Raw genomic sequence first — 57,671 nt, forward strand, 5'->3', positions numbered from 1 at the left:
TCCGCCCCGGCAGTACCACCGCTTTGACCTGTGTTATTTAATGCCCACATTTCGCCGAAACGGGGGTCACCAGGTATTGCCAGTGCTTGTACCAGATAGTTTGGTTCTGCAACCTCAACTGCCGGATTAGTTGCCAGCTGCTTAATCAGAAAATCATGATTAAGTCCTTTGGGAACCATGACTTTAGCTATTCGACCATCAGCAATGTGACGCATTTTAAGGTCTCGTCCCTGAGTGTCTAGTTGGCGCAAGCTGGCACCACTGCGTTTCACTATTGAAAGCCGCTCTTGTTTAGATACCCCTGGTTTAAACATAACAAGAATAGAATCATCAGCTTGTGCAGCCTTATTAGCCGCTAATGCTGAACCCGAAGACAGCGCTGCTGCAACCGCTAACACCAGTATTTTTTGCTTAGACATAGTAGTTCCCATTTTAATTATTTGTAAAATATGCTTAACATGGCACGTAGTAGAACTAGCATAATAGTTAACATTCCGCTCATAATTAACGAAGAAATAGTACAGGTGGGCTAGTAGTTAGGGGTGGTAAGATGTAAATATTTAAAGCTTAAACGCCTGTTAATAATTAATATATTGTAATTTTAATTATCTTTTAGGTGAATTAAAAATAAAACATTTGTCCTATTGTGGCTTTTTTATATGTCTTTAGGCTGGAGTATGTAATAAATAATGAAGGAGTAGTTGTGATTAATGTAAATGCCAGGGCTGTGCTTTTGTCGCTTGGGTTGGCAGTTAGCGGCTGTGCCTTTGCAGATGTTTCTGTGCAGTTAACTTCATTGTTAGAACGTCACGCGTTAGCAAACGGGGTTGATATCACTCAACTTGGTGATCTTAATGTTGCAGATGTGACGCAAGGTGGTGACGCTAACTACGCTGTTTTATTGCAGCAAGGCGTGCTTAATCAGATTTTTCTGCAGCAATATGGTAGTGGAAATCAGGCCAACATCCGCCAGTTTGGAAATAACAATAGTGCTGAAATTTTACAGCAGGGAGAAAGCAACCTAATCCAATTAGAACAATGGGGAAATCGCAGTTTTGCTATTGAGCAAATTGGAAACGGTGCTGAAATCTCAATAATTCAATACTAATAAGAGACTCAGGGAGAATCATATGAACCTTATTAAACCACGTAAACATCTATTAGGTATGGCAATCGCGTTATGTTTTGCCGGCAGTGCCTTTGCAGAAAATGAGACATCCATTTATCAAAGCTCTGCAGTTGGTGCCGCTGAAGGAAATACTGCTGAGGTAACACAGACTAATACTGGCGGCAACGTTAACCTGGCTGTTTTAGAACAGGTAGGTGAAATGAACTACAGCAGTATTTTACAAAATGGTCTCTGGCTTGAGGGCTATAGCTTTAGCACAGGTAGTGACAACGCAGTTCGGCTTGAACAATTTGCTGACTGGCATATTGCATACAGCCAGATTACTGGCGATGAAAACATTGTTACCATTACCCAGGATGGTTTTTATAATCAGGCTGAAGCCATTATAGAAGGTAACGTTAATGATGCGGTTATTTTTCAAACCGGCGATTTAAATGAAGCATTTGCAAATTTGCTGGGTGATATGAACATTGCCGAAATTGAGCAGAATGGCAATGGTAACTGGGCGAACGCCAGTTTTACCGGCAATGAAAATATGTTTTACAGTTTTCAGGAAGGTAACGATAACGAAGCAGGTATGCTAAACGTGGTTGGCAACCTTAATGTGTTCGAAGCTGAGCAGTTTGGCGATCAGAATGTCGGCGGTGTAATAGGTTTAGCCGGCGACAATAACAGTGTATTCATTCAGCAGGAAGGTATCGCAAACGTATTTATCGCTGCTGATGTGTCAGGCGATAACAACTATGTTGATGTCAAACAGGATGGATTTGCTAACCGGTTCTTAGTTGAACCAATAAGCGGCAACGATAATTTAATCCTGATTGATCAGTCCGGCGACATTAATCTGGTTGAAGCACCTGTGGGCTTAACTGGCAATGATAATCTGATTGATATGCGCCAGGATGGTGTTGAAAACTCAGTCTTGCTTGCAACAGAAGGTGATAGCCATGACCTGACCGTTGATCAGCGTGGCGATGCGAATACTGCGGTAATGGTGTTAACAGGTGCAGGTAATGCCGGTTTAATTCGGAGCTTTGGTGATGCAAATACCGCCGTAATTGGCTTTTCCGGTGTTAACAACAATGCGGAGATTCAGCAGTTAGGTGATGAAAACTATGCTGAAATTGATGTAGTTGGCGATGACAATGAAATAATGGTTGATCAGAACGGCAATTTCAACAGCACCCTGATTACCAGTGATGTTGCAGTCGTAATGAACACTATTGATATTGAACAAAATGGCGATTTAAATTTAGTTGATATTTTGGTTGGCGGTAGCGGTAACGTTGCGGAAATTCTGCAGCAAGGCGATGGTAACTGGATAGCTGGAAATAATGATTATTTCGCTCTGGCTGGCGACAACGGCACCGTTTCAATCAGCCAGATAGGCAATGATAACGTGGTATTAGGTGAGCAGTTTGGCAACGGTAATGTGATGAATATTACTCAGCTGGGCGACTTTAACACTGCAACCGTTACGCAGAACTGACATGAAAGGCGGCCTTGTAGCCGCCGTTAACCTATGAAAGTAATTGTCCTGTTATTAATTTTGCTGCTGCCAACAAAGGTGGCAGCAAACGATATTGAACTTAGCGGTTTAGTAATTGACCGCACCATCTCCCGTTTCGGCAAAGACTTTATGTTTTATTACTCTGGTTACTGGCGTGACATGCCTGCGACAGAAGGCGTGTCTGTCGTAATTTATGAGCAGGTTTATCCGCAAGCTGGTACTTTTTTATGGGTGGAAATGAATCAGCAACGAGTCTATCAAACCTATTTTGGCCGCCGTTACAACAACGTCAAAGAGATGGCAGAACAAGCCATTTTACGCAGTATCAATGAGTTGGCTAATATACAAGCCAGCATGTTACTGGGTGAGCAGGAACAAGAAATATATTAAAGGGAATAGTAATGAAAAGAACGGCAGTACTGCTAATCCTGCTGGCAACCGCCTCTGTAAATGCAACTGAGTTAGTTTACACACCTATCAACCCGAGTTTTGGTGGTAACCCGCTGAACGGAAACTTTTTACTGCAAAAAGCGCAAAGCCAGAATAGTTTCACTGAAGAGCGGCCAACCTTATCTTTTGTTGATAAGTTCCAGGAAGCATTAGAGCGCAATATTATAAATTCGCTTACCAGACGCATTGCTGATGGCGACCTGGTTGATGGTGTTTACAATACCGGTGAGTTTCTGGTTGAAATATCTACCGGAACTGACGGCAGTGTTATTGTGAATATAACTAACCTCGATACCGGTGAAGTGACAATTATTACTATCCCTGTGATAGGAGGTTAATAATGAGAATTATTGTTATATTAACCGTTTTGTCAGCTTTAGCAGGGTGTTCCCTGGTACCCAAGCCTGAATTAAATATTACGCCAGCAGCTGTTGATAGTGTAAGCAGTACTATGCTGACGTTACGCAAACAAGCTCAACCCCGCCAACAAATCCCGGTATCAGTGTATGCCTTTCGCGATCAGACCGGGCAGTATAAACCGCAGGCAAACGTATCCAGCTTTTCCACAGCGGTAACACAGGGTGCGACTTCAATGTTAACTCAGATCCTGCTGGATAGTGGCTGGTTTACTCCGCTGGAACGGGAAGGGCTGCAAAATTTGTTAACTGAGCGGAAAATTTATGGATCCAATAAAAAGTTAACCGATTTACCACCTTTAAAAGAGGCACGATTAGTGTTAGAAGGCGGCATTATTGGTTATGAAACTAACTTAACCACAGGTGGTATTGGTGCTGAATATTTCGGTTTAGGTTTGTCGGAATTGTATCGGGAGGATCAGGTAACCGTCTATCTGCGGGCTATAGATGTTCATAGCGGTCAGGTATTGCTTTCGGTTTCTACTACCAAAAAAGTTTTTTCGCAGGAACTGCGGGCCGGTTTATTTCGGTATGTTTCTCTGAACAGGCTGGTTGAGATTGAGGGAGGCTATTCCACCAACGAACCGGTACAATTTTGCGTAAAGCAAGCAATGGAAACAGCTGTTGTTGAGCTTATTAACCTGGGCCTGGAACGGGGTTTCTGGCGGGCCGATGATCAGGCTAGCCTGGCAACTGCAGGTTGACCTTCAATTATCAGATTGGATTGCTGCAACCAACGCAGCAATTCAACTCTGTTTCGGGCCTGGGTTTTGCGGAAAATTGCCGACAAATGAGCCTTAACCGTATGGGCGCTGATATTTAACATTAGCGCTATTTCTTTATTTCTGGCACCTTCCGCCACCAGACTTATAATTCGTTTCTCTTGTCTGGTCAGTTGAGCACTGGTAGCAGCAGTAACTTCTGAATTTAATTTCTTAGGTTTATTTATCAATAGATCAACAACATCAGACATTACAGTCCGGGAGTAATATAACTGGCCGGACATCAGAGTTTTAAGTGCTGTCAGCACCCGGTCAAGCTGCTCATCTCGATAAATTAAACCTCTTAGTCCACTGTGCACCGCAATAGTCGGATCGATAAGCGCGCGTTCAGCCTGAAATATAAATGTAGGATAACGTTGCATTAACATTGCTAACTCACTGGAGACGCCTTTTTTGGTCAGATCCTGGCTGTTAAACTGGCACCCTACCAGCACGCCTGATTTAACCGATTGCTGCATAAAATCACTACGACTGTATTGCTGCATCTTTATACCAACTGACTGAGCTAACATGGCTGTATTGTGTAATTGCTGACGCTCTGACAGTATTATCAGCTTGGAAAACCGTTCCATTGTTTTCACCTCCATACGACTTTAGCCAGAATCAGGGACTAAAATGACATTGGATATACTGTACCGCGTCGCAGCCAATTGCAACTAGTGAAGGCTGCTAAGTTAAAATAAGCTACTGTAGTGCGACCAATAATGCAGTGCAAAGTGCTGCGAAGTTTTGCAAAATAAACCTGGGAAAGAGATTCAGATCTTACTGCGCAGATTCAGGTCAGGAAAACATCATGTACACAAAAAAAATATTGCTTGTTTGTTTAGGAAATATTTGTCGCTCGCCAACAGCGCATGCTGTCCTTAGCCATAAAGCTAAGCTGCAAAGCTTTGATATTGCGATTGACTCTGCGGGCACCAGTGCGTCACATAAAGGCGAACGTCCTGACAGCCGCAGTGTTAGAGCAGGCAGTGCCAGAGGCTATAATTTTGGTGGCCTTCATTCCCGTCCGGTATTTCAGCAAGATTTTGCTGATTTTGATCTTATTCTGGCGATGGATAATGACAACCTGGCTGAGTTGAAGCGACGTTGCCCCGCTGAACATGCCCATAAAATCAGGCTATTTCTGTCATTTCATCCAGAGTATCCAGAAATTAATGAAGTTCCGGATCCTTATTACAGTGGCAGTAAAGGCTTTGAACTGGTTTTGGATCTGATAGAGCAAGCGAGTGATAAGTTGTTAGTGGCGCCGGAGATCAGGGGAGCTTAGGTTTTCTGGCTACTTATTACCTTATCAGCTGGATTAGTGCGAAAAACTCTGACAACAGGATTGAATTTACGTCCGGAAGTCTATAAGTTTGCAACTGTCTTATTAATTCTTTGTATAGGAACACCATTGTGACCACCTGGACGCCAGATAGCTGGCGAGCTCTGCCCATTCAACAACAGCCGTCCTACCAGGACCAACAATTACTTAAGCAAGTTGAACAACAGCTCCATCGGTATCCGCCGTTAGTTTTTGCCCAGGAAACCCGTGACTTGCATACTCAATTAGGCCAGGTCGCTAAAGGCGAAGGTTTTTTGCTGCAAGGCGGTGATTGTGCCGAAAGCTTTAATGACTTTAATGCACCAAAAATTCGTGACACCTTTAAGGTGTTGCTGCAGATGGCTGTGGTTTTAACTTATGCCGGTGGCCTGCCGGTGGTTAAAGTTGCCCGGATGGCAGGTCAGTACGCCAAACCACGTTCCAGCGATCTTGAAACGATAAACGGTATAACTTTGCCAAGCTATCGCGGTGATATTGTTAATAGTTTTGAGTTTACTGAGAGTGCCCGTCAGCCAGATCCTAATCGTCTGGTAACGGCTTATCATCACTCAGCCGCAACCTTAAACTTGCTCAGAGCGTTTGCCCAGGGCGGTTTAGCAGATTTGCACCAGGTCAGTAAGTGGAACATGGGTTTTGTTGAGTCTAATCCATTAAAAGATCGCTATCATAATGTGGCACAGCGGATTCAGGAAGCATTACGATTTATGGAGATTTGCGGTATTACCGCGCAAAACTCGCCTTCTATTCGCGAGACGCAGCTTTATACCTCTCATGAAGCCTTACTACTTAATTATGAGGAAGCACTGACCCGGCGCGATTCACTGACCGGTGACTGGTATGATTGTTCTGCTCATATGGTATGGATAGGAGAGCGGACCCGTCAGTTAGATCACGCGCACCTGGAGTTTTTCCGCGGTATTCATAATCCAGTAGGGGTAAAAATTGGTCCTGGCATGCAACCTGATGAATTAATCAGGCTGATTGATGCGCTGAATCCGGATAACACGCCTGGCAGGTTAACTCTGATCACCAGAATGGGAGCCGATAAGCTGGCTGATAAGTTACCCGCTTTGGTTCGTAAGGTTAAAGCAGAAGGCCGGACTGTGGTTTGGAGCTCAGATCCAATGCATGGCAATACGGTAAAAGCCAGTAACGATTTTAAAACCCGCGATTTTGAAGCTATCTTACGTGAGATCCGCAACTTCTTTGCTGTGCATAAAGCTGAAGGAACGCATGCTGGTGGTATTCATCTGGAGATGACCGGTGAGCATGTGACAGAGTGCACCGGCGGTGCTTACGGCTTAAGTGAGCATGATTTAAGTAAACGCTATTTCACCCAGTGCGACCCAAGGTTAAATGCCGACCAGGTACTGGAGCTGGCGTTTTTGATTGCTGATACGTTAAGCGCCGGCCGCAAGTAAGCGAACACTCTATTTAGCCCCGTGCTGAAATTCAGGAAAAGACCCGTCTGGGTCTTTTTTTTAATACTTATGTCGTTTTAAACCTGTTTTGGCGATGATTTTTGCCGATATTTCCTCAATAGAAAGATGAGTTGAGTTTAAAAATGGGATCTGTTCCTGACGATATAGTGCTTCAACTTCGTTTAACTCAGCGGCGCATTGCCGGATAGATGCATAACGGCTGTCTGGCCGGCGTTGCTGACGGATCTGACTTAGCCGTTCAGCAGTGATACTCAGGCCAAATAATTTATCTTTGTTACGCATCAGCTCTGCAGGTAGTCGCAATGCCCCCATATCTTCCTCTACAAAAGGATAGTTAGCCGCTTTAATCCCATATTGCAGAGCCAGATAGAGACTGGTTGGCGTTTTACCTGAGCGGCTGACCCCGACTAAAATAATGTCTGCCTGGTCAAAGTTTTTCATATTGGCGCCATCATCATTAGCCAGCGCATAATTAACCGCATCTATACGAAAATCATAGGTTTTTTCATGCATGCTATGAGTTCTATGAGTTTTAGGTACTGGCGCAATGCCTAACTCGCGCTGAAGGGGTTCGACAAAGGTATTCAGAAAGTCATAGCAGATGCCATCACTATTGTTAATAATATGGCGCAGGTTGTCATCAACAAAGGTCTGGAAAATAAGTGGTTTTACTCCCGTTGTTTTATACCGATCATTAATCCGCTGTTTAACCTGTTGTGCCATATCAGCGGTCTCTACAAAAGGTATCGTGATATGTTCGAATTGTGCTGGAAAAAGAGTAAGTAAGGCGTGACCAAATACCTCAGCTGTAATGGCCGTACCATCAGAAATATAGAAAGCTGTCCGCACTGTAAACTCCGTTTTGTTGTTATAAAATTACATGAAAATTAAGGTTTTAAATAACCTCAGCCAGAGTGTAAAATCGTGGTGCTTTGTAATGCTGACTGTAAGCTTACACGTCCTACGACAAGAAATGGAGACGAACTGTGCAAGAATTTGTGATTTGGTATGAAAAGCTGGGTATGCATGATGTAGATCGGGTAGGAGGCAAAAATGCATCCTTAGGAGAAATGATCAGTAACCTTGCTAATGCCGGGGTGCAGGTGCCGGGCGGTTTTGCCACCACAGCTGATGCCTTTAATCAGTTTCTTGAACAAAGCGGTGTAAACGAGCGGATTTATCAGCTGCTTGATGGCCTGGATGTGGACGATGTTACTGCGCTCGGTAAAGCTGGTGCACAAATTCGGCAATGGGTTATTGATACGCCTTTTCAACCCGAACTTGAACAGGCGATTCGCGAGGCTTACCAGCAGTTACATGCTGATCCTACGCACGATGTGTCTTTTGCAGTCCGCTCTTCGGCTACCGCAGAAGACATGCCCGACGCGTCTTTTGCCGGTCAACAGGAAACCTTTTTAAATGTGCGTGGTTATGATGCAGTAATTATCGCGATTAAACATGTTTTTGCCTCGTTATTTAACGATCGCGCTATTTCATATCGGGTGCATCAGGGCTATGACCATCGTGGTGTAGCGTTATCTGCCGGCGTGCAGAAGATGGTACGCTCTGATATTGCGTCGTCCGGCGTGATGTTTAGTATAGATACCGAATCAGGTTTTGAAGACGTGGTATTTATTACCGCCTCTTATGGCTTGGGTGAAATGGTGGTGCAGGGCGCCGTTAACCCTGATGAGTTTTATGTACACAAACCCACCCTGGCGGCAGGCAGGCCGGCCGTGGTGAAGCGTAATTTAGGCAGTAAAAAAGTCGAAATGGTTTACTCGGCCGAGCAAAGCCATGGTAAGCAGGTGAAAATTGTCGATATTGATGTTGGGCGCAGCCAACAGTTTTCGTTAACAGATGCTGAAGTAGAAGAACTGGCAAAACAAGCGGTAATTATTGCTGAGCATTATGGCCGGGCCATGGACATTGAATGGGCCAAAGACGGTAACGACGGCAAACTCTATATTGTACAAGCGCGGCCGGAAACAGTGAAAAGCCGGGAAGACAGCAACAGCATGGAACGATTCCAGCTGCAGGGCTCGGCACCGGTACTGGTGGAAGGACGGGCAATAGGTCAGCGAATTGGCGCAGGCACTGCCAAAGTACTGAAAGGTATAGAGCAGATGGACCAGATTATGCCTGGCGATGTGCTGGTGACTGACATGACTGATCCGGACTGGGAGCCCATTATGAAACGGGCTTCTGCAATTGTTACCAACCGTGGTGGCCGTACCTGCCATGCAGCAATCATTGCCAGAGAATTAGGGATACCTGCCGTAGTCGGCTGCGGGGATGCTACCAGCAAACTAAAAACCGGCCAGCAGGTTACGGTATCCTGTGCTGAAGGCGACACTGGTTTTATCTATGATGGTAAGCTGGAATATAAAGTGGTTAGCAGTCGGGTAGACCAGATGCCGGCACTTGATTTAAAAATCATGATGAACGTGGGCAACCCTGAGCGGGCATTCTCATTCGCCAAATTGCCACATGCCGGTATTGGTCTTGCCAGGCTCGAGTTTATTATTAACCGGATGATCGGCGTTCACCCCAAAGCATTACTTAACTTTGATGCTCAGACACCGGAACTTAAAGCCACTATCAGTGAAATGATTGCAGGCTATGCCAATCCGGTAGAATTTTATATAGCGAAATTAACTGAAGGTATTGCAACCTTAGCGTGTGCCTTTGCTCCGCAAAAGGTGATAGTGCGGATGTCTGATTTTAAATCGAACGAGTATGCCAACCTGGTTGGCGGCCGACAGTATGAACCGCACGAAGAAAACCCGATGATTGGCTTTCGGGGCGCGTCACGTTATATCTCAAAAGACTTCCGTGATTGCTTTGCTCTGGAAGTTGAGGCATTGAAGCGGGTTCGTAATGTAATGGGTTTCACTAATGTTGAAGTGATGATCCCTTTCGTTCGCACTCTGGAAGAAGCAGCAGCGGTAATTGATTTACTGGCAGAACATGGTTTAAAACGCGGCGATAATGGCTTAAGAGTTGTTATGATGTGTGAATTGCCCTCCAACGCCTTGCTTGCTGAAGAGTTTCTGGAATACTTTGACGGGTTTTCAATAGGCTCAAACGATTTAACTCAGTTAACGCTGGGCTTGGATCGGGACAGTGGTTTAATTGCTCACTTGTTTGATGAACGTAATCCGGCCATTTATAAATTGTTGGAAATGGCTATTAAAACCTGTAAAGCCAAAGGTAAGTATATCGGCATTTGTGGCCAGGGCCCGTCTGATCATGAAGATTTTGCCGGCTGGCTGATGCAACAGGGTATAGATAGTGTCTCGTTGAACCCGGATACGGTGCTTGAAACCTGGTTATATCTGGCTGAAAAATTTGGCAAACACTAATTTTAATGCTCAGGAGAGCCCCGCAATGCGGGGCTTTTTATTATGTTTTCTGCATTATGCAGCTTTGCTATATTAAAAACTGTTTAAAAAACCATTAAACACGCCACAGCAGCGGTGTCAAACGTAGCTATTAACTGTTTGTTATGGCAAATTACAGCTATTAAAACTCAATAAAACTTAATAAAAACCAACAACAATAATTACAGGGGAAGCTAATGGAAGCCTTGGTCAGCACCGTCAATAGTATTATCTGGAGCCCGGCACTGATATTTTTGTGTCTTGCCGCCGGTTTATTTTACTCCGTCATTACCCGTTTTGCTCAGGTCCGGCATTTTAAAGAGATGTGTAAGCTGCTATTCAGCAGCAATGAATCTGATAAAGGTATTTCATCATTTCAGGCGCTGGCCGTATCATTATCTGGCCGGGTTGGGGTAGGTAATATTGCCGGGGTGGCGGCGGCTATTGGTTTTGGCGGCCCGGGCGCAGTGTTCTGGATGTGGGTAGTGGCATTTCTTGGTGCCAGCACCGCCTATGCTGAATCAACATTAGGTCAGGTATATAAAGTAGAAGAAGATGGCCAGTATCGCGGTGGTCCGGCATATTATTTTGAGCGTTGTCTGGGCCAGAAGTGGCTGGCTATATTGTTTGCGGTTTCAGCAATTATCGCCTGTGGCGTGTTTCTTCCCGGAGTACAGGCGAATGCGGTAGGTAATGCCTTTACCCAGGTGTTTGGTGAAGGCAATATGGTGGTAACCACTTTTGGTGAAGTCGGCAGCTTTAAGCTGGTAGCACTGGCCATAATATTAATTGTGCTGGCTTTTATAATATTCGGCGGTATCAAACGAATTGCCCATTTTACCCAGATTGTGGTGCCTTTTATGGCATTGGGTTACATCGTTATGGCGCTAATTGTGGTTTTCCTTAACCTGGACAAAGTACCTGGCATCTTCAGCTTAATTATTTCTGATGCATTTACCGCACAGGCCGGTATGGGCGCAGCTATTGGCTGGGGCGTGAAAAGGGGTATTTATTCGAATGAGGCTGGTCAGGGTACCGGACCGCATGCTGCTGCAGCAGCTGAGGTAGATCATCCGGCACAGCAAGGGCTGGTGCAGGCGTTTTCAGTGTATGTTGATACCTTGTTTGTCTGCACAGCTACCGCATTAATGATTTTGCTGACATCACAATACAATATTCAGACTGAAGATTTTAATGCAGCGACCGGCGCCGGCACTATTATCTTGCAGAATATAGATGCAACTACAGAGGTGGCTTCACCGGCATTTACCCAAATGGCCTTAAACAGTGTGTTTGGTCAGTTTGGTCAGGCTTTCGTCGGTGTAGCAATTTTCTTCTTCGCGTTTACCACCATTCTGGCTTACTACTATATTGCTGAAACGAATGTGGCCTATCTAAACCGCTATTTTAAAGGCAATATTCCATTAGTATTGGTTAAAATCATTATTATGGCCATGGTTGCTTACGGCATGGTTAATAGCTCTGGTTATATCTGGGGTATTGGTGATATTGGGGTAGGTTTAATGGCCTGGATTAATATTCTGGGCATTCTGGCTATTTTCTTCGTCGCTAAACCAGCCATTTTGTGTTTACGTGATTATGAGGAACAAAAGAAAGCGGGTGGGCCAATTAATTTTGACCCTGTTAAGCTTGGTATTAAGAATGCGACTTTCTGGGAAAAACGCCTGGCGAAACAGCAACAGGATCCTAAAGCTTAACGCGAAGTTTGTCAGCGCTATTCTATAGCGCCACCAATAAGCCCGGCTATTGTGCCGGGCTTTTTTATATGTTTGACAGCGCACAGACCTTTGTCATTTATTGCGGGATGATTTGCCCGGCACTACACTCTTATAATGACAGGTTAATGGAGAGGCAAGTTTAATAATAAACAGGAGCTGATTATGATGGATGATTTTAAAAGAAAATTTTTGGTTACAGGTGCTTTTTTGGCTGCAGGTATCTTTCTGTCAGGCTGTGAACGTCAGAGTATCGAAGCTCCGACAGACGAAGCCGGTTTAACTGTAACTACTGAAGACGGCAGTGGCGATGATCTGAATATCACTACCGCAGTGCACACTGCGATAAGAGCCGAACAGCGGTTGAATGAGTTAAACATTCAGGTGGAGACCAACAAGGGTGATGTCAGATTATACGGCGAGGTTGCAACAGAAGAGCAACGCGAGCTGGCAGAGAGCATTGCAATCGGTACACCCGGCGTGCACGCTGTTAATAATGAATTGAAAATCAGGCAATAATCGTTATGTTTATTACGACTATCGGCGCAGAGCAAGTCTCTGCGCCGATAGCGCCTCACTCCACCCCAATAAAGCCGCCGGTTTGATGCGCCCATAGTTGAGCGTAAATGCCGCCGCTGGCGATAAGCTCGCTGTGGCTGCCTTGCTCGACTATTTTGCCTTCATCCAGCACAATAAGCCGGTCCATCTGAGCTATAGTAGACAAACGGTGGGCGATAGCGATAACGGTTTTGCCAGCCATCAGCTTATTTAAACTGGCCTGAATGGCGGCTTCTACTTCCGAATCAAGTGCCGAGGTGGCTTCGTCCAGAATTAAAATAGGGGCATTTTTCAGCAGAACCCGGGCAATAGCGATGCGCTGCCGCTGACCGCCGGAGAGTTTAACGCCTCGCTCGCCAACCTGGGCATCAAAACCACTGTTGCCCTTAGGATCGGTTAAGTCACTGATAAAGTCGCTGGCTTCTGCTTGCTCTGCCGCCAACTGCAATTCTGCTTCTGTCGCATCAGGTTTACCGTAGGCGATATTCTCGCGCACTGAGCGGTGTAGCAGGGAGGTGTCCTGAGTTACCATGGCAATATGCTGGCGCAGACTTTCCTGGCTTACCGTACTGATATCCTGGCCATCAATCAGAATGCTGCCGCTCTCTATATCGTAAAAACGCAGCAACAGATTAACCAGAGTAGACTTTCCGGCGCCGGAGCGGCCTACCAGACCAACTTTTTCGCCGGGACTAATACTCAGGTTAAGCTGTTGCAGTACAGCTGCCTTACCCCCTTCAACTGGCGCTTTACCATAATTAAAACTAACCTGCCGGAATTCAATTTTGCCTGCAGGAACCGTTAATTTTCCGGCATTAGCGCTGTCTTTTACGTCTATCGGCCGGGACAAGGTGGCAATGCCGTCTGCTACGGTACCAATGTTTTCAAATAAGCTGCTGACTTCCCACATAATCCACTGAGCCATACCGTTTAAACGCAGCGCCAGGCTGATTGCGATAGCGATCGCACCAACGGTAATCGCACTACCGGCCCATAAATAGAGCGATAAGGCAGCAACGCTGAATACTAAAATATAATTCAGACTTTGTACTGTGACGCTTAAACCAGTCGCCAGCCGCATTTGCTGATATACCGGTTGCAGGAAAACATTCATGCTGTCTTTAGCGTAACTTTCTTCACGATTGGTGTGTGAGAACAACTTAATAGTAGTAATGTTGGTATAGCTATCAACAATCCGTCCGGTCATTTCGGATCGGGCATCTGCCTGAGCTGTCGATACTCTTTTGAGTCTGGGCACAAAGTAAAATTGCAAACCAATATAAAGTACCAGCCAGACTAACATGGGTATTATCAATCTGATGTCTGCATCAGCGACAAAAAACAGCATAGCGCCAAAATAAACCAGCACATATACCATTACATCGAGCAGCTTCATCACGGTCTCGCGCACTGACAGGGCGGTCTGCATGACTTTAGTAGCAATTCGGCCGGCAAAGTCATTCTGATAAAAGCTGACACTCTGCCGCAGCAAGTAACGGTGTGCCAGCCAGCGGATTGACATAGGGTAATTACCCAGCAGAGTTTGATGAACAATAGCGGAGTGGATAAATGTCATCAGCGGTAATAATACTAACGTTACCAGGGCCATCCAGATCAGGGTACTGCGCTCGTCTTTGAAAAAGTTTTCAGGATCATTCGCTACCAGCCAGTCGACTAATTGCCCCATAAAACTAAATAATGACACTTCCAAAACGGCCAGGATGGCAGAAGATAACGACATAAATACTAAAGATCGTTCCATGCCTTTAGTGTAATGCCGGCAAAAGGCCAGTAAACCGCGCGGCGGCTGGCAGGGCTCGGCTGCAGGGAATGGTTTAGTGAGTCGTTCGAAAAAACGCAGCATGAGAGGTCCTGAATGGATGAAGAAATTTAAATGCGCCTTATTGTACCCGAGTTTATAGCTTTGGATCAGGCTAATCAGCTAAATCATTCTCAGCCTGAGTAATTTTGACAGTCACTTTAATACTCATATTCAACAGCATAGCTCTGCTTGAATGTGATACTATAACAAAATATTGCTGTAGCCACGTCAAACCAGCCTGTTATAATCTGCGTATGCCACAACTTGTTTTAACAAAGCTCAGGCCCAACTTATCTTTGCTATAGCGTGCCTTTAATGCTGAGAAGTAAAATGACCATTAAACTTGTCACCTCCACTGTATTACCCACTCCGTTTGCTGAATTCAGGCTGCATGGTTTTGTTTCTGATAATGGCAAGGAGCATGTTGCTCTTACATTGGGAGATGTTACATCAAGCGAGCCGGTACTGGCGAGGGTTCACTCTGAGTGCTTAACGGGCGACGCCTTGTTCAGCCTGCGCTGTGACTGCGGTCCGCAATTAGAAGCCGCAATGCGTAAAATTGCTGATTTAGGCCGGGGTTGTATTTTATATTTACGCCAGGAAGGGCGTGGTATCGGTTTGATTAACAAAATACGAGCCTATGCAGAACAGGACAAAGGTCTGGATACCGTAGAGGCAAACGAAATACTGGGATTTTTACCTGATATGCGTGAATATGATATTGCGGCAAAAATGTTTGAGCAGTTAGGCGTGCAACAGATACGCTTGCTGACTAATAATCCACGCAAGTTAAAAGCACTGACTGATGCCGGAGTTAATATTCTGGAACGGGTGCAGCACCGGGTAAAAACGACCGCACACAGCCATCGCTATCTGGCGACTAAAGCTGCCAAAATGGGCCATATGGAGTAGAGCAGCGCTTATGATCCCGAAACTTACCCCTGAATTAACGCTTGACGCCAGCATCATCGCCTTTAGTAAAGCGCTGGTAGCCGCCGGTTTTAGTGGCGATATTGAAACCAGCTATGGCAGTCGTCTGGCAGTAGCAACCGACAATAGTGTTTATCAGGCGCTGCCACAAGCAGTACTGCTACCAAAAAACACTGATGATTTAGTTATTTTGACTTCTCTGGCGCAAACCTCCAGTTTCTCTCATATAAAATTCAGCCCGCGTGGCGGTGGCACGGGGACTAATGGTCAGGCGTTAACTGAGCACGTGGTTGTCGATTTATCCCGTCATATGCGTGCTATTCTGGAAATTAATACCGAGCAGCGTTGGGTAAGAGTACAGGCCGGTGTGATTAAAGATCAACTGAATGTATTTCTAAAGCCATATGGATTTTTCTTCGCTCCGGATTTATCCACTTCTAATCGTGCCACGATTGGCGGCATGATAAATACCGATGCATCGGGGCAGGGTTCTCTGGTGTATGGTAAAACCAGTGACCACGTGCTGGCACTTAAAACCGTGCTTATCGACGGCAATATTTTAAAAACGCATAAAATGGCCACGTTTGAAGCTGAACATCGTGCCACAATGCCTAATAGTATTGGTCGTATTTATCGCCAGGTACTGGACAGCTGCCGGGAATTCAGACCGCAGATTCTGGAGAAATTCCCACGATTGAACCGTTTTTTAACCGGCTACGATTTAGAGCATGTGTTTAATGACGATTTAACGGAATTCGATTTATCCCGAATTATTACCGGCTCTGAGGGCTCGCTGGGTTTTGTCACAGAAGCTAAATTGAATATCACACCCATCGCTAAGTATAAATGTCTGCTCAATGTTAAATACGACAGTTTTGAAAGTGCCTTAAGAAATGCCCCATTTTTAGTGGCAGCAGCAGCAACCTCCGTTGAAACTGTTGACAGTAAAGTGCTGGATTTGGCGCGCAACGATATTATCTGGCATCAGGTTAAAGAATTAATCACCGACGTACCGGGCACTGCAATGCAAGGCCTGAATATGGTTGAGTACAACAGTGAAGACCAGGCGGAAATAGAGCAGAAAATTGCCGCGCTGACAGCTAAATTGGACAGCGCTATCGCGGATAAAACTGATGGGATAATCGGCTATCAGCTAACTTACGACACGGCAGCTATTGGCAATATCTATGCAATGCGTAAAAAGGCCGTGGGTTTACTGGGTAATACTAAGGGTGCACAAAAGCCAATTGCGTTTGCCGAAGATACGGCAGTGCCGCCGGAAAATCTGGCCGACTTTATTATGGAGTTCAGGGCCTTACTTGATAGCCATGGCTTGCAATATGGCATGTTTGGTCATGTTGATGCTGGTGTGTTACACGTGCGCCCGGCTTTAGATTTATGCGATCCTGAGCAAGAAAAGCTAATGCGTACTATTTCAGACCAGGTTGTAGCGCTTACTGCAAAATATGGTGGTTTAATGTGGGGCGAGCACGGCAAAGGCTATCGCAGTGAATACGGTCCGGCATTTTTTGGTGATGAGTTATTTAATGAGCTGCGGAAAATTAAAGCAGCCTTCGACCCACGTAACCGGGTAAACCCCGGAAAAATCTGCACGCCTTATTATAGCAACGAGCAACTGGTATCGGTTGATGGCCAGAAACGCGCCTGGTTTGATCGGCAAATTCCGGTTGCAGTTAAAACAAGTTTTGACAGCAGTTTAAACTGCAACGGCAATGGCCTGTGTTTTAACTTCGATGAAAGCTCACCAATGTGTCCGTCCAGTAAAGTAACCAAAGACCGGCGCCACAGCCCGAAAGGGCGGGCAGGTTTAATGCGTGAGTGGTTACGCCTAACCGAGCAGCAAGGTAATGACATACTTGCGGCGGAGCAGGAACTTATTGAAAGTAAACAAAACTTTAGTGCATTCTGGCAGAAAATTAAAAATAATCTGGCGAAACGGCAAGGCGAGCAGGATTTTTCTCATGAAGTAATGGAGGCGATGGAGGGCTGTCTGGCTTGTAAAGCTTGTGCCAGCCAGTGTCCGGTTAAAGTGGATGTACCATCGTTTCGTTCACGCTTTCTGCAACTTTACCATAGCCGCTATTTACGTCCTGCCAAGGATTATATCGTTGCTAATATTGAGCGCACCGCGCCTGTGCTGGCCAAAGCACCTAAACTGGTAAACTTTGTGCTAAGACGTAAAGTTACCGCCACGCTGCTTAAAAACACAGTAGGATACGTCGATACGCCATTGTTATCGGTTCCTACCCTGGCGCAGCAAACGGCTGACAAATATCGGTTTGATCTGGCGGCGCTACAGCAGTTGCCGCCAGCTGAAAAGGCCAGAACGGTATTACTGGTTCAGGATCCTTTTACCAGTTTTTATGAAGCGAAATTAGTTGCCGATGCGCTGCGTTTACTGGAGAAAATCGGCTTCAGGCCCGTTTTGTTGCCATTTTTGCCCAACGGTAAACCGCAACATGTGAAGGGCTTTTTACGTGAATTCACTAAAACAGCCACAACTGCTGCCCGCTTTTTAAACCAGCTGCAGCAGCTTGATATGCCGATGCTGGGGCTGGATGCTTCGCTGGTGCTGGTATACCGCGATGAATACAATAAAGCATTGACTGATAAACGAGGCGACTTTCAGGTGCAGCTGTTGCATGAATGGCTGGTGCAACAACCACTGGCACACGCTGTTAATGCTGCCGACTATGCGTTACTGGCACATTGTACTGAAAAAACGGCCTTACCTGCTACTGAACAGGCCTGGCAACAAATCTTCAGCAGGGTGGGTTTAGGTTTAACGCCGGTAAGCGTTGGTTGTTGTGGTATGGCAGGTACCTACGGTCACGAAGCCCAGAACGTTGATAACAGCAAAGCCCTGTTCGATATGAGCTGGCGCTCACCCGTTGAGCGCTTTGGTGTATCGCATATATTAGCGACGGGTTTCTCTTGCCGCAGCCAGGTAAAACGATTAATGGGAGATAAGCCACAACATCCGTTGCAGGCATTGTTACAGCACTTGTGAACGCTGGATAAAAAAATAAAAAAAGCCCGGAAATTCCGGGCTTTATCGTTTTATATAGAAGGTTAGAAGCGGTACACGCCTTTTAAGTAGTAATAGCCGCCATTTATACCCATTGGTGATGTTTCATAGTATTTAGCACCAAAAGCATTATTTGGTAAACCCACTGCACTCATATTAATGCGCTCAGGCTTGGTATCAAAAATGTTTTGAGCGCCAACCGCTACAGAGAAGCTGTCATTAATAAAATAGCTCAGCTCAGCATCGAAGGTTACTTTAGCTGCGGCATTAACCTCAGTACCCGGTTCTCCGGGGACACCAACCCAGTCAACATGCACGCCCTGATACTCGCCAAAATAATTTGATCTCAGGAAGAAAGACCAATCATCATAACTCTGGTTCCAGGTTAAGGTTGCACGATGGTTTGGTAAATCATTTTCCAGCCTTGATACTTTATCCAGTCCAGTAATGGCTGTAGCACTTTTAACCTTTGTGTCAGTCCAGTTATAGGCAAAATTGAAGCTGCTGCGGCCATCGAACAAGAAGGTCGAGTAGCTGGCAACAAAATCAATACCCTGAGTTTTGGTATCAAAATCATTGGTAAAAAAACTAACCTGTTGAATAGAATCAACGTTTTTAACGCCTGCTGCGCGAAGTGCTTCACGGTTGGCATCGGTCAAATTAATTTTACTAGACTGACTAATCCGGTCATCAACATCAATCCGGAAATAGTCCAGCGTCATAAAGATATTTGCGCCAGAGTAAACGATACCAGCAGCAAAACTGGTTGACTCTTCTGGCTGTAATTCCTTACCGCCGAGCTCGACCGATACAGGGTTGGTAGGAGGAAGTAAAGCCGAATCTACCAGTAAACCTGAATCAAGATTGGTCTGGACATTACTGACATTTGCCTGGCCAACAGTAGGTGCTCTGAAACCTGTGCTGTGCGAGCCACGTACTGCCCAATCATCAGTCAACCGGTACTGAGCTGTAACTTTGTAGTTTAAGGTAGAACCAAAAGTGTCATAGTCTTCGAAGCGTAACGCAAAACCCATTAACAACGATTCCGTTATTTCAGCTTCCACATCTGAATAAAGGGCATAGTTTCTCCGTGATGAAACACCTGCATCTTCCGGTTTAAAGCCAGGGAAACCATTTGAGCCTATACTGAAACCCTGGTCTACAAACTCACCTACCTGGAATGAGGCAAGGTCACCGGCAACTACTTCAAACGTCTCTTCGGTCCACTGTGCACCGAACGCTACGGTTAAATCTTCATATATACCAACCGGTACAAATTTAACAAAGTCTGCCGTAAAGTTTTTTTCCAGCTGGATATATTTACCCGGGTTAAACTCTGTTGGTGTATCCAAACCGAGTGAAGCGTTGATGGTGTTAGTCATCATATAGGTTGACTCGTTGCGGCCAACAGAACCACTGAAGTCATACATGATACCGTCAAGCCAGTTTCCTTTAAACTCGCCTTTGGTCCCTGCAGTTAATGAGGTATCAGCTATGTTACCACCAAAAGTTGGGGTAAAACCGCCAGGAAACATCGAGAAAAAAGAAAAACAGTTGGCTGGTAAGGCATTCACTGCCGAGTTAACCGCATTAAATGGTAAGTTATTGCCATTACCATCGGTCAGGCCGATAGTTGGACAATTACCGGCTGAGAAATCAGTGTTACCTATAAGCAGGGTTTCGCCGCCATCGTTAGAGAAAACGCCACCACGGTTATAAGGGTTGCGGTAATAAAAGCCACCGATCACATCCCGTTCTGAATAGTTACCGAACAGGTAAGCTTGGCCACCATTGTCCAAATCTAAACCGGCATTTACAAAAATAGTAATATCGTCTTTAATTTCCGGCGAACCCCACACCTGGGTGATCGGTGCAATATTCGGATTACCGCCAGCAGCAAAAGCCTGGGCGTCCGGACGCTGCAAACTGCGACTGGTTGGATCAACATTTTTATACTGGAAACTGGCGTTAACAAAACCATTGCTGGTTAAAGGCATACCAATATTACCGGCAAATTCTGTGCTGGTACCATCTCCTTCGTAGTATTCGCCATGTTTAACTTCAAAACTGCCGCCACTATCGGCATCTTTCAGCACGAAGTTAATCACCCCGGCGATAGCGTCTGAACCATACTGTGCTGCAGCACCGTCACGCAATATCTCAACTTGCTTTAGCGCTATGCCAGGAATAACAGAAACATCTGCGCCCTGGGCACCGTCATTTATACCGCCACCTAAAAAAGCAATAACAGAAGACTTATGCCGACGCTTACCGTTAGTTAAAATCAGCGTACTGTCTGCCGACAAACCACGTAAATTCATCGGTCTGACTAAGGTTGCCGCGTCACTGATTGGATTTGAATGGACATTCAAAGATGGGACGGTGGTAGTTATCAGGTTCAGCATATCGGTGCTACCGTTTTTCATAAGTTCATCGGCACCGATAATATCCACTGGTACCGGCGAATCACCAATGGAGCGAGGGGCGGAACGACTACCTACCACCGCAATTTTTTCTACCGCTTGTTCTTTTGCTGCAGTCTCGCTGGCTTCCTGCGCAACAGCTGCACCACTTACTATACCTAACGCAAAAGTTGTTGCTATGGCATACTTAACAGCATGCGCAACCGGATGGTATTTATTGTTGTGTTTCATAGTGTTTTCCTGGATTATTTTTTTTGATTTCACTAGATAGCGCTTATTGTTCAAAAGCGCCAAATTAACCATATTTTAAAATCAGGCCGTTGTCCATCGCAGTTTTAGCGACATTGGTCGATGATATGGGAACGAGTTGTTATAAGTACTAGTTGCACGTCAGCTATAAAGGGGTTTTATGAAATCGATTGCAGTCATGCAGCCAGAGTACTTTGCTGATGTATTAGCACTGGCTAATCAGGTGCATGGTGATAATTACCTTGATCTGGCCAAATTAACTGCGCTTTATCAACGCGGCATTAAACATAACATAAATGCAAATTTTGTCGCGTTGGCTGACAGCAGGGTTGTAGGTTATCGTCTTAGTTATGCTGCCGGCCAATGGCCGCTGGATGAATGGTGTTCTGTTAAGTTGTGGCCAGTGCCTGCGGACATGATGGCTTATTTTAAGTCTGTAGCCGTTGCTCCTGAGTTGCAGGGGCAGGGGTTGGGCTCGGCCTTGTTAAAAGCATCTGTATCTGCGTTGAATCAGCAAGGTGCATTGGCCGGCTTAGCTCACATCTGGCGGGAAAGCCCTGGCAATTCCGCTGAGCGTTACTTTAGCAAAGCAGGGGCAAAACTATTAAAAGTACACCCCGATCGCTGGCTGCATTTAAGTGAAACTGCAGGTTATATTTGCCCGCTATGTGGAAATCGATGCCACTGCAGCGCTGCTGAGATGGTATTAAGTTTTGTTGGAACAGTATGATGTACGATCCTTATGTCGATTCTGAATTAACAAATTGCCAGCCTGATATTGCCAGCTACTGGCAGGCGGTCACATCTGAACAAACCTATTACCCGCAGCTTGGTCAGGATCTAAACTGCGACACATTGGTAATTGGCGCGGGTTACACTGGTTTAAATTGTGGCTATGAGCTGGCTAAAAGACAGCAGCGTGATGTCATAGTGATTGATGCATTGCAACCAGGCTGGGGTTGTAGTGGCCGCAATGGCGGCTTCGTGCTCAGAGGAACCGGCAGGCTGGGGCTGAGTCAGTTAGCAGCAAAATTCGGTCTGGACACGGCCAGGCTGTTTCATCAGGAATATGGCGAGGCGATCGCCAGGGTTAATCATTTAATCAGTGAGGGTGACATCGATTGTCAGCCGCAGGCTGCAGGCTATTATAAACTGGCGCATAAAGCCAATATGGCAAAAGATTTGGCTAGCCAGGCCAGCTTATTGCAGCAGGAATTTGGCTATCAGGTCCGGTATCTTAATAAGTCGCAAATTTCAGGGCAAGTGGTTAACCATCAGCAGGCCTTTGCTGCTCTGCATTTTCCGGATTGCTATGGTTTAAACCCTCTGGCACTCGCCAAAGGCTATGCCCGGCTTGCGGTACAAGCAGGGGCGCAACTTTATGGTCAAACGCCTGCAAGCCTTATTCAGCGGGATGGTACCGGCTTTAAAGTGCATACGCCTCAGGCAATCATTACTGCGCGCAACCTTGTGCTGGCAAGTAATGCCTATACCGCTAAAGGTTTGTATCCTGCGCTTAATAGCAGTTGTCTGCCGGTATTAAGCAGTGTAATTGTTACCGAACCTTTGAATAGCGGCCAATTGCAGCAACTGAACTGGCAGCTGAACAGCATTATGATGGATACCCGAACGCTGAAATATTACTACCGGCTACTGCCGGATAATCGCATCTTATTTGGTGGCAGAGGGGCCATAACCGGCAAGGCTGCCGCCGATCCAGTTTATGCCCGTCGTTTGCTGGCGGCGTTAAAACACTGTTTTGCCGGGCTGGAACAACTTAATTATCAATATCAATGGAGCGGCTGGGTTGGGGTGTCGTTTGACGATTTACCCCGGATACATTCACCAGAGCCCAATCTGTTTTATGCTGCCGGATATTGTGGTAGTGGTTTGTCTTACAGTGCATTAGCCGGTAAGCGGTTAGCGCAACTTGTTGCCGGCGAGGCGTTGCCTGCCTTACCTATTTACCAAACTGGCTTACCGGTCTTTCCGATGACAGCGTTTCGCCGGCAAGGTCAGCAGCTGTATTACCAGTGGGGACGTTTTAAAGATCATTTTTTGTAGCGTTGGATGCTACTGGCGTTAACCCGGTGCCATTGCTTACAATGGCGCCTTTTTTTATAAGGCAAACTAACTATGTCTTTCTGGCCTGAATTTCTGATTATTGCCTCGGTGCATTTGCTCGCTGTCGCCAGCCCGGGGCCCGATTTTGCTATCGTATTGCGGTACGCCGTCAGGTTTGGCCGGCGTGCTGCAGTATTTGCCAGTCTGGGTATTGGCCTGGCGATATTACTGCATGTGACCTATTCACTGGTGGGAATAGGCGTGTTAATCAAAACCACACCCTGGCTGTTTCAACTGCTAACCGTATTAGCCGCCTGTTATCTGCTGTATCTGGCACAAGGTGCTTTACGTGCCAAAGCTCCGCTTGCTGCTGAAGCGATTGCCCTGGAGCAACAAGCAAAGCCTGCCAGTATTAAAGCTTTCAGCGCTGGTTTTATCACCAATGGTTTAAACCCAAAAGCGACTTTGTTCTTTCTTTCGCTGTTCGCCGTCGTTATTTCTGCTGATACGCCGTTTAGCTACAAAGTTATTTATGGTTTGTATATGGCCGTGGCAACAGCAGCCTGGTTTTGTTTGTTATCTTTTGTGCTGACCAACAGCAAAGTCCGGGGCTTTTTACTCTTGAAGGGATATTGGTTTGACAGGCTCATGGGTGTGTTACTACTGGCGCTGGCTGCTCAGCTGCTTTTAAGTAGCTTCGGTAATAACCCGGGCGGTTAATTAAGCCCATATCCTTTGCCAGCAGGCGGAGGATCGGTATAATGCCGGCCGGTATTAATTTGCTCTGGATTTACGGTCCAGCGTTGCAAGAGGTGAACGATGTACGTTGTTGCTGCTTTATATAAATTTGTCAATTTGCCTGATTATCAGGCCTTGCGCCAACCGTTGTATGACGTGATGGCTGAGAATGGTGTTAAAGGTACTTTGTTGCTGGCGAGCGAGGGCATAAACGGCACTATTTGTGGTTTACGTGCAGGCATAGATGCTGTGAATAAGTGGTTTGCGGCCGATCCTCGCTTTGCCGAGCTCAGTTACAAAGAGTCTTTTGCTGATGAAGCGGCGTTTTACCGCACCAAAGTAAAACTAAAAAACGAAATTGTTACTATGGGAGTGGAAGGCATAAACCCGGCTCATATTGTTGGTACTTATGTCAAAGGTGAAGCCTGGAATCAGCTGATAAGCGATCCGGATACTCTGCTGATTGATACCCGCAACGACTATGAAGTAGCAATTGGCACTTTCAAAAACGCTGTCAATCCAAATACTACCACCTTCCGTGAGTTTCCGGACTGGGCTGCTGAAAATCTGGATAAAAACAAACATAAGAAAGTAGCGATGTTCTGTACCGGTGGCATTCGCTGTGAAAAATCTACTGCCTACTTAAAAGAGCAGGGGTTTGATGAGGTGTATCACCTTGATGGCGGTATTTTAAAATACCTGGAAGAAGTACCAGCTGAGCAAAGTTTGTGGCAGGGCGAGTGTTTTGTGTTTGATCAACGGGTTGCGGTTAAGCATGGCTTAGAGCAAGGCAGTTATGATCAATGCTATGCCTGCCGGATGCCATTATCTGCAACAGAGATGGCTTCTGCAGATTACGTAAAAGGGTTGAGCTGTCCGCATTGTGTCAGTCAAACCACTGCCGAGCAAAAAGCTGCTTTTGCTGAGCGGCAAAAACAGGTTACGTTGGCCAAAGCCCGCGGTGAAAAGCATATTCGTGACGGAAAACTGGACAATTAGACACTGACAACCAGCAATTGGTTATATCTGGTTAGCGGGATGTAGCCAATTGCAGTCTAACCTGGTCTTTCAAATTCATAAAATCTTCATCTGCGCTGGTGGTATTAGCAATATCGTCAAACAGTAACTCAGCCCGGGCTTCACTACCGGCCAGCAAAAACAGTTGTACCAGCCGTAATTTAGCCCAGTTTAGCCGGACCTGATCGGTATCATTATAGTAATTAATGTATTCAGACAATGCAGTAATTCCCTCTAACACATTATTATTGGTTAGAACTGCCAGCCGACCAGCCTGATACAGGGCACTGTAACGTTGGCTGGGTTTGACGCTGAACTCAGCCGTTTTGCTGTATAGTTGTTGGGCGACCAGATAAGCATCCTGCCGTGCCAGAATGCTGGCTTTACTGGCTAATAAATCAGGTTGATCCGGCATTGTTTTTAAATGCTTATCTATTAGCGCAACAGCTTCACTGAGTCGTTCTTCCAGAATTAGCATTTGGATCCGGGCCAACGCGCCTTGCAGCTGATCCAGAGCTGTCAGTAGTGTGGCTTGCTCCGCAGCCAATTGTTTACTGCCGCCTGCTGCGGGCGGAGCGGATTGGTAAAAACTGACCAGCGCTTGTTGAGCCGGATAATTATGTGGATCAACTGTTACTGCCCGCATGATTAATTGCAGGCCATCGCTGGTGCGTTGGCGGGCATTAAAAATATTGCCGTCAGAGGCCAGGACGATTTTGTTTATGCCCGCCAGGTACAGCAACTCGCTGTGCTGTGGGTACTCGATGATTAGCTGATTTAACAGGGTGTTAGCTTCTTCGCGCTGGCGCAAATTAAACATGGCTTGTACATAAATCGCTATTAAATCAGGATTTTTTTTCAAGTTCGGCTGTTGATCAATTTCAGTGATAATTTTCCGGTACTGGGCTTGCTCTAACCAGCTGTTGGCCTGTTCAGGTTCAATGGCTATAGCAGTAAAACTAAACAATAACCCTATAAACGCTATTTTCATTGAAACCAGCCTTATTGCAAAATTACCAGATCAGTGTGCGATATAACGGTAGAAAATACCAGAGGCTCAGGGAATTTCAATTTCAATATCCGTAACAGGAATGCTACAACAGGGTAAAAACTCTCCCTGACGAACAAAAGCCAGAGGTTCATGCAAATACTGCACGGAACCACTTATCAATTTGCAGCGACACGCACCGCAATAGCCTTCGCGGCACTGATAACTAATATCTTGTTGTTGCTGTTCGAGGCTTTGTAAAATAGTAGGTTGGCTGCCATCAAAGTTAATAGCAGCTTGCCCTGTAACAATTATCTGTGGCATTACAGATTAGAGATCGAAATCGCCAAACTCAGCACCATCAACTTCGTTATCTATCTGGCCAACCAGATACGAGCTGATTTCAGACTCCTGCGGCGCTACCTGCACATTGTCAGACACCAGCCAGGCGTTAATCCAGGGGATAGGGTTCTGAGTAGTGCTGAAACGGGCTTTTAAGCCGACGGCTTGCATCCGGCTATTGGTGATGTATTCAACATACTGACATAAGATATCTTTATTCAGGCCAATCATCGAACCGTCTTTAAACAGATACTGAGCCCAGTCTTTTTCCTGCTCTGCAGCCTTCAGGAAAATAGCGTAGGCTTGCTCTTCGCATTCTTTGGCTATTTCAGCCAGTTCCGGGTCATCTTCGCCAGCCGCCATAATATTTAGAATATGCTGGGTACCGGTAAGATGCAGTGCTTCATCTCGGGCAATCAGCTTAATAATTTTAGCGTTGCCTTCCATCAGTTCTCGTTCAGCAAAAGCAAAACTACAGGCGAAACTAACGTAAAACCGAATGGCTTCCAGCACATTGACTGACAGCATGCACAGGTATAAACGTTTTTTCAGCTCGCGCAGGGTAATACTTTGTGTCTGGTCATTGATCTGATGATCGCCTTCACCACAGCGCTGATACAGGTTAATGCCGTCAATCAGGCTATCGTAGTAACGGGTAACATCATCGGCGCGCTCCAGAATCTTTTCATTTAGCATAATGTCGTCAAACACTTTATGCGGCTCGGAGGTTATATTGCGGACAATATGGGTGTAACTACGGCTATGGATAGTTTCGCTGAATGCCCAGGTTTCAATCCAGGTTTCCAATTCAGGAATCGAGACTATTGGCAAAAATGCCACGTTGGGCGAGCGGCCCTGCACCGAGTCAAGCAAGGTCTGATATTTCAGATTGCTAAGAAAAATATGTTTTTCATGATCTGGCAGATTCTGGAAATCTATCCGATCTTTACTAACGTCAATTTCTTCAGGCCGCCAGAAGAAGCTCAGTTGTTTTTCAATCAGCTTTTCAAAAATAGGGTACTTTTGCTGATCATAACGTGACACATTGACAGCATTACCAAAGAACATCGGCTCTTTCAGTTGATTGTTAATTTCGCGATTAAAAGTGGTATACGCCATTGCTGTAAATATCCTGATTAAAAACCTGTCGTTACTACGCTCCGTTGTAGCGGAGCGATGACTTTTTCCGTGTTAAATTTTGCAGGCCCCGCCGGCACAGCCGTCGTCTTCCTGCTCAGGTTTAATATCTTCCTGCATATCTGCTGCACCATCACGGGTGTTATGGTAGTACATGGTTTTTACCCCCAGCTTATATGCGGTAAGCAGGTCTTTTAATAACAGCTTCATCGGTACCCGGCCACCATCGAATTTATTCGGATCATAATTGGTATTGGCCGAAATGGTCTGGTCGACAAACTTCTGCATAATCGCCACCAGGCTCAGGTAGCCATCATTTGACGGGATATCCCACAGCAGTTCGTACTGGTGCTTTAAGCGCTCATATTCAGGCACCACTTGCTTTAAAATCCCGTCTTTACTGGCTTTAACACTGATATGACCGCGCGGCGGTTCAATGCCGTTGGTTGCATTAGATATTTGCGACGAGGTTTCTGATGGCATCAGCGCAGATAACGTCGAGTTACGCAGGCCAAATTGCAGAATATCTTTGCGCAATTGCTCCCAGTTTAACTGCAGCGGCTCGGCACACACTTTGTCTAAATCTTTTTTGTAGCTGTCGATAGGTAAGATACCTTCGGCATAGGTGGTTTCATTAAATTTAGGGCAGGGGCCTTGCTCCTGCGCCAGCTTGTTGGACGCTTTTAACAGATAATACTGAATCGCCTCAAAAGTGCGGTGGGTTAAACCGTTAGCCGAGCCGTCCGAATATTTAACACCGTTTTTCGCCAGATAATACGCGTAGTTAATTACCCCAACACCCAGAGTGCGACGGCTGATTGACGCATGGTAAGCTGCCGGAATAGGGTAATCCTGATAATCCAGCAGGCTGTCCAGCGATCGCACTGCCAGCTCGGCTAACTCTTCCAGTTCATTCAGTTCGGTTATCGCGCCTAAGTTAAAGGCCGATAAGGTACAGAGCGCAATTTCACCGTTCGGATCGTTAACATGCTCCAGTGGCTTAGTTGGCAGGGCAATTTCCAGACACAGATTACTTTGCCTAACCGGTGCCAGTTTCGGATTAAACGGGCTATGAGTATTACAGTGGTCAACGTTCTGCAGATAAATACGGCCGGTACTGGCCCGTTCCTGCATAAACAGGGTAAACAGTTCTAACGCTTTAATGCGCTTTTTACGGATGCTGCTGTCTGCTTCATATTTTACATACAACTTATCAAACTGTTCCTGATCCTGGAAAAACGCATCATATAAGCCTGGTACATCTGATGGACTAAACAGGGTAATGTAGTCATCCTTAATTAACCGGGTATACATCAGCCGGTTAAACTGCACACCATAATCTAAATGGCGTACCCGGTTCTCTTCCACACCGCGGTTGTTTTTCAGTACCAGCAGTGACTCAACCTCTAAATGCCACAATGGGAAGAACAAGGTTGCCGCACCACCGCGCACGCCGCCTTGTGAGCAGCTTTTAACGGCCGTCTGAAAATGTTTATAGAAAGGAATACAACCGGTATGGAAGGCTTCGCCATTGCGGATCGGGCTACCCAGGGCGCGAATGCGACCCGCATTAATCCCAATACCGGCACGCTGCGACACATACTTAACAATGGCGCTGGACGTGGCATTGATCGAATCCAGGCTGTCGCCACATTCAATTAATACGCAGGAACTAAACTGACGGGTAGGGGTGCGAACGCCTGACATAATAGGTGTCGGCAGTGATAATTTGAACATCGATGTCGCATCGTAAAAACGGCGGACAAAGTCTAATCGGGTGCTTTTCGGATAATTAGCAAACAGACAGGCCGCCACCAGAATATATAAAAACTGGGCGCTTTCGTAAATTTCACCGCTTACCCGGTTTTGCACCAGATACTTACCTTCCAGCTGCTTAACGGCAGCATAACTAAAGTTCAAATCACGACCATGATCGATAAAACCATTTATGGTTTCCAACTCTTCCCGGCTATAGTCGGCAAGAATATGTTGATCGTAACGCCTGGCTTCCACCATTTTGACCAGATGATCATATAAATGTGGTGGCTCAAACTGGCCATAAGCTTTTTTACGCAAGTGAAATACAGCTAGCCTGGCAGCCAGGTACTGATAATCGGGGCTGTCTTTTGAAATCAGGTCGGCAGCGGCTTTAATGATAGTTTCGTGAATATCAGCCGACTTAATCCCATCGTAAAACTGAATATGAGACTTAAGTTCAACCTGAGATACTGACACATTATGCAGGCCTTCGGCGGCCCAGGTAATGACCCGGTGAATTTTATCTAAATCGAGAGGTTCACGGCGTCCGTCACGTTTGGTGACAAAGAGATTTTGCGTCATCGCTGAAGAGTTCCGTTTCAATAGTTATTATTAACTGACAGCCCGTTAGCGCACGGCCCATTACACGCACCTGCTTGCTGGCGTTTTGCACAACATATAGGTGTAAATTAAAAACTGATCACAAGATAGTGTGGATTGGATGCTTTTGCAAGGGCGCAATTTGCTGGAAAAAAAACCGCATTTGTGGTCTGTTAGTAGCTACTAACCTGTTAGCGCCTGTCACAGAAATAGCATAAATGAAGCAAGCTTTTTCTTGGTTATAAAATTATTTGTTCTAAGCAGCTGCTTTTAAGCGCAACTGGCTATTTGACAAGCGTCAGTGGAGCCACCAACGCTATTTATCAGCTTAGCCAGGTTTTATTCTGGTTTACGCGCCACCACAAAATAGTTGACGTCTAAACCAGGTCCGGTTTTAAAACTGTTATTCAATGGGTTAAAGTGCAGGCCAGTCGCATCAACCAGTTCCAGGCCCGCCTGCTCGATATCACGCATTAATTGCGACGGGCGGATAAACTTGCTGAACTGATGCGTGCCTCTGGGCACCAGCCTTAGTATATATTCAGCACCTACTATCGCCATGGCATACGCTTTAACCGTTTTATTAATGGTAGAGAAAAACAGTAAGCCACCGGGTTTGGCTAAATCGGTACACGCCTGTATCACAGACGCAGGTTCCGGCACATGCTCCAGCATTTCCATACAGGTAACAATATCAAATGCTGCCGCCTGACTGGCAGCAAAAGCCTCGGCGGTACTTTGTAGATAACTGATGCTAACCCCAGTTTCAAGTGCGTGTAATCTGGCAACAGCCAGGGCATCGTCAGCCATATCAATACCCGTCACTTGCGCGCCGCTGCGCGCCAGGCTTTCGGCCAGAATACCACCGCCACAACCTACATCGACTATGGCTTTGCCAAATACACCGCCAGCGATATCGCTGATATAGCCTAACCGTGTTGGGTTTAACAGGTGCAATGGTTTGAATTCGCCACTTTCGTCCCACCAGCGCGAGGCAATATCATTAAATTTTGCAATTTCAGCTGGATCAACATTTGTATTTTGTGTCATGGTTCTGGCCTTAAAAATTTTTGCCATTATAAAGCCTTGATCTGTTTCAGCAAATAGCAGACAGTTTTTGGCATGCATAACAGGCATGGCAACTGCCATTTTATGTGGTAGAATCCTGCGTTGTCTCGCGCTCTATAACATCGAAAAAAGCGAGTTATCTATCTGATTTAAGGGAAATTAGCGTTTTATGACAGATCTGGCCAAAGAAATAGTTCCGATTAATATCGAAGAGGAATTAAAAAACTCCTACCTCGATTACGCCATGAGCGTAATTGTTGGCCGGGCTTTACCTGACGTAAGGGACGGCTTAAAGCCTGTACACCGTCGCGTTCTGTTTGCCATGAAGGAACTCGGCAACGACTGGAACAAGGCTTATAAAAAGTCGGCCCGGGTAGTGGGTGACGTTATCGGTAAATACCACCCACATGGTGACAGTGCTGTATACGACACTATAGTCCGGATGGCTCAACCTTTTTCATTGCGTTATATGCTGGTTGATGGTCAGGGTAACTTCGGCTCTATCGATGGCGACTCTGCAGCAGCAATGCGTTATACCGAAGTCAGAATGGCGCGGATTGCCCATGAGTTACTGGCTGACCTGGATAAAGAAACTGTTGATTTTGTGCCTAACTATGATGGTACTGAGCAAATCCCGGCGGTATTACCTACTAAGATCCCTAACTTATTAATTAACGGCTCCTCCGGTATCGCCGTGGGCATGGCCACTAATATTCCGCCGCATAACTTAAATGAAGTTATCGATGGGTGTCTGGCTCTTATTGCTAACCCGGATATCGAACTGCATGAGTTAATGCAATTTATTCCTGGTCCGGACTTCCCGACTGCAGCCATTATTAATGGTCGAAAAGGCATTGAAGAAGCTTATCGTACCGGTCGTGGCAAGGTATATATCCGCAGCAAAACCTGTATCGAGACTGATGAGAAAACCGGTCGCGAGACCATTATCGTCAACGAATTACCGTACCAGGTTAATAAAGCCCGCTTAATTGAAAAAATTGCCGAGCTGGTAAAAGAAAAACGGATTGAAGGTATTTCAGCCCTACGCGATGAGTCTGATAAAGACGGCATGCGAATTGTAATCGAGCTGAAACGTGGTGAGTCATCAGATGTGATGCTAAACCAGTTGTACTCTAACACTCAGATGCAAACAGTGTTTGGTATTAACATGGTAGCACTGGACGACGGTCAGCCTAAATTGCTTAGCTTAAAGCAAATGCTGGAATGCTTTGTCCTGCACCGCCGTGAAGTGGTAACCCGCCGCACTGTTTACGACTTACGTAAAGCACGGGATCGCGCCCACATTCTGGAAGGCCTGGCGATTGCCCTGGCTAACATTGACGAAATTATTGACCTAATCAAAAATTCAAACAGCCCGGCTGAAGCGAAAGCTGGCCTGGTTGAACGTGGCTGGCAGTTAGGTGATGTCAGTGCCATGTTAGAGCGGGCTGGTGAAAATGCTGCCCGGCCAGAGTGGCTGGAAGAACATTTTGGTATTCGCGACAACCTGTATTTCTTAACTGAACAGCAAGCTCAGGCCATTCTTGATTTACGTCTGCATAAGCTAACCGGCTTAGAGCATGAAAAAATTCTGGATGAATACAAACAGCTGTTAGAGTTAATTGCCGAATTGCTGCATATTCTGGCTAGCCCGGAACGTTTGATGGAAGTAATCTGCGAAGAATTGGAAGCGGCTAAAGCCCAGTATGGCGATGCCCGTCGCACCGATATCCAGGACAATATGCTGGATATCAATATGGAAGACTTAATTACCGAAGAAGATGTGGTAGTAACCCTGTCACACCTTGGCTATGCCAAGTATCAGCCATTGTCTGATTACGAAGCCCAGCGCCGCGGCGGTAAAGGTAAAGCAGCCACCACGGTTAAAGACGAAGACTTTGTCGATAAACTGCTGGTTGCCAGCACCCATGACACCATCTTGTGTTTCTCTAACCGCGGCCGGCTGTACTGGATGAAAGTTTATCAGTTGCCACTGGCCAGCAGAACTGCGCGTGGTAAGCCCATCGTCAACCTGCTGCCATTGGAGCAGGGCGAGCGGATTAACGCTATTTTACCGGTTCGTGAATACGAAGAAGGTAAATATGTTTTCATGGCAACCGCTAACGGTACTGTGAAGAAAACTGCGCTTACTGATTACTCACGGCCACGGGCAAACGGCATTATTGCCGTGAACCTGAATGAGGGCGATCATCTGATTGGTGTTGATATTACTGATGGCAGCAATGAAATTATGCTGTTCTCTGATGACGGTAAAGTGGTGCGCTTTACCGAAGATCAGGTTCGGGGTATGGGACGCACCGCGACCGGCGTGCGCGGTATCCGCTTACGTGAAGGCGGCTCCGTCGTTTCATTGATCATTCCGAAAGGTGATGGCGCAGTACTGACCGTTACTGAAAACGGTTATGGTAAACGGACAGCGTTAACCGAGTACCCAGCGAAGAGCCGGGCGACCCAGGGCGTAGTATCGATTAAAGTATCAGAGCGCAACGGTCTGGTAGTCGGGGCGGTACAGGTAAGTGAAACCGATGAAATCATGATGATTTCAAACCGGGGCACTCTGGTACGAACCCGGGTAAAAGAAGTGTCCGAAGTTGGCCGTAACACCCAGGGCGTTATTCTGATCCGCACTCAGGAACAGGAGAAAGTAGTTGGGGTGGCGAAAGTCGATGAAATTCAGGAGCAAGAACTGCCACATGATGCAGAGGGTGAAGCAGTAGCGGCAGACGCTACAGATAGCAGCAACAGTGCTGATGTCGCCGGCCCGGATCTGCAGGATAGCCAGCTGGCTCAGGATAACGATACTGAGCAGTCATAACTCATCCGAAAACGGGCGCAGTAGCGCTCGTTTTTTTTAGCCTGTTTTTAATAATGACTAATTTAAATAGTTGAGAGTAGTAATAAATGACCACCTTTAATTTTTGTGCCGGCCCGGCCATGTTACCAACAGCAGTGATGCAACAGGCGCAGCAAGAGTTCATCAACTGGCAGCAGCAGGGTTGTTCGGTAATGGAAATCAGCCACCGTAGTAAGCCGTTTATTAAGGTTGCGGCAGAAGCTGAGCAAGACCTCCGTGATTTACTGAATATTCCAGCCAATTATAAAGTGCTGTTTATGCACGGTGGTGGCCGTGGTCAGTTCTCCGCGGTGCCGCTTAACCTGTTTAACGCAAACGCTAATGCCGGTAAAACCAATGCTGATTACGTTATTTCCGGTGCCTGGTCGAAGGCAGCCGTAGAGGAAGGACACAAATACGGTAAGCTGAACGTTCTGGATATTCGCCATAAAACGGCAGAGGGCCTGCGGAGCATTACCGCACCTGAGCAGTGGCAACTCAACAGCAACGCAGCCTTTGTCCATTGTTGCCCGAATGAAACCGTTGATGGCATCGAATTTACCGGTCTGCCGCAAACTGATGCGCCAATCGTGGCGGACTTATCTTCTACCATTTTGTCACGCCCGATTGATGTCAGTCGCTACGGGGTGATTTATGCCGGTGCCCAGAAAAACATTGGCCCTTCAGGTTTAACCCTGGCAATCGTGCGGGAAGATCTGCTGCCAGTGGCAAACGCTGCTATTCCGGCAGTACTGGACTACCGGTTGGCAGCAGAAAATGACAGCATGTTTAACACCCCGCCAACCTTTGCCTGGTATCTGGCAGGCCTGGTGTTTAAGTGGCTGAAACAGCAGGGTGGCGTAACCGAAATGGCAACGCGTAACCAAATTAAAGCCAGCTTACTTTATGATTATATTGATAAAAGCGACTTTTACAGTAATGACGTTGCTAAAAATTACCGTTCCTGGATGAATGTGCCATTTTTCCTGGCCGACGAGCGCCTGAACGATATGTTCGTTGAGCAGGCGCAGATACACGGTTTGCTTGCCTTAAAAGGCCATAGGATGGTCGGTGGCATGCGGGCCAGTATCTACAATGCGATGCCAGTTGAAGGCGTGCAAACGTTGGTTAGCTTTATGCAGGAATTTGAACGGGTAAACGGATGAAGACATTAACCTTAGAGCCCATTACAAAAATAGCCGGAGAAGTGCATTTACCGGGCTCAAAAAGCATTTCAAACCGGGTATTGTTATTATCAGCGCTGGCGAAAGGAACAACTCATATCACCAACTTGCTGGACAGCGATGATGTGCGGCATATGCTTAACGCGTTGACAGCACTGGGGGTAAGTTATCAATTGTCAGCCTGTCGCACTAAGTGCGAAGTACAGGGGATTGGTGGCTTGTTTCAGCAGCCACAAGCTATCACCCTGTTTCTTGGTAATGCCGGCACTGCCATGCGGCCACTGACCGCTGCGCTGGCGGCGTCACAGGTTGATGTCACGCTGACCGGTGAGCCGCGGATGTACGAGCGGCCGATTGGCCATCTGGTTGATGCCCTTAAGCAACTGCAGGCTGATATTCGTTATCTGGACAACGATAACTTTCCACCGCTCCAGATTAAGGGTAAAGCGTTACAAGGTGGTAAGGTTCAGATTGATGGCAGCATTTCCAGCCAGTTTTTAACCGCTATATTAATGGTAGCGCCACTACTTGCAGGCGATAGTGACATCGAAATTATTGGTGAGCTGGTGTCCAAACCTTATATCGATATTACTTTAGCGCTGATGCAACGCTTTGGGGTAGCAGTACAGAATATCGATTATCAGCGGTTTGTTATCTGCGGTGGTCAACAATATCAGTCCCCGGGCAACTGGTTAGTCGAAGGTGATGCATCCTCTGCTTCTTATTTCCTGGCAGCAGCGGCCATTAAAGGTGGCAGCATTAAAGTGACGGGGATAGGCAAACATGCGGTGCAGGGCGATATTCATTTTGCCGATGCACTGGAAGCAATGGGCGCCAACGTGGAATGGGGCGATGACTACATCATGGTAACGCGTAATTCACTGACAGGTATAGATCGTGATTATAACGCCATTCCTGACGCCGCCATGACCATTGCTACAACGGCCTTATTTGCCAGGGGGCCGACCGTAATCCGCAACGTATATAACTGGCGGGTTAAAGAGACCGACCGTTTAGCTGCGATGGCAACCGAGCTTAGAAAAGTTGGGGCTGAGGTGGAAGAAGGCTATGATTACCTGAAAATCACTCCGCCTGAGCAATTAAAGCACGCCAGTATCGCCACCTATAATGATCATAGAATGGCAATGTGTTTTTCACTGGTGGCGCTAAGTGATACACCGGTGACTATCGAAGATCCGGATTGCACAGCCAAAACCTTCCCCGGCTATTTTGCTCTGTTTCAAAGCCTGCAAGGCTGAATTATCTAATCTGAAAACAGGCGCAGTCATTCTGGCTGCGCCTTAGCCAGCATCTTTATCGCAACTAAACACAGCTTTTGTCGCAAAAACCTGTATAATATGGCGGTTTTAAAATTTGAATTAGCAAATTAATGCTCGTTAGGAGGTAGGATGCCGCAACATGCCCCAGTAATTACCATTGATGGCCCGGGAGGCTCAGGTAAAGGCACGCTAAGCCGTTTACTGGCTCAGAAGTTAGGCTGGCAATTACTAGACAGTGGCGCTATCTACCGGGTGCTGGCACTGGCTGCGATGCATCATCAGATTGCTGCTGATGACGAAGAAGCATTACAACCACTTGCTGCACACCTGGATGTTCAGTTCAGTGCAGACGAGCAGGGTAATACCAGGGTAACGCTGGAAGGCGAAAATGTTTCGCACACTATTCGCACCCAAGAAGTTGCTGACGAAGCATCAAAAATAGCCTCGTTGCCACGGGTGCGTGAAGCGCTGTTACGCAGGCAGCGAGCCTTTGCCGAAGCACCAGGTCTGGTGGCGGATGGCCGTGATATGGGCACAGTGGTGTTCCCGCAGGCAGAAGTTAAAATATTTTTAACAGCTGACCCTGCAGAACGCGCCAACCGTAGATATTTAGAGTTGAAACAAAAGGGCCTGGATGTTAATATCGGCGACCTTTTGCGCGAAATCCAGGCGCGTGATGAGCGTGATATGAACCGGGCAGCAGCACCTTTAAAGCCTGCAACCGACGCATATATGCTGGATTCGACCAATAAACCAATTGAACAAGTGTTGGCAGAAGTACTTAACTACATCAATAGCAAGGCGCTACTGACTGCAGGATAAATACCAAAACAGCATTTTGGACAGCCGGTAACAAGGATTGTTGCTGGTAAACTTAGCAACCCCATAACGCATGATGCGAAGTGGAGCACTTAACTGAAAAAGTGACTATGACTGAAAATTTTGCACTATTATTTGAGGAAAGCCTCAAGACCATCGAAACCCGCCCGGGTGCCATTGTTAAAGGTACCGTTGTTGCTATTCTGAAAGACGTTGTTATGGTTGACGCCGGTCTTAAATCAGAAGCTGCGATCCCTGTTGAGCAGTTCAAATCGCTGAGCGGTGAAATCGAAGTTAGCGTTGGCGACATCATCGACGTAGCGTTAGATGCTATTGAAGATGGTTTCGGTGAGACCTTATTATCTCGTGAAAAAGCTAAGCGCCATGAGGCCTGGGTTCGCCTGGAAAAAGCTTGCGAAGATAAAGAAACTGTTATCGGTGTTATCACTGGTAAAGTTAAAGGTGGTTTTACGGTTGAAGTCGACGGTATTCGTGCCTTCCTGCCAGGTTCATTAGTAGATGTGCGTCCGGTACGTGACACCTTACACCTGGAAAACAAAGAACTTGAATTCAAAGTTATCAAACTGGATCAAAAGCGTAACAACGTGGTTGTTTCACGTCGTGCCGTGATCGAGTCAGAAAGCAGCCAGGAACGTGATCAGCTGTTAGAAACTTTAGAAGAAGGCATGGAAGTTAAAGGTATCGTTAAGAACCTGACTGACTACGGTGCTTTCGTTGATTTAGGCGGCGTAGACGGCTTACTGCATATCACTGATATGGCATGGAAGCGCGTTAAGCACCCAAGCGAAATTGTAAATGTTGGCGACGAAATTCCAGTAAAAGTACTGAAATTTGACCGCGAGAAGCAACGTGTATCATTAGGCTTGAAGCAAATGGGTGAAGATCCATGGGCCGCTATTGCCTCACGTTACCCTGAAGGTGCCCGCATCACTGGTCGCGTAACCAATTTAACTGACTACGGCTGCTTCGTGGAAATCGAAGAAGGCGTGGAAGGTCTGGTTCACGTTTCAGAAATGGATTGGACGAACAAAAACATTCACCCATCTAAAGTGGTTAACTTAGGTGACTCTGTTGAAGTTATGGTTTTAGAAATTGACGAAGAACGTCGTCGTATTTCTTTAGGCCTGAAACAGTGTAAAGCTAACCCATGGGAAGAGTTTGCCAAAGGCTTTAACAAAAATGATCGCGTAAGCGGTAAGATCAAGTCAATCACTGACTTTGGTATCTTCATCGGCTTAGACGGCGGCATTGATGGCCTGGTTCACTTATCTGATATCAGCTGGAACGCTACTGGTGAAGAAGCGGTACGTGAGTTCAAGAAAGGCGACGAAGTACACGCAGTTGTGTTACAAGTTGACCCAGAGCGCGAGCGTATTTCTTTAGGTATCAAACAACTGGATGAAGATCCGTTCAATGGTTACCTTGCTGACAACAAAAAAGGTGCTATCGTTAAAGGTGAAGTTACTGCCGTTGACGCAAAAGGCGCTACTGTGATGTTAGAAGGTGCTGTAGAAGGTTACATCCGGGTTTCTGATATCGCGCGTGAGCGGATTGAAGATGCCTCTGCAGTATTGAAAGTAGGCGAAGAAGTTGAAGCTCGTTTAATGGGTGTTGATCGCAAGAACCGCGTAATCAGCCTGTCAATCAAAGCGAAATTCGAAGCTGAAGAAAAAGAAGCTATGGATACCGTTAATACCAAGCAGCAAGAAGCTGATTTCGGTGGTAACGCTATGGCCGAAGCATTTAAAGCTGCTCAGAAGCAGGATTAATTGCTAGCAAAGCAGGGGGCATCTGCCCCTTGCTTTATTATTTGGGTTTTGCAGGAGGGTCTATGACCAAGTCTGAATTGATTGAAAAATTAGCAACCGATTTCCCGCATATTCAAGTCAAGGATGTCGAAGCATCTGTTAAAGAGATTCTGGAACAGATGGCCCAGTCACTATCGTCGAATGAACGTATTGAAATTCGCGGTTTTGGCAGCTTCTCACTGCACTATCGTGCTCCCCGTATTGGTCGCAATCCTAAAACCGGTGATAAAGTAGAATTAGACGGTAAATACGTCCCTCACTTTAAGCCAGGTAAAGAATTACGCGATCGGGTAAAAGATAATACCTGATCCCTAATCAGGTCAATTGCAGTACACGGAGAGTCTTTTGAGCAGATTACTGTATCTGATACTGATTATTGCTTTTCTGATAGTAGGTTTTGTGTTTGGTGCAATTAACCAGCAACTAACCGATGTCCATTTTCTTGTTGTAAAACTGCAGTTACGCGTTGTTGATCTTGCCATTATTTTTCTGATAACCGGCGTGCTGTTAGGACTAATAATTGCTGCCTGGCTAAGTATGGCACGTCGCACTAAAAACTGGCTTAAACCCACCGCAGAGAAAACCTGACTTTTATGTTGGAATTGCTATTTTTGTTACTACCTGTTGCTGCCGCTTACGGCTGGTTTATGGGTAGAAATAGCGTTAAACATACTGAATTGAAAGACCGCGCCAGCGTTACCCGTAATCTTTCCTCTGGTCTTAACTTTTTGCTGACAGATCAAGAAGACAAGGCTATTGAGCAGTTACTGGAATTATTGGATATTGAAGCGGCCACAATCGAAACCTATTTAGCCCTGGCAAATCTGTTTCGGCGCAAGGGTGATTGGGACAAGGCAATTCGTATCCATGAAAAACTCTATCAATTAAAGTTAGCAAAACCACAAGCCCAACAAATTCAGTATGAACTGGCGAAAGATTACTTTTCTGCCGGTTTGTATGACAGAGCCGAGAGCCTGGCTACGCCATTAGTTAACACCACACGCTGGCGGGAGCCGGCATTAAAACAACTATTCAGTATTTTCACCGCCAGCCACGATTGGCATAAAGCGTTAGCGCTGGAAGCAGAAGTAAGCAACAGCCAGTCACGTTCTCTGAAAATAGCCTTGGCAAATATGGCTGTAGAAGCGATGCAGGATCAACCTGATATTTTGCGTCTGCGGCAGTTAATTGATAGTAATCCGCTGGCGATCCGGCCGCGCTTTGCATTAGCAAAATTTTATCTGGCAGCAGAGCAGGGAGCACAGGCAAAAGAGCCGCTTCTTAGCATTATTAAGCAAAAACCGCAGTGGAGTGCAGAAGTACTGCCGATGTTACAGCAGTGTGAGTTCAGTGGTGATCAGTGGTATCAGTTGCTTAGCCAGTTGGCAAATAAACAACATAATGTTACGGCCAGTAGTTTGCTGGCAGACTGGCTGGCTGAACATGGTTCAGCTAAAGCGGCTGAACAATTTTTACTGGATAAACTGCAGCAGCAACCTAGTATCCGCTTATTCCAGAAACTGTTACAAGTACGCCAGCATCAATCAACCGCCGCGGCTGAAGCCTTGTTTTCAGTGGAAGAACTGGTACAGGCTTATCTGGCAAATAAAGTGCTATACAGTTGCCGCAATTGCGGTTTTAAGACCCGTCAGCAATACTGGTTATGTCCATCTTGTCAGCAATGGGAGACAGTAGAGCCAATTACCGGCATTGACGGCCGCTAGTTATTTACCTGCATAGAAGGAACACTAATGTCTTGTACAACACCCGTTGTGGTCGCGCTTGATTATGCCAATCAGACTGAAGCACTTAATTTAGTGGCTCAGCTCGATCCAACTTTGTGCCGTTTAAAAGTTGGTAAGGAAATGTTTACTCATTTCGGCCCTGCTTTTGTAGCCGAGTTACAGCAACGCAAGTTTGAAGTTTTTCTCGATCTTAAATTTCATGATATCCCTAACACGGTAGCAAAGGCGGTGCAGGCTGCGGCAGACCTTGGAGTGTGGATGGTTAATGTTCATGCCAGCGGCGGTACAAAGATGATGACGGCTGCCAGAGAAGCATTACAGCGCTATGGAATTAATAAACCAAAACTTATTGCCGTAACCGTGCTGACCAGTATGGAGCAGAGCGATTTGACGGAAATGGGTATCAGCCTCAGTCCGGCACAGCAGGTGCAAAAACTTGCCGCTCTGGCCGCAGCGAGCGGCTTAGACGGTGTAGTATGCTCTGCGCAGGAAGCGGTTGCATTAAAACAACAATTTGGTAATAATTTTCAATTAGTTACTCCTGGGATCCGCCCTGCTAGTAGCAGCGCTGATGATCAGAAGCGGATTATGACACCGGCGGCGGCAATTAAAGCCGGGGTAGATTATCTGGTAATTGGCCGGCCAATCACCCAGGCCACATCACCATTAGTGGCATTACAAGCTGTCGTAAACGAAGTTATTAACGCCAGAACTTAGTATTTAATCACAACAGGAGGTTTTTTTGGATACGATAAACCTCTCTATTTTGATTGGCGGCTTATTATTTTTCGTCAGTATTATAGCCACGCTGATATCGGCGCGCTTAGGGGCGCCAATGCTGCTGATATTCCTTATTATCGGTATGATAGCTGGCGAAGATGGTATCGTCGGCATTCAGTTTGATGATCCACAAACTGCCTTTCTGATAGGCTCTATCGCCTTAGTTATTATTTTATTTGACGGTGGGATGCGCACCCATCCGGAACGTTTCCGGGTAGCACTGGCGCCAGCTTCCATGCTGGCAACGCTCGGAGTGGTGATCACTTGTGGAGTAGTGGGGCTATCAGCCGCTTATCTGCTTAACTTATCGCTGGTTGAAGGCCTGCTGCTTGGCGCTATTCTGAGTTCTACTGATGCTGCCGCAGTTTTTTCAATATTTCAGTCACAACGGCTTAGAATTAAACAGCGGGTAGCCTCGACCCTGGAAATTGAATCGGGTAGTAATGACCCGATGGCGGTTATGTTAACGCTGACCCTGGTAAGTGTGTTAGCGCAAGATACTAAACTGGACTGGGTAGTATTAATATCCTTTTTTCAGCAGGCGGTAGTCGGCGGCGCCATGGGATACGGGGCGGGGCGGGTGTTTGTATTTTTATGCCGCAAGCTGCCATTAAGTTTCGCCTTCTTCCCCTTGTTGGCTGTCGCCAGCAGCATCTTTATTTATGCCATTACTAACAGCTTTGGTGGCAGTGGTTTTTTAGCGGTATACCTGATGGGTTATCTGGTGGGCAATGCCAGATTACCGCAAATTATTCATATCCTGAGAATGCATGATGGTTTGGCCTGGATCAGCCAGATCAGCATGTTTCTGATGTTAGGCCTGTTAGTTGTCCCCAGTAATTTAAAAGAGCACTTGCTTGATGCTTTAATTCTGGCGGGCATTTTAATCTTTATCGCCAGGCCATTAGCAGTATTGATCAGTTTAATTCCATTCCGCTTTCCAATTAAAGACCAGATCTTTATCAGCTGGGTTGGTTTACGTGGCGCAGTGCCGATTATTCTGGCGTTGTTTCCATGGTTAGCCGGCGTGCCGAATCAACATTTATATTTCGATGTGGCTTTTGTGGTGGTGATCGTGTCGCTGGTTTTGCAAGGCTGGACGCTGGTACCGGTTGCCCGTTGGTTAAAGTTGGAAGTACCGGGAGAACTGGAGCCTGATCAGGCAATGCCACTTGATGCTATTCCCAGTAAAGATGTGATGGAAATACTGGCCTTTAATGTCGCTGAGCAATCGCCAATCCGTGGTGTTTGCTGGCAGGATTTAAAATTCAGCGTGCCGGTGCAATTTCTCGGCATTATCAGGGATGGTGAATGGCAGCTGCCTGATAAAGAGCCGGTATTTAACAGCCGTGATACGGTGATGGTGTTGGCAAAACTTAAAGACGTGAAAAAGATCAGTGAAGTGCTGGCCAGTGAAGCAGACAGTTCTGGTTTAAGTAACAGTAATTTCTTTGGTGACTTTGTCCTGAATGGCGAAGTGAGCCTGGCTGATTTAGACGCGTTTTATACCATCAACATGACTGATCAGGACAAGCAGCAAAGTTTGTCATCTTATATTAGCGAGCGGTTTCATCGCCGGGTGGTTATTGGTGACCAGGTAAGGCTCGACCAATTAGTTCTGACGGTACGCGAACTCGATGAAAATGGCCTGATTACCCAGGTTGGTATTAAAGCAGTTGAGCCCTGAGCATAATCAATCACTGTTAAATAGTTTGTGTTGCTGATAAGTTGATTGAGTACAACACAATACTGAAAGCTCCGCTGTTTTTATCTGCCAGCATGACACTGATTTGGCTGATATCAGCCAAATCTAGTACTGGTAAGTTCGTAACAAGCCGGCCACGATAGCGACCGTTAAAATCAGCAGCGGTAAAATAGTAACTCTGTTTATCTTTAGCGCTGCTAAAATCAGCAACATAAGCTACACCTTGCGGGATATATGGCGTTTTCAATCTTAACTGATATTGTCTGCCATCCGCTGCAACGTTTAGTTTAATACTATGGTAAGTACGCGCAGGTAATGCTGCTGCAAGTTTAAACTCTGCCGAGGCAAAGCCACCATTATTAGCTAATGATAAATTACCAAAGAACTGCAGGCCTACCGGATCGGATACCACTCTAACAGAGCCTGCTGAGCTTCCGCCCATAACAGTATCGTGCACAAGCTGCACCGTAGTAAAATGCTCAGCATTGTAAAACTCCAGCGTAACAGAACCTGGCAGTACATCAGTTGCTGGTTGCTTCATGGTTTCTGACTTAGCATTCATCGCAGCGATTCCAAATAACGTAAGTAAAACATAGCGTAAATAAGCTCGCATAATAAACTCCGCTAACCGGGCATTTAGCGGTTTATACGCTGAGTTTAAGGGTATAGATCGAAAGCAAACTAACAAAGCACTTAATAGCCTCGAATGGCTTAGCTTTAAATAGCTGTTAGCTTAGATTATCAGTTACGTAACCATTAAAGCATTTGTTACATGAAACAATTAGCGCTATAGTGTTTCATGTAACAAAATAGGAGACCAAAATGCCTAACACAGCAGAAAGAGTTCAGCAACACAGGGACCGCCTGAGAAGAGCTGGGTTGCGTCCAATACAAATCTGGGTGCCTGATACCCGGGGAGCAGGTTTTGCAGCGGAGTGCCGCAAACAGAGTCTTGCAATAGCCGAAAGTGACAGAGCAGACGTTCAGCTTACGGAGTTGATGGAAAAAGCATTAGAAAGCGTTGAGGGCTGGGAATGAAGCGTGGCGAGATAATCACAGTAACAGTGCAAGGAGATTACGGTAAGCCACGACCGGCATTAGTTATACAGTCTAACAACTTCGATAAGCACCCGAGCATCACGATTTTGCCAGTGACATCAAAAATCGTAGATGCTCCATTGATCCGATTAACACTGGAACCAAGCAAAAAAAATGGCTTGGTTAAGCAATCCCAGGTCATGATAGACAAAGCTACAACCATACCTCGTGAGAAAGCTGGTCAGCATATTGGTAACTTAGAGCACAAGCTGATGCTTGAAATCGACCGATGTTTAGCAGTGTTTTTGGGTATAGCCAAATGAATAATCAGCTTATAAGAACTAACGGAGAAAAGAAGCAGCTGGCCTCCAGAAATTCCTTGGAGATTGGTACTACAACCAGGTTAATACGATTGGCGCTTTGAAGATTAAAGGCCTATTTAATTAAGTTATAAATAGCCGCTAATGTATATTATGTTAAATTGGATTAATAGCCGATACTCCTAGCATCCCCCATCCTAAATTGTTGGGTAATATGCTTAAACCGTAAACTAAGGTTGCAGAGAACAAGGCAAAAATACCAGTTCCCCACCAATCGTATTTAGTTTTCTCATCATTCTTCCATTCACCGGTCAGGCGCATTTTAATCAACAGTAGAAGTGCAAGGACGATCGGTACCTGAAAGAAAAACACCGAGCGCCAGCCCCACAATTCCGTAAGCCAGCCTCCAACTGCTGGCGCAATGGTCAATCCAACATAAATACATGCTGCAGTGATCCCTAAAGCTGCCCCCCTTTTGTTAGAAGGGGTAACTGATGTAATGATTGCAACACCAGTACCAAATATCATCGACGCCGCAGCTCCTTGAACAAATCGCCAAAACAAGATCCACTCAATGCTGGAGCCAAGTCCACACATAAAAGAAGAGAAGGCGTTTAAGGCCAGGCCGTAAGCATAAATGCGCTTTCTTCCATAGTTGTCGGCTAATTTTCCAGCAGGCAGCATGAAGATTACACTGCTCAAGATAAATAGTGTCGGTAGCCACGAGACCATCTTGGCATTTGCCTGTAAATCAGCTGCCAAATCAGGAATCGCAATATTTACAGAAGCCATTCCCAGAGGCCCAATAATGGAGCCCAGACAGACAATAATTAAAGCGAATTTGGCGACCGCAGCGTTTTTACTGGAATTTTCAGGCACTGGCAAAAGAGGAAAAGTCCTTATGACAAGATTAGTTTTCGATCATACCCACGAAACAGTTTAAGTACATGGATAAATATCGATTGTAGTTAAAATAAAACGTCATTTATCCTAAAATCAAAATACATGATATGGTGATTACTATACTTTGATGGAGCAGGCTGTTAAGGCTTAAATCCGAACTGATGACCATAAAATGGCTACTTTTAACCCTGCTCTGCTGGCCGCTGTTGTTATGGCAAGGTAAGCGGGTACGCAAATTAGCATTGCGCTTGCCTGAAGCTGCCGGACGGCGCAGTGGGATGCTGGGCAGCGGCGAATCGCTCCGCTTATTGATATGTGGTGATTCGGCCGCAGCTGGTGTGGGTATTGAACAGCAACAACAAGCTTTCGCGGGGCAATTAGTTGAGTTACTGGCAAAGCAGTACCAGGTAAACTGGCAGCTTGCTGCGAAAACCGGGCTTGATAGCATTGGTTTAAACAACTTATTACACCAGCTTTACGCCCATAGTAATGCGGTTTACCGGCTAGATGTTGTTGTAGTATCGATTGGCGTAAATGATGTTACTGCACGTCGCAGCACGGCTGAGTTTCAACAGCAGATCAGAGCATTATTAACCAGACTGGCCACTGATTTTACCGATCCCTTTGTGTTATTTAGCCCTATACCACCCATGCAACACTTCACGGCTTTACCATCACCCCTTAATTCTTGGTTAGGTTTAAAAGCCCGTATGCTTAACCAGGCCATGGCTGCCGAATTACAGCACTGGCCAAAAGCCCAGATAGTTAATAGCGAGATTGCTTTAACAGCCGATCTGCTGGCAGCAGATGGCTTTCACCCCTCAGTCAAAGGTAGCGGCATCTGGGCACAGCTATTAGCTGAAGCTATCGTTAGTAAAACTTAGCTGAATTTAACGTTATTTCAAACAGTAAGTCGTTGCTATACTTATAATATTACAGGGCCTTGCGCCCTATCGTGGTAAACAGGATCTTACTATGTCCAAAACTGAACCTAAGCAGCCGCCCATCACATCTGAAAAACAGCAATCCCTCGCTGATACTGGCGTTCTGAAAGAGCTCACCCCTGCTGCAATTGCGCAAACTACAGTTAAACAACGGATGCTTTCCGGGCAACGGTCATTAGAAGTGGTACTGGATGATATTATTAGTCGCAGTGTTGATGACGCCGATGCTGAAACTATTGCCGATTTTAGCGCACAGTTCAGAGCAATTTTACAAGGTGCATCACCAGATGATATCGCGTTGCTCAGCAAGTCTTTACGGCTTGAGCATCTGAATAAACAGCCAACGCCTAGTATTGAGCTTGATACTGAGCGCTTTGCCAATGACAGTAACAGCCCCTACCCTTATAAAAACCGCTTACAGCGTAAAACATATGAAAAGCAGAAGTATGATTTACAGGTTGAGTTATTAAAGCTGCAACACTGGCTCAAGGATACCGGTACCCGCCTGATTGTGTTGTTTGAAGGCCGTGATGCAGCCGGCAAAGGTGGCACTATTAAACGTTTTATGGAACACCTTAACCCTCGTGGTGCGCGAGTGGTAGCTTTGGAAAAACCGACGCATGCTGAACAAGGGCAGTGGTATTTTCAGCGCTATGTTCAGCATTTACCTACGGCCGGCGAAATCGTCCTGTTTGACCGCTCCTGGTATAACCGCGCAGGCGTGGAACGGGTAATGAATTTTTGTACTGATCAGCAGTACAGTAACTTTATGCAGCAGGTGCCTGATTTTGAGAAAAGCCTCACTGACTCCGGGATCCATCTGATTAAGTTTTGGTTTTCGGTTAGCCGGGAAGAGCAAAAAAGACGTTTTCTGGAGCGGGAATCGCACCCACTCAAACAGTGGAAATTAAGCCCGGTTGACCGGGCCTCGCTTGACCGCTGGGATGACTATACCAAAGCAAAAGACGCGATGTTTGCCAAAACCAACAGCCAACATGCGCCCTGGATAGTGATTAAATCTGATTGTAAGAAACGTGCCCGCTTAAATGCTATGCGCTATGTTTTACAGCAGTTTCATTATGCCAACAAAGATTTTAAGCGATTAGGTACGCTTGACCCATTGATTATTGGTGGCGTCACCGTTGGTAACTAACACTAAGTAACAGAGACTTTAAAATAGATATGAACATGGATTCTGACTTACCGTTTTCACAAGCTTGTGAAAATAATAAAGCGCCAATTCTAACTGTGCTGCAGCAGGCTTTTGCCGGCTGCAGCCAGGTGCTGGAAGTCGGTAGTGGTACTGGCCAGCATGCGCTGCATTTCGCTAAACATTTACCATATTTAAATTGGCAGGCATCTGATCAATCTGTCTATCTGACCGCATTGGCAGAACGCATTCGCCGTGCCGCGTTACCAAATTTACCTGTACCTTTGCAGCTGGATATCTGCGCAGATCCCGCACCCGCTATAGCTGCAGACGGTTTATTTACCGCCAATACCCTGCACATTATGCCCTGGCCGGTAGTGCAGCATTTCTTTAGTCGCTTAAATGAGCTGACAGCAGCCCGGGCCAGCTTATGTATTTATGGCCCCTTTAATTATAACGGCCAGTTCAGCAGCGCCAGTAACCAGGCATTTGATGCCAGTTTAAAAAGCCGCGACCCGGCAATGGGGATCCGGGATAGTGAAAAGGTTATTGAACTGGCGCGCCAACAGGGTTTTCATTTAAAGCAGGATCAGCCAATGCCAGCCAATAATCGCTTTCTTTGGTTTACTCAAAATCTACAGGGCTAAGTAACTTTACTTCTCACAGCGTATGCTGGTTTTAAGTATTCACCACTTTGCATCAACTCTGCCAACGTGGTTACTGCCTGCCAGATATCCACATACCTTAAATAAAGTGGTGTAAATCCCAGCCGCAAAATATCCGGCGCCCGAAAATCAGCAATTACCCCGTGCTGAATCAGTGCCTGACACAAAGCGTAGGCATCAGGGTGCCGATAGGCCAGTTGACTACCCCGCTCTGCTGGCTGCTCTGGTGTCAACAGCGTCAGTTGCTTTAAACTACTGTGTTGTTGCACCAGCTGTTGAAAACAGCTGCTAAGCGCCAGAGATTTTGCCCGAAGCTGGTTGATATCGACATCTGCAAACACGTCCAGTGCGGCATCTAATACGCTCATCGATATAATTGGCGGAGTGCCGGTTAGAAATTGCGTGATACCTTGCGCTTTCTGGTAGTGCTTATCAAAACTAAAGGGTGAGCTATGGCCCATCCAACCAGTTAAAGGTTGCTGCAGATTGGCATGATGTCGTTTTGCCGCATACAAAAATGCCGGTGCTCCCGGACCGCCATTGAGGTACTTATAACCACAGCCTACCGCAAAATCTACCTGACAGGCATCGAGCTCAATTGGCAGAGCACCGGCACTGTGGGCTAAATCCCAGATCACCAGAATACCTTTGGCATGTGCAAGACGGGTTAACCGCTGCATATCCAGTAAGCGGCCACTGCGAAAATCGACCTGGGTTAGCAGCAACACAGCGATATCTTCAGTTAGCGCCTGCTCTAATAATGCGTTATTTTCGCTATCCTCAACCAGTTTTAAGCGGCAACTTTGCTCACCCAATAAACTGGCCAGGCCCTCAACCATGTAAAGATCAGTCGGAAAATTACCAGCCTGAGATAATACCAGCTTGCGGCCCGCCTGCATTAACATGGCACTGCTGAGTACTTTGAATAAATTGACTGATGTGGAATCGCAGCAAATGACCTGGCCACTGGCTGCACCCAGCAACCGGGCTATCTTTTCCCCGACATTTCCGGGTAAATCAATCCAGTTATGCTGGTTCCAGCTTTTAATTAAATCCTGTGACCACTGCTGCGCTAACACCTGTTGCGCCCGCTCTGCTGCTATTTTGGGCATGGCGCCAAGCGAGTTACCATCCAGATAAACTGTATTATCAGGTAACACAAAAGCATCTCTTGTAGCCGCCAGAGGATCCTGCCTATCCCAAAGTTGTAATAGCTGCAGGTTTAATGGGCTGGTGTTTGCTTCAAAAAATTCCCGGGGGTTAGTCACTGTGCGAAAAGCTCCTGCAATGTTTCAATAAACTGCTTATACGCCAGCGTGTGGGGATGGATCCAATCAAAATGGCCGGCGTTGGCTATTGTTTTAAATGGTAAACCACTGCTGCTGGCCTGACTTAACGGCACAATACTATCGTCGCTGCCATGTAAAAGCAAAGTTGCCGGGTGCAGAGTTTGCTGTTGTGGGTTGGCCTGCTGATAACGCACCGGTTGCTCACTGGGGCTTCCTCCCATAAATTGGCTGGTAGCGCGTTGGCAGCTGTTATCCCCGCTGGCATAGGCCAGCATATCGGTAATAGCAGCCAACCCTACTACAGCTTTAACCATCGGTAAGGTGTTTGCTTGCGGCTGCAGGTAACTATGGCTTCCTGCCAGCAGCGCCAGCTGTCCGCCGGCAGAATGGCCGGCGATAACCATGTTGGTGTTATCTACTGCAAAGTCACTAAGCCCATTTTTGACAAAGCTAAGCCCCTGTAACACATCATGCATGCTACCCGGCCAGCCCCCGCCTTCATCACCGCTGCGCCGGTATTCTAACGACCATACCGCAAAACCCCGGGCAGCAACGGCCTGACTGAACGCTCTGCTATGGTTGATATCATAGGCATTTAACCAGCAGCCGCCATGAATGAAAACCAAAAGCGGTGCTTTGGTCTGTGAATTGGTTTGTGTAACTGCTGCGTGCGGCAAGTATAAGCGGCCATACTGCAGTTCATCCACGCCATAGTGCAGCTTGAGGCTGTTATCAGTGTATGGCAAGCTGACCAGGCTGGCGTAGCTGACGTTAGAAAGCGTTGGCAGCGCAGTCTGTGTTGGCGTTATGTCCGGGTTTAGTTGTTGCCGGGCACAACCAGCAAGCAACACCGTTGCCCCGGTTAAAAAGGCTATTATTATTTTAATCATACTGTTAGTCAGGCGCTAAGCTCACTGCTGTGGTGTAGCCAGTGTATTAGTGTAATCACAATCAGCATATTCAAATTTAATCTGGCTTAGTACTAAATTCTTTTTTTGCAGCGCGTGATATAGCTTGAGTTAATGCCAGAAGACGCCAATATCGTTTAATCCATGATTGACAGCCATCAACTATTTCCCGGAGGCATATATGAGTAACAACTATACCCCACCTAAAGTCTGGCACCCCGAAACAAAAAGCGGCGGCCAGTTTGCCAGTATTAACCGCCCGGTCGCCGGCGCCACCCATGAAAAGGTTTTGCCAGTGGGCAAACAGCCTTTACAGTTATATTCGCTGGCGACACCCAATGGCGTTAAAGTAACAATTTTACTGGAGGAATTACTGGAGGCAGGTATAAACGACGCTGAATATGATGCCTGGCTAATCAGTATAAAAGACGGCGAGCAGTTTGGCAGTGGTTTTGTCGGGCTTAACCCGAACTTTAAAATACCAGCGCTGCTTGATACTACTAATAGTTGCCGGGTATTTGAATCCGGGTCGATTCTGTTATACCTGGCTGAGAAATTTGACGCTTTTATCCCGAAAAACCCAGCCAAACGCACTGAAACCCTGAACTGGTTATTCTGGCAAATGGGTAGCGCGCCATTTTTAGGGGGTGGTTTTGGGCATTTTTATGCGTATGCTCCGGAAAAATATGAATATCCAATAAACCGCTATGCGATGGAAGCTAAACGTCAGCTTGATGTGTTAGATAAACAGCTGGCTTCAAATCAGTACATTGCCGGAGATGAATATACTATTGCTGATATGGCGATCTGGCCCTGGTATGGTGCGCTGGCATTGGGCCGGTTGTATGATGCGGCAGAGTTTTTACAGGTACAGGACTACCCCAACCTGCAACGCTGGGCAAAACAGCTGGACGCCCGCCCGGCAGTAAAACGTGGTGCTATGGTTAACCGCAACTGGGGAGATGAGCCACAATTACCTGAACGGCATAACAGCACCGATTTTAACAATAGTGCCGTGAAAAAAATGGTGCCGAAAAAAAATAACTAAGATACAGCAAACATTTACCAACCCGTTACCGTCTGGGTCGACGTGGCCCAGATGTAAGTAACACCAACACCAACCGACCAACCAGCATTTTTAACCACCAGAGGGCTATGTTGGTTTTTAGCGCTGGTTACCGTTTCATAACGGGCAAAACCAAAGCCGCGCCATTTTGATGAAAACTTTTTGCTGATAGCCCCTGAGGCACGCAGAGCAATTAACCCCGGTTTAGCATCAAATTCAGGTCGGACTGACGTAACAAACTGCTCGGTTACCTGATAAAAGCGGTCAGTTAATTTCTCGCTACCGAACAGCGCACTGATCCCAAATGAATAGGCTAAATTGTTTGCGGTAATAACATCTGCAAATAACGCAGGTTCGATGCTGACACCACTAAAACGCATACTGTCTTCGATATCAAATACCCCACGAACAGGCAGGTCTAATCGTACCCTGCTCCCCCAGATATTATCGCTGATTGTCCAGCGCAAACGAGGGCCGGCTTCAACCAGGGTGCCAAGCTCAGGCATGCCATCCCGCACTGGAACATCACTTTCTGATGAACCCAGTGCCGCAGCAAAACCAACATCAAGCTCAAGGGTGTCACTTTTATATGCACGCAAACCAACGGTGCCGCGATCAGCCCGCAGCAAATCACCGCGGTAAATAAGGTAGGGTAAGAAAAAACTACGCTGTACCTGCTTGCTCGAGCCAGGATAGGCTAATTGATTAATATTCATACCAATTATGCCTGCCTCCCAAAGCGGCAGCTCGGTTGCCGGCTCTGCATTTACAGATGTGGCAAATAAATGGCTAGCGATAAAAGCACCAATCATGTGTAAAGTATTGATACGATTAGGCATATGCTTCCTGTTTAATGATCGACTGATTAATATAAGGGTCAAGCAGTTGCCGTACATTCACCCGGGCACCAAGTCTGGCAGCCAATAAATATAAACCAGCAATTTTACGGTGCAAAAACAGCGCGTCAGCTGGCGGACTGTGCCAGTAGTTTTGTTGCATACTCAGAGCGGTGCCGGCGTCCCGCATCCGGACTGCAAGATCACTCTGATCAAAATCAAAAGGCTGGGTTTGCCGTAACGGTTCACAAGCCAGTGCAACTAAATTTAACACTGCCGCTTTTTGCTCAGGTAAGATAGTCTGGCTGAAAAAACCGATCGTGGTGAGTGCCTTTTCCATCGCTGGCTGATCATTGGCACAAGCGCCCTTAAATAAAGCCAGATAGCCGTTGCTTATCTGCTCTGAATAATCGCGACAGGCACCAAAATCCAACAGCACCAGCTGCTTGCTATGCGGGTTATACAGATAATTAGCGAAATTCGGGTCAGTTTGTACCAGTTTAAATTCAAACAGCTCCCGGAAAAACAAGCTGAACATCAATTCAAGCACCCGGTCTTTTTCAGCTTGCGCCGCACTTTGCAGGCTTTCAATGGGCTCACCATCGACATAAGACATGATTAGGATATTGGCACTACTTAAATCGGTATAAACCTGAGGCACCAGATAAGCAGCATCAGATGTCAAATGCTGCTGGTAGCGTTGCAAATAGACCGCTTCTTTACGGTAATCCGCTTCATTTTTTAACTGAATTTTTGCTTCATTAAGTAAACTTTGATATTCCACTCCGGCTGGGATCAGGCCACTTATTTTCAGTAGATACGCCACATTATCCACATCACTGTCGATACTGATTTTTACCCCGGGATACTGTATTTTAACGGCCAGTTTGTCGCCGTTATCATGATAAGCCTGATGCACCTGGCCAATCGAAGCGGCGGCCATTGGTTTAAAACTGAAATCAGCAAAATACTGCTGCCATTGTTCACCTAACTCCTGGCGCAGCACCTGGGCTAACTGTTTGGCAGGCATCGGGTTAGCATTAGCGCGCAGCCGGGCCAGCAATTCAGTCAGCTCTGCCGGCAATAAATCACCGGAGTCCATCGATAGCAGCTGGCCTAGCTTCATTGCCGCACCACGCATATGAGCCAGTTGATCGGCTACCCGCTTAATATTTGCCGGGGTTAGCAGCATGCTTTTACTGCTTGGCCGGTTGCCCTGGGCCAGTTGCCTTGCACCCTCAGCGAGCATACCACCTGCCACGCGTCCAGCTAACGATGCCAGTCCTCCAAAGCGACTGAGTCTGTTGGTCGGTACCTGAGATGAATTGTCCGCCATTACGCACCTTAAATAATCTGCATTTACTAAATTTACGCAGCAGAACGCGGATAGGCTCAGTTACAAACGTTTTAATTCAGTTATCAAACATCAGACGCCCGCCATTTGCTCCGCTGCTAATGCCTGCTTTTTAATTTCCTGCTGCAGTTCAACGGGCAACTTCAGTTGTTTTGCCAATTCATTCAGATAGCTGCGTTCCATAAAACTTTCTTCATCAATAACCAATACGCTGGCCAGATACATTTCAGCGGCAATTTCCTGACTGCTTGCCGCCGTAGCTATTGCAACGGGATCCAGTGGTTTCTGCAGCTCGGTATCCATCCAGCGCAGTAAAGTGGTATCGCGGGTAAATTTGGCCACTTCAGCATCAATGATTTCCCGTTCCCGGTCATCAATATGACCATCAGATTTTGCCGCCGCAATAACAGCGATTAAAATCGCTTTGCTGTGAATTTCAATCTCGGCTTCAGGTACCCTGTCGATCGTCGCTGGTGTATGGTTTTGCTGTTGCTGGTTATTCTTCTGCCAGTTGCTGTAAGCTTTATATGCGACCAGTCCAACTGCTGCCATGCCGCCATAGGTTAGTACTTTACCTCCCAGCTTGCGGCCTTTTTTGCTACCAAGCAGCAGTCCCAGCGCGCCACCTGCCAGCGCCGCTCCGCCCTTACCGGATAACATACCGCTAAGACCACCAGTCGAAGCCGATCCGCTGATTTTGTTGGCTCCCGCAGTGTTGCTGCCAAGTAAACCAGAGCCAGACTTTAGTAACTGATCTAATAAGCCTTTAGTATTCATGTTGCACCTTAATATTTTCTGAAATCAGAGTATTGATATTGGAAATGAAAATAAATTCAATTTTTCATCAGAATAAAAAGCAGGCATCAAGGCTGCAACTGATAGTGTTGTAATAGCGCCATGCGCTCTCGCTGGCAGTAATCTGCAATGGCATTGTGCAGGGGGCTTGGGCTGAAATGGTAAAAACCATGGCGGATAACCGGCATAAAGCCGCGCTTAAGCTTATGCTCGCCCTGGGCACCGGCATCAAACCGGCTGATGTTGTTAGCAATGCAATAGTCAATACCAGCATAATAACAACATTCAAAATGTAATTTATCAAACTCAGCCAGACAGCCCCAGTAACGACCATATAAGCAGTTTGCTGATTTAAAACACAAAGAGGCTGCTACCAGTTTATTATTAGCATAGGCAGCAAATACCACTATGCTGTCAGCCATATTCTGGCCCCACAAAGCAATGGTTTCGGGGGTTAAATAGCCATTATGGCCGGATCTTTTCTGGTAGGTAGCCCGATAAAAGCCGCTGAATGTCTGCCAGAAATCAGAGTTAAGCTGGGCTCCATTCAGGCATTTAATCACGATATTCTGTTCAGCTACCTGGCGGCGCTCTTTGCTGATTTGTTTGCGTTTACGAGAGGGTAACGTGGCTAAAAAGCCAGCAAAGTCGTTGTAGCTATGGTTATGCCACTGAAACTGCACATCAAAGCGTTCCAGCATACCGCTATCCCGCAAAAGGTGTTGGCTTAACGAGTCCGGGTATAAACACTGAAAGTTACTGCAAGCAAGCTGTTGCAGCCGCTGTTTAATTGCCTGATATAACAAGGTAAACATCTCGCTGCGGTTTTCCCCCTCAGCCACGCCCAGCCTGGGTCCTTCAGCCGGGGTAAACGGAATAGCACAGAGCAATTTCGGGTAATAATTAAGCTGATAATGCTGATACGCCTCAGCGATAGACCAGTCAAACAAATATTCGCCATAAGAGTGCAGCTTTAAATACATTGGCATGGCGGCAACTAAGCAACCTGCCCGATACAGCAACAGGTGCTGCGGCAGCCAGCCACTGCCTGCACCAACACTGCCGCCCTGCTCCAGCGCGCTCAAAAAAGCATGGCGACAAAAAGGCGCGTCTGCATTAAACAAGCTGTCCCATGCAGCTGCATCAATCGTTGCCAACTCATCACACAGCTTTATTTCAAGCATTAATCGAACTGCTTAGCCGCTGCCAGCTCTTGTTCCAAGCGGTTGCTTTCGTCTGCCCGCGGTTTGGCAAAGCGTGCGAGTGCCAGATAGAGAACCGGCGTTAGATACAAGGTAAATACTACTGCTATACCCAGACCACCAAATACTACCCAGCCAATGGCATTACGGGCTTCTGCTCCGGCGCCGGTAGATAAAATTAACGGTAAACCGCCGAGTAAAGTTGACAATAATGTCATGGCAATTGGCCGCAGCCGGATTTGTGCCGCTTCTTCCACCGCTTTTCTGACACTGTAACCACGATCCCGTAGCTGATCGGCAAACTCCACCAGTAGAATGGCATTTTTGGCCAGTAAACCTATAAGCATCACCAGGCCAATCTGCGAATAGATGTTAATTGAAGTGCCGGTTAAAAACAGCGCGAACAACGCTGCCGCGATACCAAATGGCACTGTGGCCATCACTACTACAGCACTGTTAGCACTTTCAAACTGTGCTGCCAATACCAGCAAAACAATAATAAAAGCCAGAACATAGGTCAGGGTTATTTCCCGCGCCGTTTCTTCAAAGGTTAACGCTTCTCCCAGAAATACCAGACCGACATTAGCGGGCAGTTCCTGCTGGGCCAGAGTTCGTAATTGCTCAACTGCCTGCTCCATCGACATATCGACCGGCAATTCCATTTCCATTTCAATGGCCCGGCGCTGCGCCTGGCGTTCCAGTTCAGCTGCTACTCCTTCTTCGGAAATATAAGCCAGACTGGAAAGTGGAACCAGCCCGCCAGCCCGCGAGCCGACATACAAATTGGCCAGATCTGATGGGTCGGTAACCGATGTAGCGGCTGCCTGCAAAATAACAGGCACCGACTGATCGCCCACATTTAAGTCGGCTAAATCGTCACCATTTATTGCTACCCGTAAAGTGGCAGCAATATCTGATAACGGTACCCCTAATTCTTCCGCGCGGCGCCGGTCAATATTTACCCGCAGCTGAGGCTGCGTGGGCTGATAGGATATACGAGGCATACCCATTTCAGGCATTTGCTGCTGAATTGCTTTAGAAAACGCCTGAGCAGCGGCAAAAATACTGGCGTAAGACTCTCCGGTCAGCGCCAGCTCCAGGCCTCCCCCCTGACCACGCAGGTTAAGGCTGTTTGAGCCAAAGGCCCGGGCGGGTGCGCCCGGAATTGCTGCCAGCTGAGGACTGATTTGATTGATTATTTCCTGTTGTGACTTGCTGCGTTCGCTCCAGTTTTTTAATGGCACCGTTATAAAGACCAGGTTAGGATCCCACTGGCCTACCACAGTATAAATAGAATCAATATCACCGCCATTAACAAAGGGCAGTAGGATCTCTTCCATTTTATCAGCCTGGCGGTCCATAAAGTTCAGGCCTACCCCGTCCGGGCCGCGGGCAAATACCCTAATAGTACCCCGGTCTTCGCTTGGCATCAGTTCATTATCAAGAACCAGATAAACTGCACCGGCACCGCCGGCAGCTAACAGGCAAGCAATAAACACCACAAGCGCATGGTCAAGCGTCCAGTGCAGGCTGCGGCTGTATATCGTCAGCAAGCGGTTACCTATGCCGCCAAAGATATTTCTGGCACCTTGTTTAATGGGTAACCGGGCAGTTAACGCCGGCACCAGCGACAAGGCTACAAAAGATGAAATAATAACCGCAGCGGCCAGTACACCACCAAATTCACGGAATAAGCGGCCGGCAGTTGAAGGTAAAAACGCAATAGGCACGAAAACGGCGACTAATACTGCAGTGGTGGCAACCACTGCAAAAAACACTTCACGGGTGCCGATAACTGCGGCAGCCCGCGCGCCTAACCCCATACTGCGGCGGCGTTGAATATTCTCCGACACTACAATAGCATCATCGACAATTAATCCTGTTGCTAACACCAATGCCAGCAAGGTCAGAATATTGATTGAAAAGCCCATTAACCAGATGGCAGCCAATGCACCAATCAGAGAGACAGGAATAGACAATGCAGGCACGATGGTGGCGCGCCAGGAACCGATAAATAACCACAGCGTAAAAATAACCAGCAGTATTGTCAGCGCCAGTGAGGTAATGACTTCGCGCACTGAGCCCCG

Annotated in this window: 51 protein-coding genes (2 of these 51 cut by a window edge); 32 read left to right on the forward strand and 19 right to left on the reverse strand. The window is 46.6% G+C overall.

What is annotated here, in order from left to right; all coding sequences use genetic code 11:
• A protein-coding gene (locus H141_RS0100255) for a S8 family serine peptidase (RefSeq protein WP_019674232.1) crosses the window boundary here: on the reverse strand, positions 1-419 show its start. It extends 2,071 nt beyond the left edge of the window; only the first 419 of its 2,490 coding nucleotides appear in the window; the start codon lies at positions 417-419; its stop codon lies off the left edge, out of view.
• A gap of 284 nt (positions 420-703) precedes the next feature.
• Here H141_RS0100255 and H141_RS0100260 point away from each other — a divergent pair, with 284 nt between their 5' ends.
• From H141_RS0100260 to H141_RS0100280, 5 genes are read left to right on the forward strand one after another with little or no spacing between them, the layout of a single operon-like run.
• On the forward strand, positions 704-1,108 hold the full coding sequence (locus H141_RS0100260; protein ID WP_019674233.1) for a hypothetical protein: 405 nt from the start codon (positions 704-706) through the stop codon (positions 1,106-1,108).
• Between the two features lie 22 nt (positions 1,109-1,130).
• A complete protein-coding gene (locus H141_RS0100265) occupies positions 1,131-2,618 on the forward strand; it encodes a hypothetical protein (RefSeq protein ID WP_019674234.1) in 1,488 nt (495 codons plus the stop codon).
• Between the two features lie 33 nt (positions 2,619-2,651).
• Positions 2,652-3,029: a curli production assembly/transport protein CsgE gene (locus H141_RS0100270; RefSeq protein ID WP_019674235.1), complete on the forward strand. Its 378-nt coding sequence runs from the start codon at positions 2,652-2,654 to the stop codon at positions 3,027-3,029.
• 11 nt (positions 3,030-3,040) lie between these two features.
• Positions 3,041-3,427, forward strand: a complete 387-nt coding sequence (locus tag H141_RS0100275) for a curli assembly protein CsgF (RefSeq protein ID WP_019674236.1) — start codon at positions 3,041-3,043, stop codon at positions 3,425-3,427.
• A gap of 2 nt (positions 3,428-3,429) precedes the next feature.
• The gene (locus tag H141_RS0100280; RefSeq protein WP_019674237.1) at positions 3,430-4,209 is read left to right on the forward strand and encodes a CsgG/HfaB family protein; all 780 of its coding nucleotides are present in this window, start codon (positions 3,430-3,432) and stop codon (positions 4,207-4,209) included.
• Here H141_RS0100280 and H141_RS0100285 read toward each other — a convergent pair.
• On the reverse strand, positions 4,182-4,859 hold the full coding sequence (locus tag H141_RS0100285; protein ID WP_019674238.1) for a response regulator transcription factor: 678 nt from the start codon (positions 4,857-4,859) through the stop codon (positions 4,182-4,184). The two genes, H141_RS0100280 and H141_RS0100285, sit on opposite strands and share 28 nt — an antisense overlap.
• Positions 4,860-5,080: 221 nt before the next feature.
• On the opposite strand from H141_RS0100285, the gene H141_RS0100290 reads away from it, so the two are divergent.
• On the forward strand, positions 5,081-5,557 hold the full coding sequence (locus H141_RS0100290) for a low molecular weight protein-tyrosine-phosphatase (RefSeq protein WP_019674239.1): 477 nt from the start codon (positions 5,081-5,083) through the stop codon (positions 5,555-5,557).
• 128 nt (positions 5,558-5,685) lie between these two features.
• A complete protein-coding gene (locus tag H141_RS0100295; protein WP_019674240.1) occupies positions 5,686-7,035 on the forward strand; it encodes a class II 3-deoxy-7-phosphoheptulonate synthase in 1,350 nt (449 codons plus the stop codon).
• Between the two features lie 60 nt (positions 7,036-7,095).
• Here the strand turns inward: H141_RS0100295 and ppsR are convergent, their stop codons facing one another.
• Entirely contained in the window at positions 7,096-7,905 is an 810-nt protein-coding gene (gene ppsR, locus H141_RS0100300) for a posphoenolpyruvate synthetase regulatory kinase/phosphorylase PpsR (protein ID WP_019674241.1), read from the reverse strand.
• A 137-nt stretch (positions 7,906-8,042) separates the two neighbouring features.
• Between ppsR and ppsA the strand changes: the two genes are divergently transcribed.
• The 3 genes from ppsA (at position 8,043) to H141_RS0100315 (ending at position 12,694) form a co-directional block, all read left to right on the forward strand.
• A complete protein-coding gene (gene ppsA / locus H141_RS0100305; protein ID WP_019674242.1) occupies positions 8,043-10,421 on the forward strand; it encodes a phosphoenolpyruvate synthase in 2,379 nt (792 codons plus the stop codon).
• Positions 10,422-10,636: 215 nt separating this feature from the next.
• Entirely contained in the window at positions 10,637-12,157 is a 1,521-nt protein-coding gene (locus H141_RS0100310) for an alanine/glycine:cation symporter family protein (protein ID WP_019674243.1), read from the forward strand.
• Between the two features lie 183 nt (positions 12,158-12,340).
• A complete protein-coding gene (locus tag H141_RS0100315; RefSeq protein ID WP_019674244.1) occupies positions 12,341-12,694 on the forward strand; it encodes a BON domain-containing protein in 354 nt (117 codons plus the stop codon).
• Positions 12,695-12,749: 55 nt separating this feature from the next.
• Here H141_RS0100315 and H141_RS0100320 read toward each other — a convergent pair whose 3' ends face one another.
• Positions 12,750-14,597: an ABC transporter ATP-binding protein gene (locus H141_RS0100320; protein WP_019674245.1), complete on the reverse strand. Its 1,848-nt coding sequence runs from the start codon at positions 14,595-14,597 to the stop codon at positions 12,750-12,752.
• 288 nt (positions 14,598-14,885) lie between these two features.
• Between H141_RS0100320 and ribA the strand changes: the two genes are divergently transcribed.
• Positions 14,886-15,467 carry a GTP cyclohydrolase II gene (ribA, locus tag H141_RS0100325; protein WP_019674246.1) on the forward strand — a complete coding sequence of 194 codons (582 nt, stop codon included), beginning with the start codon at positions 14,886-14,888 and terminating at the stop codon, positions 15,465-15,467.
• Positions 15,468-15,477: 10 nt separating this feature from the next.
• Complete coding sequence (ydiJ, locus tag H141_RS0100330; protein WP_019674247.1) at positions 15,478-18,516, forward strand: D-2-hydroxyglutarate dehydrogenase YdiJ; 3,039 nt, start codon at positions 15,478-15,480, stop codon at positions 18,514-18,516.
• A 62-nt stretch (positions 18,517-18,578) separates the two neighbouring features.
• On the opposite strand, the gene H141_RS0100335 is transcribed toward ydiJ, so the two are convergent.
• Entirely contained in the window at positions 18,579-21,188 is a 2,610-nt protein-coding gene (locus tag H141_RS0100335; protein ID WP_019674248.1) for a TonB-dependent receptor plug domain-containing protein, read from the reverse strand.
• 178 nt (positions 21,189-21,366) lie between these two features.
• Between H141_RS0100335 and H141_RS0100340 the strand changes: the two genes are divergently transcribed.
• The 4 genes from H141_RS0100340 to trhO all read left to right on the forward strand — a co-directional run bounded on the left by H141_RS0100340 (position 21,367) and on the right by trhO (position 25,007).
• The gene (locus tag H141_RS0100340; protein ID WP_019674249.1) at positions 21,367-21,936 is read left to right on the forward strand and encodes a GNAT family N-acetyltransferase; all 570 of its coding nucleotides are present in this window, start codon (positions 21,367-21,369) and stop codon (positions 21,934-21,936) included.
• Positions 21,933-23,270: an NAD(P)/FAD-dependent oxidoreductase gene (locus H141_RS0100345; RefSeq protein WP_240473068.1), complete on the forward strand. Its 1,338-nt coding sequence runs from the start codon at positions 21,933-21,935 to the stop codon at positions 23,268-23,270. The genes H141_RS0100340 and H141_RS0100345 overlap by 4 nt, the downstream gene beginning before the upstream one ends.
• 72 nt (positions 23,271-23,342) lie before the next feature.
• Entirely contained in the window at positions 23,343-23,990 is a 648-nt protein-coding gene (locus tag H141_RS0100350) for a LysE family translocator (RefSeq protein WP_019674251.1), read from the forward strand.
• Positions 23,991-24,089: 99 nt separating this feature from the next.
• The gene (gene trhO, locus H141_RS0100355; protein WP_019674252.1) at positions 24,090-25,007 is read left to right on the forward strand and encodes an oxygen-dependent tRNA uridine(34) hydroxylase TrhO; all 918 of its coding nucleotides are present in this window, start codon (positions 24,090-24,092) and stop codon (positions 25,005-25,007) included.
• Between the two features lie 31 nt (positions 25,008-25,038).
• On the opposite strand, the gene H141_RS19640 is transcribed toward trhO, so the two are convergent.
• The 5 genes from H141_RS19640 to ubiG form a co-directional block, all read right to left on the reverse strand.
• Positions 25,039-26,016: a tetratricopeptide repeat protein gene (locus H141_RS19640; protein WP_019674253.1), complete on the reverse strand. Its 978-nt coding sequence runs from the start codon at positions 26,014-26,016 to the stop codon at positions 25,039-25,041.
• Positions 26,017-26,082: 66 nt separating this feature from the next.
• On the reverse strand, positions 26,083-26,337 hold the full coding sequence (gene yfaE, locus H141_RS0100365; RefSeq protein ID WP_019674254.1) for a class I ribonucleotide reductase maintenance protein YfaE: 255 nt from the start codon (positions 26,335-26,337) through the stop codon (positions 26,083-26,085).
• A 6-nt stretch (positions 26,338-26,343) separates the two neighbouring features.
• Positions 26,344-27,474 carry a class Ia ribonucleoside-diphosphate reductase subunit beta gene (gene nrdB, locus H141_RS0100370; RefSeq protein WP_019674255.1) on the reverse strand — a complete coding sequence of 377 codons (1,131 nt, stop codon included), beginning with the start codon at positions 27,472-27,474 and terminating at the stop codon, positions 26,344-26,346.
• Between the two features lie 72 nt (positions 27,475-27,546).
• Complete coding sequence (nrdA, locus tag H141_RS0100375) at positions 27,547-29,832, reverse strand: class 1a ribonucleoside-diphosphate reductase subunit alpha (RefSeq protein WP_019674256.1); 2,286 nt, start codon at positions 29,830-29,832, stop codon at positions 27,547-27,549.
• A gap of 357 nt (positions 29,833-30,189) precedes the next feature.
• The gene (ubiG, locus tag H141_RS0100380) at positions 30,190-30,900 is read right to left on the reverse strand and encodes a bifunctional 2-polyprenyl-6-hydroxyphenol methylase/3-demethylubiquinol 3-O-methyltransferase UbiG (protein ID WP_026349124.1); all 711 of its coding nucleotides are present in this window, start codon (positions 30,898-30,900) and stop codon (positions 30,190-30,192) included.
• Between the two features lie 187 nt (positions 30,901-31,087).
• On the opposite strand from ubiG, the gene gyrA reads away from it, so the two are divergent.
• From gyrA to H141_RS0100430, 10 genes are all read left to right on the forward strand, one after another.
• A complete protein-coding gene (gyrA, locus tag H141_RS0100385) occupies positions 31,088-33,754 on the forward strand; it encodes a DNA topoisomerase (ATP-hydrolyzing) subunit A (RefSeq protein WP_019674258.1) in 2,667 nt (888 codons plus the stop codon).
• Positions 33,755-33,840: 86 nt separating this feature from the next.
• Positions 33,841-34,938 (forward strand): 3-phosphoserine/phosphohydroxythreonine transaminase, encoded by a 1,098-nt coding sequence (gene serC, locus H141_RS0100390; protein ID WP_019674259.1) that lies wholly within the window; start codon positions 33,841-33,843, stop codon positions 34,936-34,938.
• Positions 34,935-36,215, forward strand: a complete 1,281-nt coding sequence (aroA, locus tag H141_RS0100395; protein ID WP_019674260.1) for a 3-phosphoshikimate 1-carboxyvinyltransferase — start codon at positions 34,935-34,937, stop codon at positions 36,213-36,215. The genes serC and aroA overlap by 4 nt, the downstream gene beginning before the upstream one ends.
• 150 nt (positions 36,216-36,365) lie before the next feature.
• The gene (cmk, locus tag H141_RS0100400) at positions 36,366-37,058 is read left to right on the forward strand and encodes a (d)CMP kinase (protein ID WP_019674261.1); all 693 of its coding nucleotides are present in this window, start codon (positions 36,366-36,368) and stop codon (positions 37,056-37,058) included.
• Between the two features lie 107 nt (positions 37,059-37,165).
• Positions 37,166-38,845 (forward strand): 30S ribosomal protein S1, encoded by a 1,680-nt coding sequence (gene rpsA, locus H141_RS0100405; RefSeq protein ID WP_026349125.1) that lies wholly within the window; start codon positions 37,166-37,168, stop codon positions 38,843-38,845.
• Positions 38,846-38,907: 62 nt separating this feature from the next.
• Entirely contained in the window at positions 38,908-39,192 is a 285-nt protein-coding gene (gene ihfB / locus H141_RS0100410) for an integration host factor subunit beta (protein WP_019674263.1), read from the forward strand.
• Between the two features lie 37 nt (positions 39,193-39,229).
• The gene (locus H141_RS0100415) at positions 39,230-39,472 is read left to right on the forward strand and encodes a LapA family protein (protein ID WP_019674264.1); all 243 of its coding nucleotides are present in this window, start codon (positions 39,230-39,232) and stop codon (positions 39,470-39,472) included.
• A gap of 59 nt (positions 39,473-39,531) precedes the next feature.
• A complete protein-coding gene (locus H141_RS0100420; RefSeq protein ID WP_240473069.1) occupies positions 39,532-40,608 on the forward strand; it encodes an N-acetylglucosaminyl transferase in 1,077 nt (358 codons plus the stop codon).
• A gap of 27 nt (positions 40,609-40,635) precedes the next feature.
• Positions 40,636-41,346 (forward strand): orotidine-5'-phosphate decarboxylase, encoded by a 711-nt coding sequence (gene pyrF, locus H141_RS0100425; RefSeq protein ID WP_026349126.1) that lies wholly within the window; start codon positions 40,636-40,638, stop codon positions 41,344-41,346.
• Between the two features lie 25 nt (positions 41,347-41,371).
• Positions 41,372-43,096 carry a potassium/proton antiporter gene (locus tag H141_RS0100430; protein ID WP_026349127.1) on the forward strand — a complete coding sequence of 575 codons (1,725 nt, stop codon included), beginning with the start codon at positions 41,372-41,374 and terminating at the stop codon, positions 43,094-43,096.
• A gap of 16 nt (positions 43,097-43,112) precedes the next feature.
• Here H141_RS0100430 and H141_RS19645 read toward each other — a convergent pair whose 3' ends face one another.
• Complete coding sequence (locus tag H141_RS19645) at positions 43,113-43,727, reverse strand: CIA30 family protein (protein ID WP_019674268.1); 615 nt, start codon at positions 43,725-43,727, stop codon at positions 43,113-43,115.
• Between the two features lie 209 nt (positions 43,728-43,936).
• Between H141_RS19645 and H141_RS0100440 the strand changes: the two genes are divergently transcribed.
• Entirely contained in the window at positions 43,937-44,152 is a 216-nt protein-coding gene (locus tag H141_RS0100440; protein WP_019674269.1) for an antitoxin MazE family protein, read from the forward strand.
• Positions 44,149-44,475, forward strand: coding sequence for a type II toxin-antitoxin system PemK/MazF family toxin (locus tag H141_RS0100445; protein WP_019674270.1), 327 nt, complete (start codon positions 44,149-44,151; stop codon positions 44,473-44,475). Before H141_RS0100440 ends, H141_RS0100445 begins: the two co-directional genes overlap by 4 nt.
• A gap of 153 nt (positions 44,476-44,628) precedes the next feature.
• Here H141_RS0100445 and H141_RS19650 read toward each other — a convergent pair whose 3' ends face one another.
• A complete protein-coding gene (locus H141_RS19650; protein WP_240473076.1) occupies positions 44,629-45,351 on the reverse strand; it encodes an MFS transporter in 723 nt (240 codons plus the stop codon).
• A gap of 185 nt (positions 45,352-45,536) precedes the next feature.
• Here H141_RS19650 and H141_RS0100455 point away from each other — a divergent pair, with 185 nt between their 5' ends.
• The 3 genes from H141_RS0100455 (at position 45,537) to H141_RS0100465 (ending at position 48,116) form a co-directional block, all read left to right on the forward strand.
• Positions 45,537-46,259 carry an SGNH/GDSL hydrolase family protein gene (locus H141_RS0100455; RefSeq protein WP_019674273.1) on the forward strand — a complete coding sequence of 241 codons (723 nt, stop codon included), beginning with the start codon at positions 45,537-45,539 and terminating at the stop codon, positions 46,257-46,259.
• 91 nt (positions 46,260-46,350) lie between these two features.
• Positions 46,351-47,472, forward strand: coding sequence for a polyphosphate kinase 2 (ppk2, locus tag H141_RS0100460; protein WP_019674274.1), 1,122 nt, complete (start codon positions 46,351-46,353; stop codon positions 47,470-47,472).
• A gap of 35 nt (positions 47,473-47,507) precedes the next feature.
• The gene (locus tag H141_RS0100465; protein ID WP_205620316.1) at positions 47,508-48,116 is read left to right on the forward strand and encodes a DUF938 domain-containing protein; all 609 of its coding nucleotides are present in this window, start codon (positions 47,508-47,510) and stop codon (positions 48,114-48,116) included.
• Here H141_RS0100465 and kynU read toward each other — a convergent pair.
• Together kynU and H141_RS0100475 are read right to left on the reverse strand one after the other, a co-directional pair.
• Entirely contained in the window at positions 48,113-49,402 is a 1,290-nt protein-coding gene (kynU, locus tag H141_RS0100470; protein WP_019674276.1) for a kynureninase, read from the reverse strand. The genes H141_RS0100465 and kynU overlap by 4 nt on opposite strands.
• The gene (locus H141_RS0100475; protein WP_019674277.1) at positions 49,399-50,313 is read right to left on the reverse strand and encodes an alpha/beta hydrolase; all 915 of its coding nucleotides are present in this window, start codon (positions 50,311-50,313) and stop codon (positions 49,399-49,401) included. The genes kynU and H141_RS0100475 overlap by 4 nt, the downstream gene beginning before the upstream one ends.
• Before the next feature lie 199 nt (positions 50,314-50,512).
• On the opposite strand from H141_RS0100475, the gene yghU reads away from it, so the two are divergent.
• Positions 50,513-51,379 (forward strand): glutathione-dependent disulfide-bond oxidoreductase, encoded by an 867-nt coding sequence (yghU, locus tag H141_RS0100480; protein WP_019674278.1) that lies wholly within the window; start codon positions 50,513-50,515, stop codon positions 51,377-51,379.
• Positions 51,380-51,393: 14 nt separating this feature from the next.
• Here yghU and H141_RS0100485 read toward each other — a convergent pair whose 3' ends face one another.
• The 5 genes from H141_RS0100485 to H141_RS0100505 form a co-directional block, all read right to left on the reverse strand.
• Positions 51,394-52,236: a MipA/OmpV family protein gene (locus H141_RS0100485; RefSeq protein ID WP_019674279.1), complete on the reverse strand. Its 843-nt coding sequence runs from the start codon at positions 52,234-52,236 to the stop codon at positions 51,394-51,396.
• Positions 52,229-53,569 carry an ABC1 kinase family protein gene (locus tag H141_RS0100490; RefSeq protein ID WP_026349130.1) on the reverse strand — a complete coding sequence of 447 codons (1,341 nt, stop codon included), beginning with the start codon at positions 53,567-53,569 and terminating at the stop codon, positions 52,229-52,231. Before H141_RS0100490 ends, H141_RS0100485 begins: the two co-directional genes overlap by 8 nt.
• Positions 53,570-53,659: 90 nt before the next feature.
• Positions 53,660-54,364 carry a tellurite resistance TerB family protein gene (locus H141_RS0100495; RefSeq protein WP_019674281.1) on the reverse strand — a complete coding sequence of 235 codons (705 nt, stop codon included), beginning with the start codon at positions 54,362-54,364 and terminating at the stop codon, positions 53,660-53,662.
• Positions 54,365-54,450: 86 nt separating this feature from the next.
• A complete protein-coding gene (locus H141_RS0100500; RefSeq protein ID WP_019674282.1) occupies positions 54,451-55,566 on the reverse strand; it encodes a GNAT family N-acetyltransferase in 1,116 nt (371 codons plus the stop codon).
• On the reverse strand, positions 55,566-57,671 hold the 3' portion of the coding sequence (locus tag H141_RS0100505) for an efflux RND transporter permease subunit (protein ID WP_019674283.1). The gene runs 984 nt beyond the window's last position; only the last 2,106 of its 3,090 coding nucleotides appear in the window; the start codon falls outside the window, past its right edge — the gene reads right to left on this strand; it ends in the stop codon at positions 55,566-55,568. The genes H141_RS0100500 and H141_RS0100505 overlap by 1 nt, the downstream gene beginning before the upstream one ends.

Origin of the sequence: Arsukibacterium perlucidum DSM 18276, assembly GCF_000382165.1 — a bacterium.
Lineage (GTDB): Bacteria > Pseudomonadota > Gammaproteobacteria > Enterobacterales > Alteromonadaceae > Alishewanella > Alishewanella perlucidum.

Coding starts and splice junctions, on each gene's coding strand:
- H141_RS0100265 (WP_019674234.1), top strand. CDS start 1,131: ATGAACCTTATTAAACCACGTAAACATCTATTAGGTATGGCAATCGCG.
- H141_RS0100270 (WP_019674235.1), top strand. CDS start 2,652: ATGAAAGTAATTGTCCTGTTATTAATTTTGCTGCTGCCAACAAAGGTG.
- H141_RS0100275 (WP_019674236.1), top strand. CDS start 3,041: ATGAAAAGAACGGCAGTACTGCTAATCCTGCTGGCAACCGCCTCTGTA.
- H141_RS0100280 (WP_019674237.1), top strand. CDS start 3,430: ATGAGAATTATTGTTATATTAACCGTTTTGTCAGCTTTAGCAGGGTGT.
- H141_RS0100285 (WP_019674238.1), bottom strand. CDS start 4,859: ATGGAACGGTTTTCCAAGCTGATAATACTGTCAGAGCGTCAGCAATTA.
- H141_RS0100290 (WP_019674239.1), top strand. CDS start 5,081: ATGTACACAAAAAAAATATTGCTTGTTTGTTTAGGAAATATTTGTCGC.
- H141_RS0100310 (WP_019674243.1), top strand. CDS start 10,637: ATGGAAGCCTTGGTCAGCACCGTCAATAGTATTATCTGGAGCCCGGCA.
- H141_RS0100315 (WP_019674244.1), top strand. CDS start 12,341: ATGATGGATGATTTTAAAAGAAAATTTTTGGTTACAGGTGCTTTTTTG.
- H141_RS0100320 (WP_019674245.1), bottom strand. CDS start 14,597: ATGCTGCGTTTTTTCGAACGACTCACTAAACCATTCCCTGCAGCCGAG.
- ribA (WP_019674246.1), top strand. CDS start 14,886: ATGACCATTAAACTTGTCACCTCCACTGTATTACCCACTCCGTTTGCT.
- ydiJ (WP_019674247.1), top strand. CDS start 15,478: ATGATCCCGAAACTTACCCCTGAATTAACGCTTGACGCCAGCATCATC.
- H141_RS0100335 (WP_019674248.1), bottom strand. CDS start 21,188: ATGAAACACAACAATAAATACCATCCGGTTGCGCATGCTGTTAAGTAT.
- H141_RS0100340 (WP_019674249.1), top strand. CDS start 21,367: ATGAAATCGATTGCAGTCATGCAGCCAGAGTACTTTGCTGATGTATTA.
- H141_RS0100345 (WP_240473068.1), top strand. CDS start 21,933: ATGATGTACGATCCTTATGTCGATTCTGAATTAACAAATTGCCAGCCT.
- H141_RS0100350 (WP_019674251.1), top strand. CDS start 23,343: ATGTCTTTCTGGCCTGAATTTCTGATTATTGCCTCGGTGCATTTGCTC.
- trhO (WP_019674252.1), top strand. CDS start 24,090: ATGTACGTTGTTGCTGCTTTATATAAATTTGTCAATTTGCCTGATTAT.
- H141_RS19640 (WP_019674253.1), bottom strand. CDS start 26,016: ATGAAAATAGCGTTTATAGGGTTATTGTTTAGTTTTACTGCTATAGCC.
- yfaE (WP_019674254.1), bottom strand. CDS start 26,337: ATGCCACAGATAATTGTTACAGGGCAAGCTGCTATTAACTTTGATGGC.
- nrdB (WP_019674255.1), bottom strand. CDS start 27,474: ATGGCGTATACCACTTTTAATCGCGAAATTAACAATCAACTGAAAGAG.
- nrdA (WP_019674256.1), bottom strand. CDS start 29,832: ATGACGCAAAATCTCTTTGTCACCAAACGTGACGGACGCCGTGAACCT.
- ubiG (WP_026349124.1), bottom strand. CDS start 30,900: ATGACACAAAATACAAATGTTGATCCAGCTGAAATTGCAAAATTTAAT.
- gyrA (WP_019674258.1), top strand. CDS start 31,088: ATGACAGATCTGGCCAAAGAAATAGTTCCGATTAATATCGAAGAGGAA.
- serC (WP_019674259.1), top strand. CDS start 33,841: ATGACCACCTTTAATTTTTGTGCCGGCCCGGCCATGTTACCAACAGCA.
- aroA (WP_019674260.1), top strand. CDS start 34,935: ATGAAGACATTAACCTTAGAGCCCATTACAAAAATAGCCGGAGAAGTG.
- cmk (WP_019674261.1), top strand. CDS start 36,366: ATGCCGCAACATGCCCCAGTAATTACCATTGATGGCCCGGGAGGCTCA.
- rpsA (WP_026349125.1), top strand. CDS start 37,166: ATGACTGAAAATTTTGCACTATTATTTGAGGAAAGCCTCAAGACCATC.
- ihfB (WP_019674263.1), top strand. CDS start 38,908: ATGACCAAGTCTGAATTGATTGAAAAATTAGCAACCGATTTCCCGCAT.
- H141_RS0100420 (WP_240473069.1), top strand. CDS start 39,532: ATGGGTAGAAATAGCGTTAAACATACTGAATTGAAAGACCGCGCCAGC.
- pyrF (WP_026349126.1), top strand. CDS start 40,636: ATGTCTTGTACAACACCCGTTGTGGTCGCGCTTGATTATGCCAATCAG.
- H141_RS19645 (WP_019674268.1), bottom strand. CDS start 43,727: ATGCGAGCTTATTTACGCTATGTTTTACTTACGTTATTTGGAATCGCT.
- H141_RS0100440 (WP_019674269.1), top strand. CDS start 43,937: ATGCCTAACACAGCAGAAAGAGTTCAGCAACACAGGGACCGCCTGAGA.
- H141_RS0100445 (WP_019674270.1), top strand. CDS start 44,149: ATGAAGCGTGGCGAGATAATCACAGTAACAGTGCAAGGAGATTACGGT.
- H141_RS0100455 (WP_019674273.1), top strand. CDS start 45,537: ATGACCATAAAATGGCTACTTTTAACCCTGCTCTGCTGGCCGCTGTTG.
- ppk2 (WP_019674274.1), top strand. CDS start 46,351: ATGTCCAAAACTGAACCTAAGCAGCCGCCCATCACATCTGAAAAACAG.
- H141_RS0100465 (WP_205620316.1), top strand. CDS start 47,508: ATGGATTCTGACTTACCGTTTTCACAAGCTTGTGAAAATAATAAAGCG.
- H141_RS0100475 (WP_019674277.1), bottom strand. CDS start 50,313: ATGATTAAAATAATAATAGCCTTTTTAACCGGGGCAACGGTGTTGCTT.
- yghU (WP_019674278.1), top strand. CDS start 50,513: ATGAGTAACAACTATACCCCACCTAAAGTCTGGCACCCCGAAACAAAA.
- H141_RS0100485 (WP_019674279.1), bottom strand. CDS start 52,236: ATGCCTAATCGTATCAATACTTTACACATGATTGGTGCTTTTATCGCT.
- H141_RS0100490 (WP_026349130.1), bottom strand. CDS start 53,569: ATGGCGGACAATTCATCTCAGGTACCGACCAACAGACTCAGTCGCTTT.
- H141_RS0100495 (WP_019674281.1), bottom strand. CDS start 54,364: ATGAATACTAAAGGCTTATTAGATCAGTTACTAAAGTCTGGCTCTGGT.
- H141_RS0100500 (WP_019674282.1), bottom strand. CDS start 55,566: ATGCTTGAAATAAAGCTGTGTGATGAGTTGGCAACGATTGATGCAGCT.